Origin of the sequence: Shewanella marinintestina (genome assembly GCF_023283845.1) — a bacterium.
Lineage (GTDB): Bacteria > Pseudomonadota > Gammaproteobacteria > Enterobacterales > Shewanellaceae > Shewanella > Shewanella marinintestina.
Map to the genome: position 1 here is coordinate 1 of NZ_JAKILC010000027.1, position 42,147 is coordinate 42,147.

A 42,147-nucleotide genomic window follows, 5' to 3' on the forward strand; every position below is an offset into this window, starting at 1 on the left:
TTAAAACAGTTATTAGCGTCAACATGGACGCGGGATGGAGCAGTTTGGTAGCTCGTCGGGCTCATAACCCGAAGGTCGTTGGTTCAAATCCAGCTCCCGCAACCAATTCTTATTTAAAGAATGGCGTGATATGTAGGCCAGCGAAAGCTGGTTTTTTTGTACCTAAAATGTGCTGATTTTCATCTGTTCAAGGCTAGGGTGTAGCAGTTTGGTAGCTCGTCGGGCTCAACTCTTTATTAAAGCTAGGGTGAAGGTCGTTGCCAAGCTCTTGTAAAAAGTAATCCAGCTCCCGCAACCAATTCTTTTACTAAAAGAATGACGTGATACGTAGGCCAGCGAAAGCTGGTTTTTTTGTGCCTAAAATGTGCTGATTTTCATCGGTTCAAGGCTAGGGTGTAGCAGTTTGCTAGCTAGTCGGGCTCAACTCTTTATTAAAGCTAGGTCGAAGGTCGTTGCTAAGCTCTTGTAAAAAGTAATCCAGCTCCCGCAACCAATTCTTATTTAAAGAATGACGTGATACATAGGCCAGCGAAAGCTGGTTTTTTTGTGCCTGCGATTTATGCTGTCTATATCTCTTTCATGAGATTTGGCTATATGGCAATAATAATCGAATGCGATTTATAAAGTAGGGTAGGTAGTTGGAGTCAACTATTGAAGGTCGTTGTATTTTTTCAACAACTTTAATCTAGTCTAATATCGGTGTTACGTCTCTACGCTCTCTAGTGCCTAACGTAGAAATAGTCGATATTCGATCGAAGGGCTAACTAACGTTAATTCTTGTGGTTAATGAAATGCTATTTGAATTTGGAACTGAAATTGATATTACAAATAGCCAAGGTTTAACCTTGGCTATTATTTCAACTCTAATTAGTTGTGCATTTTTGTGATTGTTGTTGCTAGCTCGTCGTAGTTTTTATGACAACTGCCACAGCTATCTTTTGCTACGTTCCAAGGTTGAACATATTGACGATCTTCAGAAAAATTCTCTGGGCTATCTGAAGCATAATCAAGATTAATCTTAAAGAAGTGGTTACTCTTCGGCATGTGGCATGTTTCGCATTTTGCTGCCAATTCATGAATCTTCAGATCCGGTACGAAAGTTTTATTACCATGGCAGTCAGTACAGGTTTTTATCATTGCATCTTCGTGGCCAGGTTGGTCTTCATTTGCTTTAGAACGATGTGGGTTATGACAAGTATGACATGCCATTTCACGTTTCTTGCCTATAGCAACACCAGTATTAGCATCAAGGCCAATGAGCTGATCTCCTGCTAGACGGCCACCGTCAAAATACGGGATGGAACGGCCTCCAATTGTATCACCACCAAAATCTTGATTATGTTCACTAACAAAACCTGGATAGTGGCGATTGGTTTTCTTTGAATGGCATTCTGAACAAGTTATAGCAAGTCCGTAACCCATATCATCTTTTATGAGATCTGAACGAAGTCGGCCTTTAGCCACCCGAGATATGTCATCTGGTGAACGTGTTTTAATGTGGATACTTCCCGCGCCATGGCAGGCTTCACATTGAATCCCTGCTTGATTATACGTACCGGCAAATCCTTTCAAGTCATCTTGACGGTGCGGATTTAGCTCTGAGTCAGCTGTAAAATCTTTCCAACCCGTAGAATGGCAAAGGCCACAGTCAAACTGTTGTGAATCTGGCGCTGCATCGGGCTTATACCCTTGAATATGATTAATGGTGATATCATCCCCGTTTTGTGGGATGGATACGGCAACACCTTTACCTGACAAAATAAAACCGTCTTTATCTAAGAAGTTCGCCCAAGTATCGTATCCGCCAATAACATAGCTAATATCATCCCAGCTATTTGGTGTACCAAGGCTATTTGTAGCGCCGTACATAAGTTGAACTACGCTGTCGATATTACTAAATGGATATTCAGGAGCCTTTCCATCAACAATTTTGTTTAATTTAAAGTTATGACCAGTTTCAAAAAACGTCGATTTATCACTATGACAACTTACGCAAGTTTGGGAGCCAACAAAATCTGCAGTGGCGAATTGCGGATCAACTACGGTCACAGTAAGTTCTGTACTTGCTTTGGAACCATGTGGATCAGCAGCTGTATATTGAATAATGCTGGTTCCTACTTCTACAGGCGTAAATTGAATCGCATTGCCATGGATCGATGCAGTACCAGTTCCTTCAATTATGCTCATATCAGTAAGAGCTAGCGGTTCGCCTTCTGGATCAGAATCATTGGCTAACACATCTATACGTTCATGGGTCCCCAAATAAACGGTTGCGAAATCTGGCATCGCGACAGGCGGGTTATTCTCTGGTATTGGAGGCGTCGATGTATCGTCACTGCCACAACCCGTTGACGCTACTGTTATCAGTAACGCTAAGCTCCCTAGTTTGAAGATTTTCATATCATCACTCTCTTTATCCATCGCAACTCTTTGGAGGCGACTAATTATGCCTTCGATGATTATCTTGAGCGCCAAAACGCTGAGAATAACCTCATTCGGCTACTACACCTTAAGTATCTTTCTGGAAAGATAATAGATAGATTAAATCTTTCTAGCAAGGTATATTGGTTAATGAATTTATATAATTAGAGGTAGATCAGATGAGTAAGGGTATGGAAGACATTTTAAGGCTAAATCAAGCTAATTGGCCTGAATGTGCAGCAACATCATTTCCAGCCTTATTGCGTCTCACGCAGGTGAATAATATTTTTATTCAAATTATCAAAGACTGCGTCGAGTCTTATGATCTACAAAGTGCTGATTTTAATCTGTTGTCTTGCTTGCGACGTAATCCAGAACCTTATGTTTTGTCACCTACCGAGCTTTATCAAAGTATGTTATTTAGCTCAGGTGGTTTAACTAAGGTGCTAAATCGATTGCAAAAAATGGAGTTAATTGAAAGGTTGGATAACCCCGAAGATAAGAGAAGCAAACTGGTTAAATTATCGAGTAAAGGTAAAACTTTAGTAGAAGAGATCATGCCAGTATTACATAAACATGAAAAGCGTATGCTTGAGACTATTACGCCTGAAGAATTAGAGCTCTTAGATCAACTAATGCAGCGGATCAGTTCAAGCATGGACAGAGGGGGGCAAAGCTTTCTGCGCTGTATTCGATTTTCTGGAACAGACTAGTTGTACGCCCCTATGTGTTATAACGCAACAAACACTAGAAAATTGAAAGGCTAACTCGATAATTGAGTTAGCCTTTTTCTTTTACGTTGTATTACAGAGCTTAAATAGCTGAGTGGATTACACCTTGTTTTTGAATGTATCGTAAGCGTGCTGCAAACATGATAGCCGCGGCAGTTAAGCCTGCAATCAAACCTATCCAGAAACCTTGTGCACCCATGTGCGGCACAATAATATCAGTACGCGCCAAGGTATAACCTAATGTCATACCTACGCCCCAATATGAAACAAGCGTAATGTAGAAAGCGCTACGGGTATCTTTGTAACCACGCAAGGCACCGGCTGTCACAACTTGTATTGAATCTGATAATTGATAGATAGCAGCAAAGAACATCAAGCTACCAGCCAAGGTTATTACGTCTGGATTGTCGTTATATAACAGTGCAATTTCGTTTCTAAATAAAATTGTAATGACAGCTGTACAAGCTGCTAAAGAGAACGAAATGATCAGTGCAAGTTTAGTCACTAACGCCGCTATTTCTGGCTTATCTTGTCCTAAGTAATAGCCGACACGAATGGAAACGGCGATACCAAGCGATAGCGGTAACATAAATACAATAGACGAAAAGTTGAGTGCGATCTGGTGCCCTGCAACAACTGTAGCGCCTAAAGGAGCCAATAGTAGTGCAATGATTGCAAATAAACTCACTTCAAAAAATAGCGCCATTGCTATAGGGAAGCCATGTTTTGTCATATCAAACATAACTTTTGCATCTGGTAAGTGAAAAGATTTGAAAGGTGCCAGTTCTTTAAACTTTTTATGCAACTGCATGTAAATAACCATAGCGATAAACATCGCCCAGAACACTAACGCGGTCGCAACACCACAGCCTGCACCACCCATAGCTGGCATACCAAAGTGGCCATAAATGAAGATATAGTTAGCAGGGATATTGACTGCCAAGCCAACAAAACCAATCACCATAGTAGGTAATGTATAGGAAATACCTTCGCTACAACCTCTAAGCACTTGGTAAAGTACAAACGCAGGCACGCCCCACATAAATCCATTCAAATAACCTACGCCGAGACGAGCCATTTCAGGCTCAAGATCCATCATGGTAAAAATATTCTCAGCAAATGAGAGGATCAGCATCACTACAACGCTACCAATTATGGCAATATAGCCAGCTTGAAAGGCTAATGGCTGAATCGCTTTTTGGTTATCTGCACCATGATGATGTGCAAACACTGGAGTAAAGGCCATTAATAAGCCTTGAACAAATAATAGTGCAGGTAGCCAAAGACTTGCACTGATCGCAACTGCGGCCATATCGACAGCGCTTACACGACCCGCCATTACGGTATCGATAAAGCCCATCATTGTTTGGGTTACTTGGGCAATGAGCACAGGTAATGCTAATTGGACTAAGCGTTTGGCTTGAAAGCCAGAATGGTTCATGGGTACAGCCCTTAATTTTTATAACGAGAGAGAATTATGTTTACAGGTATAGTTCAAGCAACGTGTGAAGTGTTGGCGATAGATAAGAAATCAGGCTTAAATACGCTACAAATCGCAATTGGGCCGGATTTGCGCGAGGGACTTTCACTAGGGGCAAGTGTCGCAAATAACGGTGTATGTTTAACAGTTACAAGAATAGATGATGATAGGGTGTTTTTTGATGTAATGGAAGAGACCCTTAAGCTAACTAACCTATCAAAACTGAGAGTTGGATCACAGGTTAACATAGAGCGCTCATTAACCTTTGGTAGTGAGATTGGTGGGCACATTTTATCGGGTCATGTCCACACTCAAGCTGAGGTCGATTTTGTTAGTCAAACTGCAGAGCATTATGATATTCGTTTGAAGGTTGAACCTAAATGGATGAATTACATTCTGTATAAAGGCTTTGTTGGTGTGAATGGTTGCAGTTTAACTGTAGGAGAGGTGACTGAAGACACTTTTATGTTGCACTTAATTCCTGAAACCTTAAAGCTAACAAATCTTGATGGCTATGCTGCAGGAGATAACATCAATATTGAAATCGATAGTCAAACTCAGGCTATTGTCGACACGGTTGAGCGGGTTCTAGCAAAGCGTTTTGCTAGCTAAGTTTGAGCCACACAATATTAGATGTTGACTGTAGCTTACCGTGCACTAAAAAAATCTTTAGAGCAGTAGTCTTTTTAATAGATCTGCTCGTCATCTGAATCGATAAAAAACTCAATTTTATGCTGCGCCTCGTCCATATGTAGGCGCATATGAATAGGGTTACAGCAAACTCTGCAATCTTCGTAATAGTCCTGATCACCACAGGTCGCATCAATATTAATATGTTGATGGTGCCCACAATGCGGGCAGCTAATCGTCTTGTTAATAAACCGCATGGTTACGCTCCCATAAAACCAACAGCGCTTCTTCCTCCATCTACTGCAATAACTTGTCCTGAGATATAAGGTGCGCTGACTAAGTGAGATATTAGCTTGGCAATATCGTCTGCTTGTCCAAGCTTAGCTAAAGGAATCGCACTCAAAACGGCCTGTTGTGACTTCATATTAGATTGCTCTGGCCACAGAATAGCCCCAGGTGACACACCATTTACCCGTACATTTGGTGCGAGCTCTTGAGCTAATGACATTGTTGCCATTTCGAGTGCTGCCTTCGATATAGAGTATAGTCCATGATCTTTAAGGGGGCGTTTGCCATGTATGTCCAACAGGTTAATGATGCATCCCTTATTTGTACCCAGTAGGGAACTAAGTTTTTCTGCGAGTAGATAAGGAGTCAGTAGATTGGTTGCAAGTAACTGCTGAGCTTGAGCAAAGGAAGCGCTACCAACAGGAGTAGGGTAAAAACTTGAGGCATTGTTAATTAATACTTCTAGGTTGATAGCATGTTCGTTTATTTGCTTTGATAATTGTTCTATAGCGTTACTATTAGCAAGGTCTGCTTGGATCATGATTGCTGAATTAGCGCGTTTGGTGTTTAGTTTGCTACGCAATGCCTGCGCCTCTTCAAATGATTTGCCATAGTGGATAACGATATTGTAACCATCGTCATGTAGCTGAGTTGCTATAGCTAGACCGATACGCTTTGCTGCACCTGTAACTAATGCCCAATTTCCCATTATTTATCCTTAATATAGTGTTCGGCTATTTGTTGCTCGAAGAATTGGCTCTATAGAAAATCAGATAGTAAGCGAATTACAGTTCATGCTCCACCTATAGCTGAGATAGGCACTTACAGAGAAGAGTTAACCTAGCGACAAAAATCAAGGCAGACATTCATAATGTTGTAGAGCTCACAGACTTCTTCTGTCGTCATGCTAATTCAACACGATAATTACTCAGCTCTTCTCATATATAAACGATTGTTTAATATGCAGTTGTGGGCATTGATGCGTAGCTTAAGTTAGACTAGAAACTTATTAAATCGAAAACTTGCATAGCAAGGCCGCTATCACTTAGAATTAGCCGCTTGCGCGCTGGATACCGCAGACTACAGTAAGGTCTAGTCCCAGTGGCGTAAACCACACTTAATTTTAAAGCCAAGTGGCCCTACGTGGGGGTCACCACTGGAAAAGGAAATATCATGCCTGTTATTACACTTCCTGACGGAAGCAAACGCGAGTTTGCTCACTCTGTTTCTACTTTAGATGTTGCTGCTGACATTGGTCCTGGTCTTGCTAAAGCGTGTATCGCTGGTCGCGTGAACGGTGAACTAAAAGACGCATGTGATTTGATTGAAACTGATTCAGATCTTTCAATCATCACAGCTAAAGATGAAGAGGGTGTTGAAATTCTTCGTCACTCTTGTGCTCACTTGCTAGGTCATGCGATCAAGCAATTGTTCCCTGAAACCAAAATGGCTATTGGCCCAGTTATCGATAATGGTTTCTACTATGACATCGACTTAGACCATAAGTTGACTCAGGAAGATATCGATGCGCTAGAAAAGCGTATGGCTGAACTTGCTAAAACTAACTATGCGGTTGATAAGCGCGTTGTTAGCTGGCAAGAAGCGCGTGATACATTTGAATCTCGCGGTGAAGTTTACAAAATGGCGATTTTGGATGAGAACATTCCAAAAGACTCTACGCCAGCACTGTATCACCATGAAGAATATATCGACATGTGTCGTGGCCCGCACGTACCAAACATGAGGTTCTGTCAGAACTTTAAGTTGATGAGTGTGGCTGGTGCATACTGGCGCGGTAACTCAGATAACAAGATGTTGCAACGTGTATACGGCACAGCTTGGGCTGATAAGAAAGCCCTTAAAGTGCACCTTAACCGTCTTGAAGAAGCGGCGAAGCGTGACCACCGTAAAATTGGTAAGCAGTTAGACCTTTACCATATGCAAGAAGAAGCACCGGGTATGGTGTTCTGGCATAACGATGGTTGGAGCCTGTTCCTAGAGCTTGAGAAGTTTATTCGTCAAAAGCTAGGTCAGTACACTTACCAAGAAGTAAAAGGCCCATTAATGATGGACCGTGTACTTTGGGAACGCAGTGGTCACTGGGACAAGTATTCAGAAGCGATGTTTACTACTAGCTCTGAAAACCGCGAATATGCAGTTAAGCCAATGAACTGTCCTGGTCACGTACAGATCTTTAACCAAGGTCTTAAGTCATACCGTGACTTGCCATTGCGTATGGCTGAGTTTGGTTGTTGTCACCGTAACGAACCATCAGGTTCATTACACGGCCTAATGCGTGTACGTGGTTTCACTCAAGATGATGCGCATATCTTCTGTACTGAAGAACAAGTTCAGCAAGAAGTAAGTGCATGTATCAAGATGGTTTACGATACATACGAAACATTCGGCTTTAGCAATATCGTTGTTAAGCTTTCTACACGTCCTGAAAAGCGTATCGGCGATGACGATATGTGGGATCGCGCAGAGGAAGCTCTTAAGCAAGCATTGACTGCTAACGATATTGAATTTGAAATTTTACCGGGCGAGGGCGCATTTTATGGTCCTAAGATTGAATTTACATTGCACGATTGTCTAGACAGAGCGTGGCAATGTGGTACAGTGCAGCTCGATTACGCGTTACCTGGTCGTTTAGGTGCAACTTACGTTGCTGAAGATAACAGTCGTCAAACACCTGTTATGATCCACCGAGCGATTTTAGGTTCGTTAGAGCGCTTCTTGGGTATTCTAATTGAAGAGTACGCAGGCAAGTTCCCTGCTTGGTTGTCGCCAGTTCAAGTTGTTGTAATGAATATTACCGACAAACAGTCGGATTATGTCGATAATGTCGTCAATATCTTCAAAGAACATGGAATTCGTGCAACTAAAGACTTGAGGAATGAGAAGATAGGCTTTAAAATACGCGAACATACCTTAAGGCGTGTGCCTTATCTGTTGGTCGTAGGTGATCAAGAGATGGAAAATAAGGAAGTAGCGGTGCGTACCCGTGAAGGCGTTGACTTAGGTAAAATGCAAATCGAAGAATTTGCTACTAAGCTCAAGAACCAGATTTCGCTCCGTAGTCTCAATTTGTTGGAGGATTAGGTCATAAAGATCAAAAAAACAGCAGGGCGCCAGGCGGCCCCGAACAGAATCAACGAGCTCATCGTTGGTGTATCTGAAGTCCGTCTAAACGGTTTAGATGGTGAGCAGTTAGGCATCTTAACTATTAAAGAAGCACAAGAAGTTGCTGATGAAGCCGGTGTGGATTTAGTAGAAATTAGCCCTAATGCTGAGCCGCCAGTTTGTCGTGTTATGGACTACGGTAAGTTCCTTTTTGACAAAGCAAAAGCTCAAAAAGAACAAAAGAAGAAGCAGAAAATTGTACAGGTGAAGGAAATTAAATTCCGTCCCGGTACAGACGAAAACGACTACCAGGTAAAACTACGCAACCTGACTCGTTTTCTAGAAGACGGCGACAAAGCGAAAGTAACGCTGCGTTTCCGTGGTCGTGAGATGGCTCACCAAAGTTTAGGTATGGATCTTTTGAACCGTATCAAAGCTGATTTGGAAGTCATAGCAGTAGTGGAGTCTTTCCCGAAAATGGAAGGTCGCCAAGCTGTTATGGTTCTTGCGCCGAAAAAGAAATAGTAAGGCAACCTTAAAAGTAGTAGGGGCCTCTTGAGGTTTCCTACTCGCCTTGCGTTTTATTAATTGTCCCAATGCGGAGTTTTAGCAATGCCTAAAATGAAAACAGACAAGGGTGTACAAAAGCGTTTTAAGAAAACCGCTAACGGTTTTAAGCGCAAGCAAGCCCATTTACGTCATATTTTGACCAAGAAGAGCACTAAGCGTAAACGTCACTTACGTGCAAAATGTCAAGTAGCTAAGTCTGATGTGCCAGCAATCGCACGTCAACTACCATACGCTTAATTAAAGGAGCAATGAACAATGCCTAGAGTTAAGCGTGGTGTAACCGCTCGTGCTCGTCACAAGAAAGTACTTAAATTAGCTAAAGGTTATTATGGCGCTCGTAGCCGTACTTACCGTGTTGCTGTTCAAGCAGTAACTAAAGCTGGTCAATATGCTTACCGTGACCGTCGTCAAAAGAAACGTCAATTCCGTCAACTATGGATTGCACGTATCAATGCGGCATCTCGTCAAAATGGTCTGTCTTACAGCCGTTTCATTAATGGTTTGAAAAAAGCATCAATCGAAATCGACCGTAAGATCCTGGCTGACATCGCTGTTTTCGATAAAGTTGTATTTGCAACTTTAGTTGAAAAAGCAAAAGACGCTTTAGCTAAGTAATTAGTTTAGAATCTTTCGAAAAGGGAGCCTCAGGGCTCCCTTTTTTTATATCTATAATTCGGCGTTATGTCGTTTAAGAGTATGGGTTGATGGGGCACAATGCAGCTGTTTTGTCGCTGTGCCGAGCAAACCTTGTTGTACGCTTTAACCTTTTATACTGATTAATTAGAGGGCTTTAGCAATCTTAAGGTACATGGCGAACTGGGCTTACAAATGGGAGGTTGATAAATTGATTTCGTTATCAAAATTGTTCATTTATGCAATTTTAGCCAATAAAAAAGCCAACTATTTCAGTTGGCTTTTTCAATTATAGCTTTAAGGATTACTGCGCGTCTAAGAAGCGCTCTGCATCTAATGCAGCCATACAACCAGTGCCAGCAGAAGTAATTGCTTGACGGTAATGTTGGTCCATTACGTCACCTGCGGCGAATACGCCTTTAATGCTAGTTTGAGTCGCATTGCCATTTAGGCCGCTTTCTACTTTGATGTAACCATTGTTCATTTCAAGTTGGCCTTCAAACATAGAAGTGTTTGGCTTATGACCAATAGCAACGAAAACACCAGCAACTTCTAGGTCGTTAATTGCACCATCTTTGGTGCTCTTCATCTTAAGACCTGTAACACCCATTTGGTCGCCAACAACTTCATCAAGCGTGTTGTCTAAGTGAAGCACGATATTACCGTTCTCAACTTTATCCATTAGGCGCTTAGTTAAGATCTTTTCGCTGCGGAAGCTATCACGACGGTGAATAAGGTGAACTTCAGATGCGATGTTACTTAGGTAAAGAGCTTCTTCAACAGCAGTGTTACCACCACCGATCACGGCAACTTTCTGGTTACGATAGAAGAAACCGTCACAGGTTGCACATGCGGATACACCACGACCTTTAAATGCCTCTTCTGATTCAAGGCCAAGGTACATAGCTGAAGCACCTGTAGAGATGATTAGCGAATCACAAGTGAATTCGCCATTGTCGCCTTTAAGCTGGAAAGGGCGCACATTAAGGTTCACTTCGTTGATGTGATCAAAAATGATTTCAGTTTCAAACTTTTCAGCGTGCTTTTGCATGCGTTCCATTAGTGCAGGACCTGTCAGGTCTTCAGCATCACCAGGCCAGTTTTCAACTTCAGTGGTTGTTGTTAGCTGGCCACCTTGCTGCATACCTGTGATCAAAACAGGCTTTAAATTTGCGCGAGCAGCGTAAACTGCTGCTGTGTAGCCTGCCGGGCCAGAGCCCAGAATAAGTAGTTCACAATGTCTAGCTTGGGTCATTAGTTTCTCCGTTCCTTAACGAATGCGGTACAGCAAGGGGAATTGCTTCCCTCTTGTTTTTACGAATTGCTGCGATTGTATGGAATTTCCGGAGGCTGGTAAAGCTCTGTCTTAGTGTTTAACCTTGCAGGAAGTTAGCTTATGTAGTGATATTTGACGGTTTTTGTTGGGTTTAAGCTGCTCCTTATCACATTTTGGTTTATTCTATACCGCAAAGAAAGACAGTTGGCTTGTTTGCAGTGTCAAACTTACAGAGTCATAACCTAAAGCTAAAAGAAAAAGGAAGTGTTATGCGCATTACCGCGAATTTTGATAGTGGCAATATTGAAGTTATCAATCTAGATAACAAAGATGATGTTCAGTTAGCGATCCGTCCTGATGAAGGTGGTGAGTTTTTTCAATGGTTTAACTTCAAATTAGAAGGGGTTGTGGGTAACCAATATACGCTTAACATCGTAAACGCGGATAAAGCTTCGTACACTAAAGGCTGGGAAGATTATCAAGCGGTTGCCACTTACGATAGACAAAACTGGTTCCGCTTACCGACAGAATATGTTGACGGCAAGCTTTCAATCCAAGTTGACCTAGATTGTGATGCGATTCAAATTGCCTATTTTGCGCCTTATAGCTACGAGCGTCACCAAGATCTGCTCGCTGCCGTGCAAGTACACCCACAAGTTAGCCTTGAACATTTAGGCTTAACTTTAGACGGTCGTGATATGACCTTGGTTAAAATCGGTGATGGCGATGAAGATAAAGCGAATATCTGGATCACTGCGCGTCAACACCCGGGTGAGACAATGGCTGAATGGTTAGTCGAAGGCTTGATGAACAACCTATTAGACAGTGACTGCCCAACGGCGAAAGCATTGCTGGATAAAGCGAACTTTTATATCGTACCGAACATGAATCCAGACGGAAGTGCGCGTGGGCATTTGCGTACTAACGCCGTAGGTACCAATCTAAACCGTGAATGGAAAACACCTTCTTTAGAGAAGAGCCCTGAAGTTCTGTATGTGGTTAATAAGATGAAAGAAACCGGTGTGGATCTGTTTTACGATGTACACGGTGATGAAGGCCTGCCATATGTGTTCCTTGCAGGCTGTGAAGGCGTACCAGCCTTTACTCAAGAAGATGCTGCGCGCCAACAAGCGTTTGTTGATGCTCTACTGATGGCGAGCCCAGATTTCCAAGATAAGTTTGGTTACGATAAAGACGAGCCTGGTCAGGCAAACCTAACAGTAGCTTCTAACTGGGTTGCTCATACATTTGGATGCCTTTCAAATACCCTTGAAATGCCATTTAAAGACAATGCCAATATGCCAGATCTAATGGCGGGTTGGTCACCTGAGCGTTGTATTTATCTAGGTGAAGCTTCATTGATTGCAATGAATGCTGTCGTTGATAAACTTAAATAAGTATTTGGGATAAGCTAAGAGGTAGCCAATGGCATTAGTTAATTGTCCTAGCTGTAATAAACGTATCTCAAGTATGGCCAAAGAGTGTAACCACTGTAAGGCAAGCATCTCTGCTGACAATGAAAGCCTAAAAGTGATCAGTCATATTAAGCGTTCTAATCAGTTAATGAATCAGAGCTTTTTAGCGTTGACCCTTTTTATTGGTGGCGTAGTGACTTGGTTTTGGGGCGGAGAGCCCGCAGAAGGAGCTCGCTCCTATATTGCAGTAGGCGCATTTTCTCTAGGTTTTGTGGGCTACTTGATCACTCGTGTACAAATTGTGCTGCATAAACGGAAAAAAGTATGACCGATATAAATAAAGTTATCGATGAAATGCCTGATGAAGTCTATCAGCGTCTATTGAGTGGCGTAGAGCTTGGAAAGTGGGAAGATGGCACCTTGCTAACACCTGAGCAGCGCGCATCGACTCAACAGGTTGTTATGCTCTATCAAGCTAGGCGATTACAACAAACCGACCACTTTACAATTAATAGCGATGGTAAAGTGAACGAGTTGTCGAAGTCTGAGCTTAAAAAACAGTTTAAAGGCGAGTCAATCGCAGAGTTCAGCCAAGACGAACTGTAATTTAGTCGCTTAATTGAGCCTTCTAATAAAAAGCCCTATAAATATAAAGGGCTTTTTTATTGTTCTTCATGCACTGATAATCAGGTTTAATCAGAGGTGAGTTCACCAGCAATTGAAGTTTTCATTGCTGTACGGATTTCTTCAGGGGACATATCGGTTGATAATAGATAATGCAGCTTTGTCAGCGCGGCTTCGGTCGTCATGTCATAGCCGCTTATAACACCAGCTTCAGCTAATGCATTACCTGTTGCGTAACCATCCATATTCACGCGCCCCTGCATACATTGGGTTAAGTTAACTAATACTATGCCACGTTCATGTGCATCTTTTAGCGTTTTAAGCAATGCGGGCGTTTGCGGCGCATTACCAACGCCAAAAGTCAGGAGAATAAGTGCTTTCACCGGTTGCTGTAGTATATTGGCAAAAATCTCAGTATTGATCCCTGGATAAAGAGTCACTACACCAATTGGCTGTGGACTGATCTTAGCAACACTCAGCGAAATATTATTATCTATTACAGCGCGCTTTCCCGCATGCCAACGGATCTTAATCCCGGCTTCTAACAAAAGCGGAAAGTTCGGTGACGCAAAGGCGTTAAAGCCATCTGCGTGTGCTTTTGTTGTGCGGTTACCTCTAAATAGCTTGTTATTGAAAAACAAACATACTTCAGCCACAGGATAATTAGCTGCAATATATAACGCGTTTAAAAGATTGGTTTGACCGTCAGATCTAAGCTGCGCAAGCGGAATTTGTGAACCGGTTACTATGACTGGCTTTTGTAGGCCTTGAAGCATAAAAGACAGTGCTGAGGCTGTAAATGCCATAGTGTCAGTACCGTGCAGAATAACGAAACCATCATATTTATCATAGTTTGCTTTAATATCATCCGCGATCATTTGCCAATCAGTTGGCTTCATATTCGATGAATCAATCAGTGGGGCATATTCACTAATTACAAAATCAGGCATTTCATCATGGTAAAACTCAGGCATTGCTTTTACGCAGCCAGTTAGAAAATCGGCAACAGGTGCAAAACCGTGTTCGGTTTTTTGCATTCCAATGGTGCCGCCCGTGTAGGCTACATAAATTGATCGTTTAGTCATTTGATTTTGTTTTTTAGTTTTAGATTAAATCACGGTGCAGGGATTATATACCTAAAGCCATGATAGATGCAGGGGATAACACGTAATAATCCTACATGAGGCGCACTAAAATTCTATTTTGATAAACAGCAGCGTTAAAATCTCTAGCGCTTACGTTATGGGTTTAAATTTAGATGTAGCAAATTTGCTATAAATAGCTGTAATTAAATGGATGTTTAGTTGTAATGGCTCTGAGTAATAAAAAGCCCTGCGATTGCAGGGCTTAGTCATCTTTTTAGTTGGGCACTAAATAGAATTTAATAATTGCAGGTATCGCAGTAAAGGTAGACCCCATTTGGATCATCAAAAGATTTAAACTCTTCAATTACGGTAGACCACTGACTGAGTATTGTTTCAAGCGTGCTAGATTCTGTCACACTAGCGGGTATGTAACTCGCTGCTGAAGCAAACATCTCTTGAACAAATTGTTCCTGTGGGCTGAGCTCCTTTTCTATGACTTCAGTGTCATATTGCTCCATGGATGCCATCTGGGCAGCTTTTGTCACTGCATCTTGGAGTTCTCCAAGATCGTCAACAAGTCCGAGTTCTAGAGCTTTACGACCCGTCCAAACGCGGCCTTGAGCTATGCTATCTACCTTTTCTAAGGTCATATCACGTTCAGTTGCGACTAGTGAAATAAAGTCATGGTAGCCACGCTCAATATGGCGTTGTATAACCGCTTCAATTTGTGGCGATAAACCTTTAGTGACAGAAAAGCCTGCCCATTCAGAAGTTCCTACACCATCAGTATGCACGCCTATACTCGCAAGTGAATCTTCAAAGGTTGTGATCATACCAAATATGCCAATAGAACCGGTTAAGGTAGTTGGTGTTGCATAGATATAATCAGCGCTTGCAGAAATCCAATATCCACCAGATGCAGCATAACTGCCCATACTCACAATTACTGGCTTGTTGGCTTCTTTTAAAGCTAACACTTCTTGTCTTATTTGCTCGGAAGCAAAGGCACTACCACCAGGGCTGTCAACGCGTAGTACAACGGCTTTTATTGAGTCGTCAAAACGTGCTTTTCTGAGTAGTTGTGATGTGCTTTCACCGCCTATCTGGCCAGCAGGCTGTGAGCCATTTAAGATATTTCCTTTAGCGACTACGATTCCGACCTTGTCATTTAAGCTTAAAGCAGGATGGCTATGGGTTACTGATAAGTAGTCATAAAAGCTTACATGCTTATAAGATTCGCCATCAGCTGACTTACCGACAGCGTCAACCATAGAAAGCCTAAACTCCTCCGCTGATTTAAGTCCGTCAACCCAGTTCATGTTTAAAGCCATTTCAGCTGACTGGCCGTCCGCTTTGTCTAATTGCTTCAAATATTCATCGGCGCTTAAAGACAAATCGACGCTATTAATGCCACGATTTGCTGCTACGGTGTCTGCATAGCTTTTCCATAGGTCATTTAGTAGCACTAAGTTTGCTTCTTTTGCTGCATCAGACATGTCGTCGCGTATAAAGGGTTCTACGGCCGACTTAAAGGTACCCACTCTAAATACGTGTGCGTTGATCTTTAATTTTTCTAATGCGGACTTAAAATACAAACGGTAGCGGCCTAGACCTTCAATTTCAACACTACCTTGAGGGTTGAGGTAAACCTTATCAGCGAAGCTGGCTAGGAAATATTGGTTTTGACCATACCAGTTGCCGTTTGCGACAACTGTCTTGCCACTTGCTTTAAATGACTCTAGCGCATTACCGATGGATTGTAACTTGCTTATCCCTGTGCCATTAAGCATGCCAAGATCTAACACCATTTGGCTAATCCGATCATCGGCTGCAGCATTATTGATAACAGTTAATACATCGGCGAGTAAAATTTCACCGCTACCATCTGTTTCATTACCACTTTTCATTGCAGCTTCTATTGGATCGACTTGACGCTTTTGATCAACAATAATCCCAGACAGATTGAGTACCAGTGCAGAGCCATTTTCAACTTCAATCGTGTCATCAGCGGCTAAAGTGACGATGATGATAGCAATCAAACCAAAGAACACTAGATTAAGAAATAGCTTTCTTAATCCATTAATGGTATTCCACGTAAGTAGGAACATCCTTTTAAAAATTGAGGGTTTAGTGGACATCTGCCACTCCTTTATCACTTAGTTGGCATAATGCTAACTGAAATCCTTAAGGAAAGGAAAACTCAATTGTAAAGGAATCTATTAACGCGCTTATTGAGCTTATTGTTTACTCAGGGTATGCTGAATTAAATCACTTGTTTAAAAAGGATGTTTGAATGTCGTTTCCGCATTTATTAGAACCCTTAGATCTGGGATTTACCCAGTTAAAAAACCGAGTATTGATGGGATCGATGCATACAGGTTTGGAAGAAGAAAAGGGCGGGTTTGAGAAACTGGCAGCGTTTTATAAAGAGCGTGCGCTTGGTGGCGTAGGATTAATTGTAACTGGTGGGATCTCCCCAAACCTCAGGGGCCGTTTGGCACCTAATGCTTGCCAGTTGAGTTTTCCTTGGCAAGTTAAAAAGCATACCAAGGTTACCCAAGCGGTGCACGAGGCCGGTGGTAAAATATGTATGCAGCTGCTCCATGCTGGCCGTTATGGTTATCATCCGTTTTCTAGTGCACCGAGTAAAATCAAATCACCTATTACCCCGTTTACACCTTCAGCCATGTCAGCAAGGCAAGTTAACGGAACAATTAAAGATTATGCGAGTAGCGCAGCGCTTGCAAAGAAAGCTGGTTATGACGGTGTAGAGGTAATGGGAAGTGAAGGTTATTTGATTAACCAATTTATTAGCTCACGCACCAATAAACGTGATGACAAATGGGGCGGAGAGTTTAAAAATCGCGCCCAATTCCCAATTGAGATCGTTAAGAGTATTCGTGAGAAAGTCGGCAAAGACTTTATTATTATATTCAGGCTGTCCATGCTCGATCTAGTCGATAATGGCTCGACTTGGGAAGAAGTTGTTCAGTTAGCTAAATGGTTAGAACAGGCTGGCGTAACTATTATCAATACTGGCATAGGTTGGCACGAGGCCAGAGTACCGACAATTTCAACCAGTGTTCCACGTGGCGCTTTCGCATGGGTAACTGAACGCTTAAAGCAGGAAATGTCAATTCCTCTTGTTGCGACTAACCGGATTAATACTCCAGAAATTGCTGAGCATATTATTTCATCGGGTCAGGCAGATATGGTGTCTATGGCTAGACCGTTTCTTGCTGACGCAGATTTTGTGAATAAAGCTGCAGCCAACACACCTGAGCTTATCAATACTTGTATAGGTTGCAATCAGGCTTGTCTTGATCATACCTTTGCATTAAAGCGTGCAACATGTTTAGTGAATCCTCGAGCATGTTATGAGACAGAGCTTAATTTTACCCCTGCGCAAACGAAGAAACGTATCGCTGTAATGGGTGCAGGCCCTGCTGGTATGGCATTTTCTATTTATGCAGCCACTCGTGGTCATGAAGTGGTGCTGTTTGAAGCTAAATCAGAGGTCGGCGGCCAATTTAACCTTGCGCGTAAAATACCGGGCAAAGAAGAGTTCGATGAAACCATTCGTTACTTCCTCAACCAGATCAAATTACACAAGGTTGAACTTAGATTAAATACTCGTTTAGACGCCAGTGTCGTGCGGGATGAAAAGTTTGATGAAATCGTTATGTCATCTGGTGTTAAACCGCGTGCTATCGATTTACCAGGTTTTGATAATCCAAAAGTAGTTGATTACCAAAAGGTGCTTAATGGTGAAGTCTCAATTGGTAAAAAAGTGGCCTTAATTGGTGCCGGTGGTATTGGTTTCGATATTGCCCATTACCTTTGTGAGTCAGAATCTTCGACACTCGATTTAAATCGCTGGCTAAAACAATGGGGTATCGACAAAGACTATAAAGAAGCCGGTGGTTTGACTGCTCCTGTCCCCGAAGAAAAGCACCGTGAAGTTTATTTGTTGCAGCGTAAAACGACAAAAATAGGTAAAGGTTTAGGCAAAACGACAGGATGGATCCATCGTACAGTGCTAAAGCAACACCAAGTTATGACAAAAGTAGGTGTAAGTTACGATAGGTTTGACGAACAAGGCTTACATATTAGCGTTGATGGGAAAGCAGAAGTACTCGATGTTGATAATGTGATTTTATGTGCAGGCCAGGTATCCAATACTGAACTTGTCGATGAAATGAAATCAACCGGTTTGCCTGTGCACTTAATTGGCGGTGTTGACGTAGCAGCAGAACTTGATGCCAAGCGTGCAATTCGTCAAGGAGCAGAGCTCGCTATTACACTTTAAAATTTAAAGTTTAAAAATTCGCTTAATGAAACCTGCTAACGCTCTTGCATTAGCAGGTTTTTTATTGGCTTTTTTATTCATAAACTCACACTTCCTTCACAGCTACTTCGTTATCTTGTCATTGGTATTACTTAGTATGGACTACAATATTAATAGCTAATATTGACGTAAGCATTCATTTATGAAAGGAAGAATTCTATGAGAAAAGCAATATTAATCAGTGCACTGTTATTTGCATCATCTAACGTTTTGGCTACATCGAGTCCTGAAAAAGCAGGTGGTTTTATTGGACCGAGCAATGTAAGTGTTAAGACTGTTGCTGTTGCTTTAGAAGCAAAAGACGACACTCAAGTGCAACTGACTGGCTATATTACTGCGGGTTTAGGTAACGAAGAATATAAATTTAAAGACAATACTGGTGAAATAATCATTGAAATTGACGATCAAGATTGGAATGGCGTAGAAGCAACGCCTGAGACCAAAGTTGTTCTACAGGGGGAGGTCGATAGCGGCTGGTCTTATACGGTAATCGATGTCGATAGGATTAAACTCGCTAAATAATAGAGCCTAAAGAATTGTCGTCACTAAGCATGACGACATAAAAGCCTTATTTAGCTGAGGTTTAACAACTCAGTTTTTAAGCCTGTTTTTGGCACTTGATTTAAAGCCTATTAAAGATTAATGGGCTTTAAACCTATTATTTTTAGCTCATATTATCTGTTCTAACCTGCTAGTTTTAGATTGAAAGGAATTCAGTCCTGAAAGCTTTTTGTGTTTAAAAGCCAAATCAATCAAACTGCTTTTTATCATAATAGCTACTAATAAATTCATAAACAAAGGAACACTTTATGACTGCCACACCTGAGATGGCGGATGTAAAATTGAATGTATGCTTGATTAGCTATCTAAAATGTAAATTCTTGAACTAATAATTAGAGAGGACTTATTGCTCAGCCTTGTACTGTGGTGTTGGCTGAAACCACTTCGCTGTTAATCGCTGGTGTATTAGCAGGTTTGGGAGTGGCTACACGCACTACAACTTCGGCACCTTCGGCTGAAAGCGCTAAATCAATGTCACCATCTGGTACACAGCAGCAGGGTAGGCACTCGTCAGCTTCTAATTCGACTAAAGGTTCTTTAAGATAAGTGACCTGACCACTAATGACTTTAGTTTTGCATTGACCGCAGAAACCACTGCGGCATTCGGAGAATATCTTCACTTTTTTCTGCTCAAGTGCTTCTAGCAATGTCTGGTGCTGCTGATTAAACAACAACACAGGCATGCCTTGAAGGCTCACAATTGGAGCCTTCTTAAAGCTAGCTTTGCTAAAGTTGATAGGCTTAAAGGTCAAAGTCTGCGAACTCATCTTCATCTATTGATGAATCGATTTGCCCAACAAGGTAAGAAGAGACTTCTACTTCTTGAGGCGCAACTTGTACTGAATCACTTTCTAGCCAGTTCTTCATCCAAGGAAGTGGGTTACTTTTCTCTTCATAAGGAGAGGCAAGGTTTACCGCTTTCATTCGCTCAGTTGTGATGTACTCAACGTATTGACAAAGAATGTGCTCGTTTAGACCAATCATTGATCCGTCTTTGAATAGGTATTTAGCCCACTCTTTTTCTTGTTCAGCAGCTTTTACGAAAATATCGATCGCTGTTTGCTCACACTCTTTAGCAATTTCAGCCATTTCTGGATCATCTTTGCCGCCGTGCATTATCTTCAAGATATGCTGAGTACTATTAAGGTGCAGTGCTTCGTCACGGGCGATAAGGCGAATAATTTTTGCGTTACCTTCCATCACCTTTCGTTCAGCAAAGGCGAATGAACAAGCAAAACTGACATAGAAGCGAATCGCTTCTAATACGTTTACTGACACCATACATAGGTAAAGCGCTTTTTTAATTTCACGCTTAGTGACTTCAATGACTTCGCCGTCGATTTCATGGTTACCTTCACCTAAAAGGTGGTAAGCCTGGCTAAGTTTGATCAGGTGGTCGTAATAGTTCGCAATATCACTGGCGCGCTTTAAGATCTCTTCGTTTTCTACGATATCGTCAAATACGATTGAAGGGTCATTAACGATATTACGAATAATATGCGTGTAAGAGCGGGAGTGAATGGTTTCAGAGAAAGACCAAGTTTCAATCCAAGTTTCTAGCTCTGGTAGAGATACCAACGGCAAGAATGCTACGTTTGGTGAACGGCCTTGAATTGAATCAAGTAGCGTTTGATACTTTAGGTTTGAGATGAAGATATGCTTTTCATGTTCAGGTAGCGCTGCGTAATCAATTTTATCACGACTAACGTCGACTTCTTCTGGACGCCAGAAGAATGAAAGCTGCTTTTCAATTAGCTTTTCGAAAACTTCATATTTTTGTTGATCATAACGCGCTACGTTAACTGATTGCCCAAGAAACATAGGCTCAAGCATTGCGTTGTTTGGAGTTTGACAAAATGTTGAATAGGCCATTTTTCTATCTTCCGATAATGGGGGCTAAGCCCCCTTTAATTAACGTTTAATACTAATGATTAAAATCTTGGGTTAGATCTTACATGCGCCGCCAGCGCAACTGTCATCTTCTTTCTCAATGGCAGTGATATCGTCATGACTATCTGAAGCTCCATCACGAGTATTGTGATAGTAAAGTGTCTTCACACCATATTTGTAAGCGGTTAATAAGTCTTTTAACAGTACCTTCATCGGTACACGGCCACCCTCAAAGCGAGAAGGGTCGTAGTTGGTGTTTGCTGAAATCGACTGATCGACGAACTTCTGCATTAAACCAACTAGCTGTAAGTAACCATCGTTATTAGGCATTTGCCATAGTAACTCATAGCTATACTGGTACTTTTCAAAGTCAGGTACCACTTGCTTTAGCTGACCATCTTTACTCGCTTTTACGCTGATCAAACCACGTGGTGGCTCAATGCCGTTTGTTGCGTTAGAGATCTGTGAAGAGGTCTCTGATGGCATTAGTGCTGAAAGCGTTGAGTTACGTAGACCATGAGTTTTGATCTCTTCACGTAGTGTTTCCCAGTCAAGATGTAATGGCTCATCACAAATCTTGTCTAAGTCACGCTTATAGGTGTCAATTGGTAAAATACCCTTAGCGTAAGTTGTCTCATGGAAAGCAGGGCAAGCGCCTTGCTCTTGAGCCAGCTTCATTGACGCTTTCAATAGATAGTATTGAATGGCTTCAAATGTTTTATGGGTAATGCCGTTAGCTGAACCATCAGAGTAACGTACACCTTCTTTTGCTAAGTAGTTAGCAAAGTTAATCACGCCGATACCTAAAGTACGACGGTTCATCGATGCTTTCTCAGCAGAGATGATTGGGTAGTCTTGATAATCAAGTAAGTTATCAAGCGCACGCACAGCTAAATCGGCTAATGGTTCTAGCTCTTCAAGCTTCTTAATTGCACCTAGGTTAAGTGCTGATAGCGTACAAAGTGCAATTTCACCATCTGGGTCGTTAATGTTATTTAACGGCTTAGTTGGCAACGCAATCTCAAGACATAAGTTAGACTGACGGACCGGTGCAACCTTAGAATCAAATGGGCTGTGAGTATTACAGTGATCCACGTTCTGTATGTAGATACGACCTGTAGAGGCGCGCTCTTGCATCATAAGTGAGAATAACTCAACCGCTTTGATCTGCTTTTTGCGGATGCTCGGGTCAGCTTCATACTTAAGGTATAGACGCTCAAATTCTTCCTGATCTTCGAAGAATGCATCGTACATACCTGGTACGTCTGATGGGCTGAACAAGCTGATCATGCCACCTTGAACCAAACGCTGGTACATGACTTTGTTAATTTGTACACCGTAATCCAAGTGACGGATACGGTTGTCATCGACACCACGGTTGTTCTTTAATACCAATAATGACTCAACTTCTAAATGCCACATTGGGTAGAAAAGAGTCGCAGCACCACCACGAACGCCGCCTTGTGAACAAGATTTAACCGCCGTTTGGAAATACTTATAAAATGGCAAACAACCCGTATGGAATGCTTCACCGCCACGAATAGGGCTACCTAGTGCGCGAATACGACCGGCATTGACACCAATACCAGCACGCTGAGAGACGTATTTTACGATTGAAGAAGACGTCGCGTTGATAGAGTCTAAACTATCACCACATTCAATCAATACACACGAGCTGAATTGACGAGTAGGCGTACGCACGCCAGCCATGATTGGCGTTGGTAGCGAGATCTTAAATGTTGAAGTAGCATCATAAAAGTCTTTAACGTATTGAAGGCGCGTATCCTTTGGGTACTTCGCAAATAAGCAAGCAGCAACCAAGATATATAAGAACTGCGCACTTTCATAAATTTCGTGACTAACACGGTTTTGTACTAAATATTTACCCTCTAACTGCTTTACCGCAGCGTAAGAGAAGTTCATATCACGCCAGTGATCGATATAACTATCTAAGATATCAATCTCTTCTTTTGTGTAGTCTTCTAAAATATGCTGGTCGTACTTACCAAGCTCAACAAGGTTTACTACGTGCTCGTAAAGCTTAGGCGGCTCAAATTGACCGAACGCTTTTTTACGTAGATGGAATACAGCTAAGCGCGCTGATAAAAATTGGTAATCAGGTGATTCAGGAGAAATTAAGTCTGCAGCGGCTTTAATGATAGTCTCATGGATAGCTTCAGTTGCAATACCGTCGAAAAATTGTAGGTGAGAACGTAGCTCAACTTCCGATACAGAGACATTGTTTAGTCCCTTTGCTGCCCATTCAATAACGCGATGGATTTTGTCGAGATCGATCGTCTCACGTTCGCCACTACGCTTTGTGACTGTCATATTGCTATTCATTAAAGATAGACCTTGGTTTTTATATTTATGAAAGTGACCTGTTCAGGTTCACCGTACGTTTCCCTGTAAACAAACAGTTTTAACCGTAAAAACGGAGAGTTCCTTTTTGTTGACACAAACGACTAAATAGTGCCTGCTTAAGTCTCTCACACACAATATATGGTGTTTTTAGATTTAATAGCTACAAGATAGTGAGGTTATGGGATTTTTGCAAGTGGGAATTTATGGGACAAGTTGTGGATATCTTGAGGATAATCTTAAGTGTTAGTAAAGGCTAACCGTTAAAGCTTGTTTTGATTTGACTTCCTTGTGAATGGAGAAGATTTAAGCAAATAAAAATGATCGTTAAGATCGCAGTTTACTTGAGCGATCGTTAGCGATCATTTTAAGTGGCGCAAAGTGCTAAGTTATTCTTTGTGGAAACAATCAACCGTTGCCGGAAGCGCTGTTGATTTAAAACTATTCTAAAATGACGCAAATCAAAGTGGAACATGTTTATTATCTAGTCTGATTTTTAACCTAATTTACTGAAAAATTCGACTAATTGCTCACCAGATACAAAGCTTAAATCTGCTGGCCAGGCGTTTGGGTTATCCTGATCGCTTATATAACCCCATGCTGCAAGCCCTGATATCATACCAGCAGCTTTTGCTGCGACTAAATCTCGCTCTGCATCACCTAAATATAAAATATGCTTAGGAGACACTTTGAGTTGCTGGGCGCCTAAGAACATTGGCGCTGTATGGGGCTTGGAGTGCAAAGTCGTATCGCCACTGACTATGGCTGGCATTTGAGGGGTTAAACCGAGTCGGTTTAGCAGTGGTCGAGTAAAACGTGCTGGTTTATTCGTTATGACGCCATAAGGAATTGCAAGTTCAGTTAGCCGTTGTAAAAAGTTTTCCAGCCCCGAAAATAGTTTGCAATTATCGCCATTTACCTGTTGATAATGATCAAACAGCGATTGTTGTAGCGCTGGGATTTCATCATCTTTTACTTTCGGTATCGCTGCTTTAATCATGGCAATACTGCCATGAGAAGCGCTAGCTCTTAACTGAGCAAATGGCACTGGTTCGTATCCATTTACTTGAAGGGTCATATTTAACGCTGTGACCATGTCCGGGGCGGTATCAGCAAGCGTGCCATCTAAATCAAATAGCACGCCTTTAATCTGCTTAGCCTTAATCATGTTTGACTGTAGCAATCATGTAATTAACTTCTAAACTTTTGGTGTATCTAAAAATATCAGTGATTGGGTTATAAGTTATCCCAACAGCGTCCTTACAAAACAACTCAGCTTGATCTGCAAGTCCGATTAATTCCGAAGGTTTAATAAATTTATTATGATCGTGGGTACCCACAGGCAACATCTTTAATAGATACTCAGCGCCGAGGATAGTCTCTATATAAGCACGAATATTACGATTAATGGTTGAGAAGAATACATATCCACCTGGTTTAACCATATCGGCACAAGCCTGAATGACAGAACTTGGGTCTGGAACATGCTCAAGCATTTCCATACAGGTTACAACGTCGTATTGGCCACGGTGTTCATCCCTGTGCGCTTCGGCAGTGTTTTTAACGTAGTTAATGCTAACGCCGGATTCGAGTGCATGTAGTCTTGCAACATCAAGCGGTTCGTCACCCATGTCTAGACCTGTTACGTTGGCACCTATTTTAGCCATACTTTCAGACAAAATACCGCCGCCGCAACCGACATCTAAAACTTGTTTGCCAAATATTCCGCCTGTAGTCTGGTCGATATAGTTAAGGCGTAATGGGTTTAAATTATGCAACGGCTTAAATTCGCCATTTGGATCCCACCATGTGGCGGCCATTTTCTCAAATTTCGCAATCTCTTGTGGATCGACATTATTATGTGTTTGCACTTAAATTACCTCAGAGCGACAAATCCGTCTTTTGGCCACATTATAATGATTAGCGCTAAGAAACAAAGCAGTTATAGAGCTGTTTGATACTTATTGTACAAAGTGGGCAATTAATGCGCTTATGCCTTGATTTTAATCAAGTGAATTAGCTTTTGTCGCTTATTTAAAATGAATCCAAATTTGGGTCTAGCGCCATCAAATAACTGTGTTAGAATGCCAAATCACGTTTTCAAGCATAGCTATTCTAGGAAAAAGGAATAGCACGCTAAATTTCAGGGGATCGAGCAGTTTATGACTGATCTGGCTTCATCTATAACACCAATTAATATTGAAGACGAATTAAAAAATTCATACTTAGATTACGCCATGAGCGTAATTGTAGGCCGTGCACTACCGGACGTTCGTGACGGTTTAAAGCCTGTGCACCGTCGCGTACTGTTCGCCATGAGCGAACTGAAAAACGACTGGAACAAGCCTTATAAAAAGTCTGCTCGTGTTGTTGGTGACGTAATTGGTAAATATCACCCACATGGTGATACAGCCGTATATGACACTATTGTTCGTTTGGCTCAGCCATTCTCAATGCGTTACCCACTTATTGACGGTCAAGGTAACTTCGGTTCTGTTGACGGTGATGCGGCAGCGGCAATGCGTTATACCGAAATCCGTATGGACAAGGTGGCGCACCAATTACTAGCTGACTTAGAAAAAGAAACCGTAGATTTTGTACCTAACTACGATGGTACTGAATTTATTCCAGCAGTATTACCGACACGTATTCCTACATTACTAGTGAATGGCTCGTCAGGTATTGCTGTTGGTATGGCAACTAACATTCCTCCACATAACTTAAGTGAAGTGATTGCGGGTTGTTTAGCGCTGATTGAAGAACCAGCGTTATCTATTGAACAGTTAATGGAATACATTCCAGGTCCTGATTTCCCAACAGCAGCAATCATTAATGGCCGTAAGGGCATTATCGACGCATACAAAACAGGCCGTGGTCGTGCTGTAATGCGTGCTCGCGCTGAAATCGAGGAAGAGAATGGTCGTGAACGTATTATCGTTCATGAAATTCCATATCAAGTTAACAAAGCGCGTCTGATTGAAAAGATTGCCGAGCTAGTTAAAGATAAAAAGATTGAAGGCATTAGCGGCCTGCGCGACGAGTCTGACAAAGACGGTATGCGTATTGTTATCGAGATCAAGCGCGGTGAAGTGGGTGAGGTTGTACTAAATAACCTTTATGCACAAACACAAATGCAATGTTCTTTTGGTATTAACATGGTAGCGCTGACTAATGGTCAGCCTAAACTGTTTAACCTAAAAGAGATGCTAGAGTGCTTTATCCTTCACCGTCGTGAAGTAGTAACTCGTCGTACTGTATTTGAATTGCGTAAAGCGCGTGAGCGTGCACATATTCTAGAAGCATTAGCGGTAGCATTAGCTAACATCGATCCAATTATTGCTTTAATTAAAGCCTCTCCAACGCCAGCAGAAGCGAAAGTTAAGCTTGTTGCGCAAGGTTGGGAGCTTGGTCATGTTAAAGGTATGCTTGAAAAAGCAGGTGATGATGCAGCACGTCCTGAATGGTTAGAGCCAGAGTACGGAATTCGTGATGGCCAATACTTCTTAACGGAACAGCAAGCACAAGCGATTCTTGAATTGCGCCTACACCGCTTAACCGGTTTAGAACACGATAAGATTATTGCTGAGTATGAAGAGCTTCTTCAAATCATTGCTGAATTACTGCATATTCTAGCTAGCCCGCAGCGCTTGATGGAAGTGATCAAAGAAGAGTTAGAAGAGGTGCTAACGAACTTTGGTGATGAGCGTCGAACAGTGATCAACGCTAACGAAGTTGATATGAGTCTAGAAGACTTGATCAATGAAGAAGACGTTGTCGTGACATTGTCACATCTGGGTTACGCTAAGTACCAAGCATTGACTGATTACCAAGCACAACGCCGTGGTGGTAAGGGTAAAGCAGCGACTAAAGTGAAAGACGAAGATTTCGTAGAGAAACTATTGGTTGCTAACACTCACGATACCATTTTGTGTTTCTCTGACTTTGGCAAGATGTACTGGCTGAAGGTTTACCAGTTACCACTAGCTAGCCGCACAGCTCGTGGTCGCCCAATTGTTAACTTATTGCCATTGGCTGAAGGTGAGCGCATTACTGCAATTCTACCTGTACGTGAATATGCTGAAGATAAGTACATTATCATGGCAACATCACACGGTACGGTGAAGAAGACAGCATTAACGGCATACAGCAATCCACGCGCAAACGGTATTATCGCGGTTAACCTGAAAGATGGCGATCAGTTGATTGGTGTTGATATTACCGACGGTAACGACGACATCATGCTGTTCTCTAACGAAGGTAAAGTCGTTCGCTTTAATGAAAAAGCGCGTAGCTCTGAAACGGGTGAAGTGAAGATTGACCCTGAAACAGGCGAAGAAATTGTTGCTCTTCGTGCTATGGGCCGTACTGCTACAGGTGTTCGTGGTATTAAGCTCGAAGATGGTCAAACTGTCGTTTCGTTAATCGTACCAAAAGGTGACGGCGCTATCTTAACTGTGACTGAAAACGGTTACGGTAAGCGTACAGAACTTTCTGAATACCCAGCTAAGAGTCGTGGTACTAAGGGCGTGGTGTCTATTAAAGTTAGCGAACGTAATGGTGCCGTAGTCGGTGCTGTACAAGTTGGCGGTAATGACGAAATCATGCTAATTAGTAATAAGGGCACGTTGGTTAGAACTCCAGCTGAAGGTGTGTCGACTATTGGTCGTAACACTCAAGGTGTGACAATTATTCGTACTGCTGAAGAAGAGAAAGTTGTTGGTCTACAGCGTATCGATGAAATTCAGGTACCAGAAGTAGAGCTTGATGAAGAGGGTAATCCTATCGTCACTGAAGCGACCTCTGAAACTGAAGGTCAAGAAGTGACTAGTTCGGAAGATGCGCAAGCGGAAAGTACTGACACTCCAAAGACTGAAGATTAATTGCATCTGAATGGTGATTAGTTAGTCTTATGAAAAAAGGATGCCATTGGCATCCTTTTTTACTTTATGAATAAAGCTTATCAAAAACAACGATCAAAGTTTTTAATAAGCTTTACTACAATCGTCTGATTTTAAGAAAGTAACTATTATCCAAGCAACTCTAGGTCTTGCGTTAAAAGTCATTGCTTTTTAGTTAGCTCTCCGTTGAGGTTGAAGCCATCTTTAAAGGCCTAAAATAAAAAAGCCACCTTTTGATTGGTGGCTATTTTAAGCTTTAAACGATAGATTTGATTCAGTGACTTGGATTTACATCCCGAGCTTATCTGCTTGTCTAAATGCGTCTCGCCAGAACGTTGAACTTAACTGTGCAATGACTCGTGATTCGCCATTGAGTAACATTGCCATACCAATATTTAACTCAGGTGAGTAAGAGATCTCTGCCACATAACCTGCAACCCATCCCGCATGATAGATTAGTGGACGGCCATTAAATTCATATACGCGCCAGCCTTTACCGTAGTGTGCGCTATCTAGGTATTGTCGCCAATCACGGCGTCGCAGCTCTCTTGTCGTTTTAACGCCAGGGCTGGTGACATCTCTAATAATGCTAACGGGCAGAATATCAGGATTTTGGCCTAAGTTAGCTATCAGCCACTTCGACATATCATTAATGCTGGCATTGACGCCAGCAGCAGGTGCAAGTTGATAGTAGTTAGGCTTTACTTTGACTTGTTTAAATCCATGCTTGGTTTTGACATGAGGTTCTGCGCGATTCTTTGTTTGTTGAAAAGCATTGTAACCGACTGAAGCTGAGTTCATTTTTAACGGTGAAAAGATTCGTTGTTGTAATAAGTCTTGATAACTATGTTTAGACTCTTTTTCAATAGCACTTTGAATAAATGAAAACGCCACATTTTGATATCCATAGCAAATCCCCGGTTTACATATAGGCGTAAGCTCATCAAACATATCGATGATCTTAGTCATCTTTACATTGCTATTTATCAGGTTGTCATAACTATTAGGCATTAATCCCGTACTATGACCAACAATATGCCCAAGGTTGATATCTTTTGTTAGTTGCACACTGGCTAAACTAAATTCAGGAACATAACGAGTAATAGGCTGTTGCCAGTCAAGTTTCCCTTCATTAACGAGCATAGAAGCTAGTGTGCCCGCAAATGTTTTTGAAACCGAGGCGAGTCTAAATACGGTATCTGCGTTAATATTTTTGCTGCCACCTTTGCTACGTTTACCATAGCTGCTTAATTTTATCACTTTATCAGTATCAACAATCACAAAGGCGCCGCCAGGCACTTTGTTACTTTTTAACTCTTTATGGAATTGTTTTTTAAAGCTATCTGCAAGCGGTGAATATGGAGATTGTGCAGCAAAGGCCTGTTGCAAAGGTAGAGTAGCGCTAATAGATAGTGCGCCGAAAACAAACATAGGTTTTAAAAACATGTACAGATCCAATGTGCCGTTTAAACGGTCTGGTTAGTATATTTTACTTTTATACATAGCAACTAATTAATGTAGTTACTTTAAGTTTTGCGTTAGATGTTAAATTTAATGGTTCGTTTTTTAGACAGGAAAAATAGCTAAAGCTATGCCTTAGTGTCGTTATTTGGCAATTTAGTCATTTTTGCGAGCCTTTATAAACTTATTGAAGCTGATTTTAACAAAAACAGTCACTAATATGAAAATAAAAACACCTTATTAACCAAAATGATGGCGAAGAACATTCGATGGAATTTTTCATGTTAGCAATACTGCAGTTAGGATATACTGCTAATCAGAATGCAAATAACCTAATGTATCTACTAATAACGATAGAAGGATCATACTGTGAGCGCGATTTTTAATTTCTGTGCAGGCCCTGCGATGTTGCCTCAAGCTGTAATGCAAAAGGCTCAGAAAGAATTATTGAATTGGAATGACCAAGGTGTTTCCGTAATGGAAGTCAGTCATCGCAGTAAGGAATTTATCGCGTTAACCGAGCAAGCCGAGTCTGATTTACGAGAGTTGATGCAGATCCCTGCTAATTACCATGTTTTATTTATGCATGGTGGTGGGCGAGGGCAGTTTTCTGCCGTAGTAAATAACTTTTTAGGTAATGATGGTAAGGCGCTATACCTTGTTGATGGCAGCTGGTCTCAAGCGGCAGTAGAAGAAGCGATAACGCTTGCTGGCGAAAACAATGTTGATACGCTCAACATTGTAGATTTAGTTGACGGTGTAAAGCAGGTTTGTTTGCCTGATTTAAGTGTAATCGATAAAGATTACCGTTATGTTCATTATTGTCCGAATGAGACTGTTGATGGCATCGAGATCTTTGAACAATTAAATAGTCCTTGGCCAGTAGTCGCCGATATGTCTTCAAATATTCTATCGCGCAATATCGATGTCAGTCAGTTTGGTTTGATTTATGCGGGCGCTCAAAAGAACATTGGTCCATCAGGTCTAAGTATTGTAATTGTCCGTGATGATCTGCTGGCACTTCCAAGCTTGCCACAATCATCGATTATGGATTATCGCTTAGCAGTAAAAAATGATTCGATGTATAACACGCCGCCAACATTTGCTTGGTACCTAGCGGCAGAAGTCTTTAGCTGGCTTAAAGCAAGCGGTGGTGTCGCACAAATGGAACAGGCTAACATTGAAAAGGCGCAGCGCCTTTACCAATGCATCGATGAGCTTGAATTCTATGTGAGTGGCGTAGCCAAGCAAAACCGCAGTCGAATGAACGTGACATTCCAATTAGCCAATGAGGGATTGGATGGATTGTTTTTAGAGCAAGCTAAAGCGGCTGGGTTAGTTGCACTTAAAGGCCATCGCAGTGTTGGCGGGATGCGCGCAAGTCTTTACAACGCAATGCCTATAGAAGGTGTTGATGCGTTAGTGAGCTTTATGAAGCAATTTGCTACAGAAAATAGTTAATATCTGCTGATATTAAAAAAGCCGATAATGACAATATTATCGGCTTTTTATTGCGACTTGCTTTAGCTGGTAATGCTTGTGCGCAAGTCGTTGATATCAGTACTGATGGTGACGTTACGAAATCACTTTAGCGATAGATTCAGCTAAATAATCCACATTACCAGTGCCAATGCCAGCAATACTAATACGGCTAGAGTCGACCATATAAACGCTATAGTGCTGCTGTAGTTCTGCGACTTGATCTTCGGTTATGCCTAAGAACGAGAACATGCCTTTTTGCGCTGCAATAAAGTCAAAGTTGCGCTGTACTCCTTTTTGCTTGAGCTTATTGACTAGCATCGCTCGGTTACCGTTTATACGCTCACGCATTACGGTTAGTTCATCTAACCATTGTTGTTTTAATTCTTCTGAACCTAAAATCGTTTCAACAATGGCTGCGCCGTGGGCTGGCGGCATAGAATAAATACAACGAACGACATATAACAGTACCGAGAATGCAATATCTGCACGAGACGCATCACTACCTATAATGGTACAAGCCCCAATCCGCTCACGGTATAAGCCAAAGTTCTTCGAGCATGAGCTACATAAAATCATGTTATTGACTGCAGCAGCCATCTTACGCACGCCATAGGCGTCTTCATCAACACCGTCTCCAAAACCTTGGTATGCCATATCGATAAGCGGGGTAAAGCCTTGCTCAACAGTAAGCGCAATAATCTCATCCCATTGTGCTGTGGTTAAGTCCATGCCGCTTGGGTTGTGACAGCAAGCGTGCAGAAGCACCACATCATCAGCACTAACGTTTGACAGTGCGGCTTTCATTTCAGTAAATTTGAGCGATTTACTGTCATAATCATAATAAGGATAGGTTTTTACCGTGATCCCTGCTGCTTCAAATAAACCAGTATGGTTTGCCCAGGTTGGGTCGCTTACCCACAGCGTCGCATTTGGATTGCAGCGCTTAATAAAGTCTGCTGCAACACGAAGGGCGCCGGTACCGCCAGGAGTTGAGACTGTGCGTACTCGGTTGGCCAATAAGGCAGGGTTATCGATACCAAAAGCAAGCTCTGACATTAAGCGATTAAAGTCTGGTGATCCTGTTGGTCCGATGTAAACTTTGGTTGACTCCATATCTAAACGAAACTTTTCAGCTCTTTTTACACAGTCAAGAATAGGTGTATGGCCCGATTCATCTTTATAGACCCCAACTCCTAAATCCACTTTTTGAGAATGTGTATCTTCGCGGTATTTTGTAAGCAAGCCTAAGATTGGATCAGCTGGCATAGCGGTCAATTTGTTGAACATGGCTGTAATTACCTTTTTTGTGTTCGGCTATTGTTAAGCCGCTTATCATTATAGGATTAGAGTAACGTATTCATCCTTAAATTGAACAGCTTTAAAGGTATTTTTCATGGTGAATTATTTTGGCAATTAAATATTCCACTTACTTATTTTTAGTCATGATGATGGTATTTACAGGCTGAAATAAGTTGTCATTTTTCTTACTTGAACATAATTTACCTATTAAAGGCCTATTTTAGTAAAAAAGTGTTGAATCCTACGCGTCAATGAGTAACTTTATACCTACGAAGTTCAAACAAACGCAAAGTGGCTGGCATTTTGTCGTGATGCCATTTTAAAAACAGACCGCTCTGTTTAATCACAGCCAATTAGCATGAACATCTACTGTTAACCCGCAGGCGAGTTTGACTCCTGCAGCAATAATAAGAAGTACGCAATGAATCAATTACGTTTAGAGCCGATTGAAAAAGTGTCAGGTACGATTAATATCCCTGGTTCAAAAAGTATTTCAAATCGCGCTTTATTATTGGCCACCCTTGCAGAGGGAACTACGACACTCACCAACTTATTAGATTCTGACGATATTCGTTATATGTTGGCATCGTTAAAGCAGTTGGGCGTAAACTATCGACTTTCCGAAAATAATACAGTGTGTGAGTTAGACGGCCTCGCTGGTCCACTTAATGCCCTTGAACCACAAACGCTATTTTTAGGCAATGCAGGTACGGCTATGCGTCCTTTGTGCGCTGCACTGACCTTAGGCCAAGGGCAGTTCACATTAACAGGTGAACCGCGTATGGAAGAACGGCCTATTGGTGATCTCGTTGATGCGCTTCGTCAATTAGGTGCTGAAGTCGATTACCTTAAAGTGGAAGGCTTCCCGCCACTCACGATTAACTCAACTGGTCTTAACGGCGGTGATGTTGAAATAGCTGGCGACTTGTCTAGCCAATTCTTAACTGCGCTTTTAATGGTTGCACCGCTGGCTCAAGGTGATGTAAATATCAAAATTAAGGGGGAGCTCGTATCTAAGCCTTATATTGATATTACCTTAGCATTAATGGCTCAGTTCGGCGTAACGGTTGAAAATAATGATTACGTATCTTTCGTCATCAAAGCGGGCCAACGTTATGTTTCACCTGGCAAAGTGTTAGTTGAAGGCGACGCATCATCTGCTTCATACTTTTTAGCTGCTGGTGCGATTAAAGGCGGTGAAGTAAAAGTTACAGGCGTTGGTAAGCTATCTATCCAAGGCGATGTTAAGTTTGCTGATGTGCTTGAACAAATGGGCGCAGAAATAGAGTGGGGCGACGATTATATTATTGCTCGCCAAGCAAAGTTAACAGCTGTTGATTTGGACATGAATCATATCCCTGATGCTGCAATGACTATCGCAACGGCGGCTTTGTTCGCAACGGGTACCACCCATATTCGTAATATCTATAACTGGCGTATAAAAGAGACTGACCGTCTTGCGGCTATGGCGACTGAACTGCGAAAGGTCGGTGCGATAGTTGATGAAGGGCACGATTATATTAGCGTGACACCTCCAGAGGTGCTCAATACTGCGGCAATCGATACCTATAATGATCACCGTATGGCAATGTGTTTTTCTATGATGGCTTTTGCTGATTGTGGCATAACGATTAATGAGCCCGAATGTACGTCAAAAACATTTCCGGACTATTTCAATCAATTCAAAGCTCTCGCACAATAACAATATAATTCTGTAGGCTATGATATAAGTCAGGTTGCGCACTCGCAACCTGACAGTTTGCTGAATCAAGTTCCCGAATATTTGAAGTTTTTACCGCTTTCTCAAGTTACTTGGTTTATAATGCGCGCGCTCATTTTTCAGTTATATCAAGGAAGATGGAATTTCTTGTGGAGGATTTTATGTCAGAAAGGGCGCCTGTTGTCACTGTTGACGGCCCAAGCGGTGCGGGAAAAGGTACTATTAGTCAGTTACTTGCTGAGCGTTTAGGCTACAAGTTACTCGACAGTGGTGCGATCTACCGTGTATTAGCCTTAGCCGCTATTCATCACAACGTAGAACTGGATAACGAGGAGTCGTTGACCCTACTTGCAGCGCATTTAGATGTGCAGTTCATTACGGGTAACGAAAATAAAGGAATTAAAGTTGTATTAGAGGGCGAAGACGTGTCACTTACGATACGTAGTCAAGAATGCTCTAATGCCGCTTCTAAGGTCGCCGCGTTCCCTCGTGTTAGGGAAGCGTTATTACGTCGCCAGCGTGCTTTTGCTGAAGCCCCTGGTCTTATTGCTGACGGACGTGACATGGGAACAATCGTATTCCCAGCGACACCCGCTAAATTGTATTTAACTGCATCAGCGGAAGAAAGGGCGCAAAGACGCTATAATCAGTTGCAGGACAAGGGCTTCGATGTTAATATCGATCAACTTTTGTCTGAGATTAAAGAGCGTGACGACCGCGATATGAATCGTAGTGTCGCTCCTTTGGTGCCTGCCGAAGACGCACTAGTTATCGATACGACTAATATAAACATTGAAGATGTGTTGGACTTAGCACTAACGCATATTCATAAAAAACTTCAAGTACCTGCATAAGTAGGTACTTAACTATTCGTTACATGGATGGAACGAATTATTAATCTGACTCCACGTCCAGGATGGTCCGTGGTTTATAAAGAAAGTAACTTAAACATGACTGAATCTTTTGCTGATCTATTTGAACAATCCCTTAATGAACTTGAATTCCGTCCTGGTTCTATCGTACGTGGTGTAGTTGTAGCCATCGAAAACGGTATGGTACTAGTTGACGCAGGTCTTAAGTCTGAAAGCCCAATCCCAGCTGAACAGTTCAAGAACGCTCAAGGCGCTCTAGAAATCGCAGTTGGCGACGAAGTTGACGTAGCTCTTGACTCTGTTGAAGATGGTTTTGGTGAAACTCAACTTTCTCGTGAGAAAGCTAAGCGTCACGAAGCTTGGATCGTTCTAGAAAAAGCGTACGAAGATGCTGAAACTGTAATCGGTATCATCAATGGTAAGGTTAAAGGCGGTTTCACTGTTGAATTAAACGGTATCCGTGCATTCCTACCTGGTTCTCTAGTAGATGTTCGCCCAGTTCGCGATACAGCTCACCTAGAAAACAAAGAATTAGAATTCAAAGTTATCAAGCTTGACCAGAAGCGCAACAACGTTGTTGTTTCTCGTCGTGCAGTTATTGAATCTGAAAGCAGCGCAGAGCGTGATGCTCTTCTTGAGAACCTTCAAGAAGGTCAATCAGTTAAAGGTATCGTTAAGAACCTTACTGACTATGGTGCATTCGTTGATCTTGGTGGTGTTGACGGTCTTCTACATATCACTGATATGGCTTGGAAGCGTGTTAAGCACCCATCTGAAATCGTTAATGTTGGTGACGAAATCAACGTTAAAGTTCTTAAGTATGACCGTGAGCGTACACGCGTATCACTAGGTCTTAAGCAACTTGGCGAAGATCCATGGTTAGAAATCAGCAAGCGCTACCCAGAAAACACACGTTTGACTGGTCGCGTAACTAACCTAACTGACTACGGTTGTTTCGTTGAAATTGAAGAAGGCGTTGAAGGTCTTGTTCACGTTTCTGAAATGGATTGGACTAACAAGAACATCCACCCATCTAAGGTTGTTAACCTAGGTGACGAAGTTGAAGTTCTAGTTCTTGACATCGATGAAGAGCGTCGTCGTATCTCTCTAGGTCTTAAGCAATGTAAGACTAACCCATGGGATGATTTCGCTGAGCGTTTCAACAAAGGCGACAAAGTTTCTGGTAAGATCAAGTCAATCACTGACTTCGGTATCTTCATCGGTCTTGACGGCGGCATCGACGGTCTAGTTCACCTTTCTGATATTTCTTGGAACGGTACTGGCGAAGACGCAGTTGCTGAATACAAGAAAGGCGACGAAATCCACGCTGTAGTTCTTTCAGTAGACCCAGAGCGTGAGCGTATCAGCTTAGGCGTTAAGCAAACTGAAGACGATCCATTCAACGCATACCTTGCTGATAAGAAGAAAGGTGTAGTTGTTCATGGTGTTGTTACAGCAGTTGACGCAAAAGGTGTTACAATTGAACTAGCTGAGACTGTTGAAGGTTACCTTCGCGTTTCAGATATCTCTCGTGAGCGTATCGAAGATGCATCTACAGTTTACGCTGTAGGTGATAAAGTAGAATCTAAGTTCATGGGTGTGGATCGTAAGAACCGCACTATCAGCCTATCTATCCGTGCGAAAGATGAAGCTGAAGAGAAAGAAGCAATGGCTAGCTTGAACAAGCAAGATGACGTTGCAATGAGCAGCGCAATGGCTGAAGCTTTCAAAGCAGCTCGTAAATAATCGCCTTGAAGTTCAGGGGTGCTTGCACCCCTAAAAGGTGACTGTGTTTGGCTTGATAAATAGAGGGTATAGGATGACTAAATCCGAACTAATCGAAAAACTTGCCACTAGGCAGTCGCAGCTGTCTGCGAAAGAAGTGGAAGCAGCTATCAAAGAAATGTTGGAGCAAATGGCCGATACATTAGAAACCGGTGATCGTATTGAGATCCGTGGATTTGGTAGTTTCTCACTTCATTATCGTGCACCACGCACTGGCCGTAACCCAAAGACTGGAACATCAGTTGAATTGGAAGGCAAGTACGTACCGCACTTTAAGCCAGGCAAAGAACTGCGCGAACGTGTTGACGCTGTTAACTCGTAATTTACATTGTATTAAAAGCCTCCATTAGGAGGCTTTTTTATATCTAAAACTTAGGTATAGCTAGCTAGTTCTCTCATTTTCTTAGATAATCAAAGTTTACCTACGCGTTCAATGGAGCTTAACGTGAAGTCATTTATTATTGCCTTTTTAGTCGCTGCATTTTTTTTCCTAGCGCTTATCTTCGGGGCACGTAACGAACAAGTCGTAACGATTAGCTACTTTGTTGCTCAAGGAGAATTTAGGTTGCCAGTGGTTCTCGCGACCGTTTTCCTTGCTGGTTTTATCGTGAGTTGGATATTCGCGATGTACCATATAGCAGGACTTAAATTTGCATTGCGCCGTACTAAAAAACAATTGGCTATAGCTGAAGACAAATTGCTCGATTCGTCGATTGACGAATCACAAGCCAAAACAATGATTGCTAAACAAAGTAACGACAAAGAAGTAGACGCTTAATATGTTAGAGATCCTCTTTCTGCTTCTTCCTATCGCAGCTGGTTATGGCTGGTATATGGGCCGCAGAAGTGTCAGGCAAAAACAGACAAACCAACGTAAACAATTGAGCCGTGACTATTTTACGGGTCTTAATTTTCTATTGTCGAATGAATCCGATAAAGCAGTCGATCTTTTTATATCAATGTTAGATGTCGATGATGACACCATTGATACTCACCTTTCTTTAGGTTCCCTATTTCGGAAACGCGGTGAAGTTGACCGCTCTATCCGCATTCACCAAAATCTAATCGCAAGACCAAGCTTAACGACAGAGCAGCGAGATATTGCGATGATGGAACTTGGTAAAGATTACTTAGCAGCAGGTTTCTACGATCGCGCGGAAGAGATTTTTATTAATCTTGTTAGCCAAGAAGACCATAGTGAAGAGGCTGAAACTCAACTGATAGCCATCTATCAAGTCACTAAAGATTGGCAAAAAGCGATAGATATCATTAAGAAGCTTAAGCGTAAACGCCAAACTGAACTCAAACATGAAACGGCTCATTTTTATTGTGAGTTAGCTAATGTATCAGACGACGTAAATCAGAAACTTAAGCAGTTGCAATCAGCGATAAAACAAGATGCTCACTGTGGGCGCGCATTATTAACATTAGCAGAGCTATATTTAAAACAAGAAGATTATAAGGCGTCAAAACAAGCAATTGAGAAACTACTTAATACAGATGTTGACCTGTTTACAGATGTCCTTGCAACCGCTAAGCAAACGTACTTATTAACAGAGGATAGTATTGGCTATCAAGAGTTATTGCGAGAAGCTATCGCAAAAGGCGCGGGCGCTAGCGTGACGATTACGCTTGCGCAGCACATGATTGAACAAGGGCATCCTAAAGATGCTGAAAAGTTGATTATGGAAGGGTTAATAAGACATCCAACCATGAAAAGTTTCCAGCATTTGATGAAAATGCATTTGATCCAAGCAGAAGAAGGGCAAGCTAAAAAGAGTTTGTCGATGCTTGAGCAACTCGTAGAGCAACAGATTAAATACCGTCCGGGCTACCGCTGTAGAGAGTGTGGTTTCCCGTCGCACAGATTATATTGGCATTGCCCCTCATGTAAACAGTGGGGCAGCATTAAAAGAATTAGAGGTCTAGATGGTGAATAACCACTAGTCGCTAATTTAAATCATAAAACCGATAATACCCCGCAAAGCGATTGGAGAGATAATGACTGACAAGCCTATTTTAGTTGCCCTAGACTATGATAATAAGAATGATGCTTTGCAGCTAATTGATCAATTAGATCCAGAGATGTGCCGCCTTAAAGTCGGCAAAGAAATGTTTACCCTGTTTGGTCCGCAATTAGTGACTGATATTCACAGCCGTGGATTCGAGTTATTTTTAGACCTTAAGTTTCACGATATCCCAAATACAGTCGCTAAAGCGGTTACCGCAGCAGCAGAGCTGGGCGTATGGATGACTAATATCCACGCGACTGGCGGCTTAGCAATGATGGAAGCGGCTAAACGTGCACTTGAGCCATACGGCGACAAAGCGCCACTGCTAATTGCCGTTACTGTTTTAACCTCAATGAGCGATGAAGAGCTTAAGTTACTAGGGATCAATGTGCCTGCATCTGAACACGTATTGCGTTTAGCGGCACTAACGAAGCAAGCAGGCCTAGATGGCGTAGTTTGCTCGGCTCAAGAATCTAGCTTGTTAAAAGCAAAATTCGGCCAAGATTTTAAGCTTATTACACCGGGGATCCGCCCTGAAGGCAGTGACAAGGGCGATCAGCATCGAGTCATGACACCTTCGCAGGCGTTAACTGCAGGATCTGATTATTTAGTGATTGGCCGTCCTATTACCAAAGCGGCTGATCCACTAAAAGCATTACAAGCTATCTATCAAACAATTGCGTAATGTGTTGATGCCTAGTAGGTTAGGAAATAAATCATATGTAATGGTTTAAATTAACCTATAGGAGAGAAGTCACAATGTTTAGCTATCAAGGAAAGAACGTTGTTGTTGTCGGTGGTACCAGTGGAATTAATCTAGGTATTGCCATTCGCTTCTCTCAAGCGGGTGCAAACGTTGCAGTCGCAAGCCGCAGTGAAGACAAAGTCACTGCGGCAGTTGTACAATTGCAGCAAGCAAACAGTAGCGGCAATCATCTGGGTGTTTGTTTTGATGTCAGAGATCTACAAGCCTTAAAACAAGGTTTTGCAGAGATTGAAAAACACTTCGGTCATATTGATGTTCTAGTCAGCGGCGCTGCAGGTAACTTCCCATCTACTGCAGAAAATCTATCTGAAAATGGTTTTAAATCCGTCATGGATATCGACCTGTTAGGCAGTTTTCAGGTACTAAAACAAGCTTATCCGCTGATTAAACAGCAGGGCGGTGCCATTATTCAGATCTCAGCGCCACAAGCCTATGTACCTATGCCAATGCAAGTTCACGTTTGCGCCGCCAAAGCAGGTGTTGATATGTTAACTAAAACCTTGGCAATAGAGTGGGGCAGTAAAGGGATCCGCATCAATTCTATTGTTCCAGGTCCTATCGCTGGCACCGAAGGTTTTGATAGACTGGCACCTACTGCAGAATTACAAGAACATGTCGCTAAAGGCGTCCCGTTAAGACGTAATGGACAATGTGATGATATTGCTAATGCGGCGTTATTCTTAGCGTCAGATATGGCCTCTTACATAACGGGTACTGTATTACCTGTTGATGGTGGTTGGTCATTAGGTGGTGCTGGAGCGGCTATTGCCGAGATTGGACAATTGGCCCAACGCGGTTAAGTACAAAAATAAAGTAAAGTTAAATAGAGAAGTAAAGCTATGGCAAACCCATTTCAAGAGCAGCTGTTAAAAGCAGGCTTAGTCAGTAAACAGAAAGTAAAAGACACTAAAACGCAAAAGCGTCGTGATAGAAAAGCGAAAGTTGACGATGGCTCAGAAGCCTTAAAGCAAGAAATTGCTGCTAAGAAACAAGCGCAGATCGAAAAAGACAAACAGCTAAATGAACAGCGTTTTGCAGAAGCATCTGAAAAAGGCTTGGTACGTGGTCTTGTTACCGAGTTTAAAAAGTTTGCGATTACAGCACCAAAAGACGCAGAAATTAAGTTTAACTTTACCTTCGAGAACAAGATCTACTCATTATACGTCTCTGAAAAGATGCAAAGTGAACTGTTAAATGGTCACTTAGGGATCCTTCGTCACGAGGAAGTGAGTTACTTGGTACCACATAAACTGGCTGAGCGGGTTAACTTATTAGTGCCAGCTTGGGTAGGTTACCTATGGACTCAAGAAGAGAGCACTGAAGTTGTTGAAGAAGACGACCCATATGCAGATTATGTTATTCCAGATGATCTAATGTGGTAACCAACACAACTTACCAGCATTGAACAAAGCCATAATGATTCATTCATTGTGGCTTTTGTTTTATAGGCCGTTTGAACGTGTAGCTATCAATCGCTTCTTGCGGGGGGGGTCAGACACTGCTGCGAGACGCTGCACTTCTTTATAGCAGAAAGTATCCCTATACGCTTTGTGATGAAATTCATGTTATCGAAGCACGAAGCCGTATCTACACGGGATAATTGGCGTACTCATTTAGGTTAGTGTTGCTTGGTGTCTAACGCGGAAATGCACCGAAATGAGTTAGGCTTCGAATGAAGGAACATTACATTTTTTGGGGTAGGCTATCTGATAGCAAATTATGAGTTGCACCTTCATTGTTATTAATCGCCTGCCGCGGGCGCATGTGCAGGTACTGCCATGACACGCTGCAAGTCCTTACTTGGAAGCTCGTCCATGACGTCCTTGTCATGGACGATCACGGCCGCATCTACATTTGATCATTGGTGTTCCATTAGGGGAGCCGTGACTCGATATTTAACGCGGAAATGCCCCTTTATCAGTTTCACTACAAGAGTGTTGAGTAGCAGACGTTAATAGAAAACCTAATATGAAAAGCTTATGCATAGTCTTATCTTTTGATGAGATAGGGCATCTTTACACTAGCTGTACATATAAACAGTTATAATAAGCATTGTAAATTTTCAGCATTATTTTGGTGTAAGAAGGAAAGGGATTTAGAGTTAACAACTGCTAAGTGACTGTTTAAAAACATTTCTCCCCAATAGTTAAATCAAATTACGTCACAAATAAGTAAATTCTGGTTTTCACCATCAGAAGAGTCAGTGGGCTCACAAGACTATGTCTATTAAGATATTGATTAAAAAGATATTTAAAGTTACCTTGTTAGCAAAGGATTGACTAGGCTGACTGTTCTTATTCGGAAGTCAGCCTAATATACTGTTATCGTGTCATAAAAAACACGGAGCCTATATATTATAGGTGATACAGAAACTTTAGCTGTATATTTAAACAGTATTTAATTGGCTGTTTTTATC

36 protein-coding genes and 1 tRNA gene are annotated in these 42,147 nt (G+C 42.0%); 23 read left to right on the plus strand and 14 right to left on the minus strand.

The window, feature by feature from the left end:
- Window positions 1–28: 28 nt before the first annotated feature.
- Window positions 29–105 (plus strand) — tRNA-Met (locus L2747_RS20220).
- A 762-nt stretch (window positions 106–867) separates the two neighbouring features.
- On the opposite strand, the gene L2747_RS20225 is transcribed toward L2747_RS20220, so the two are convergent.
- Window positions 868–2,421, minus strand: a complete 1,554-nt coding sequence (locus tag L2747_RS20225) for an Ig-like domain-containing protein (RefSeq protein ID WP_249000769.1) — start codon at window positions 2,419–2,421, stop codon at window positions 868–870.
- 179 nt (window positions 2,422–2,600) lie between these two features.
- On the opposite strand from L2747_RS20225, the gene L2747_RS20230 reads away from it, so the two are divergent.
- Window positions 2,601–3,134 (plus strand): MarR family winged helix-turn-helix transcriptional regulator, encoded by a 534-nt coding sequence (locus tag L2747_RS20230; protein ID WP_249000770.1) that lies wholly within the window; start codon window positions 2,601–2,603, stop codon window positions 3,132–3,134.
- Between the two features lie 100 nt (window positions 3,135–3,234).
- Here the strand turns inward: L2747_RS20230 and L2747_RS20235 are convergent, their stop codons facing one another.
- Window positions 3,235–4,542: an MATE family efflux transporter gene (locus L2747_RS20235; RefSeq protein WP_371987060.1), complete on the minus strand. Its 1,308-nt coding sequence runs from the start codon at window positions 4,540–4,542 to the stop codon at window positions 3,235–3,237.
- Window positions 4,543–4,629: 87 nt separating this feature from the next.
- Here L2747_RS20235 and L2747_RS20240 point away from each other — a divergent pair, with 87 nt between their 5' ends.
- Window positions 4,630–5,244: a riboflavin synthase subunit alpha gene (locus L2747_RS20240; protein WP_249000772.1), complete on the plus strand. Its 615-nt coding sequence runs from the start codon at window positions 4,630–4,632 to the stop codon at window positions 5,242–5,244.
- Window positions 5,245–5,318: 74 nt separating this feature from the next.
- On the opposite strand, the gene L2747_RS20245 is transcribed toward L2747_RS20240, so the two are convergent.
- Both L2747_RS20245 and L2747_RS20250 read right to left on the minus strand, forming a co-directional pair.
- Window positions 5,319–5,519 (minus strand): CPXCG motif-containing cysteine-rich protein, encoded by a 201-nt coding sequence (locus L2747_RS20245; protein ID WP_012277111.1) that lies wholly within the window; start codon window positions 5,517–5,519, stop codon window positions 5,319–5,321.
- A 2-nt stretch (window positions 5,520–5,521) separates the two neighbouring features.
- Window positions 5,522–6,259 carry a pteridine reductase gene (locus tag L2747_RS20250; protein WP_249000773.1) on the minus strand — a complete coding sequence of 246 codons (738 nt, stop codon included), beginning with the start codon at window positions 6,257–6,259 and terminating at the stop codon, window positions 5,522–5,524.
- A 464-nt stretch (window positions 6,260–6,723) separates the two neighbouring features.
- Between L2747_RS20250 and thrS the strand changes: the two genes are divergently transcribed.
- The 4 genes from thrS to rplT all read left to right on the plus strand — a co-directional run bounded on the left by thrS (window position 6,724) and on the right by rplT (window position 9,858).
- Window positions 6,724–8,652, plus strand: a complete 1,929-nt coding sequence (gene thrS / locus L2747_RS20255) for a threonine--tRNA ligase (RefSeq protein ID WP_249000774.1) — start codon at window positions 6,724–6,726, stop codon at window positions 8,650–8,652.
- A gap of 3 nt (window positions 8,653–8,655) precedes the next feature.
- Window positions 8,656–9,198, plus strand: a complete 543-nt coding sequence (gene infC / locus L2747_RS20260; RefSeq protein ID WP_220764059.1) for a translation initiation factor IF-3 — start codon at window positions 8,656–8,658, stop codon at window positions 9,196–9,198.
- 87 nt (window positions 9,199–9,285) lie between these two features.
- Window positions 9,286–9,480 carry a 50S ribosomal protein L35 gene (gene rpmI, locus L2747_RS20265; protein ID WP_012155497.1) on the plus strand — a complete coding sequence of 65 codons (195 nt, stop codon included), beginning with the start codon at window positions 9,286–9,288 and terminating at the stop codon, window positions 9,478–9,480.
- Between the two features lie 18 nt (window positions 9,481–9,498).
- Window positions 9,499–9,858, plus strand: a complete 360-nt coding sequence (rplT, locus tag L2747_RS20270; protein ID WP_012155496.1) for a 50S ribosomal protein L20 — start codon at window positions 9,499–9,501, stop codon at window positions 9,856–9,858.
- A gap of 322 nt (window positions 9,859–10,180) precedes the next feature.
- Here the strand turns inward: rplT and trxB are convergent, their stop codons facing one another.
- The gene (gene trxB / locus L2747_RS20275) at window positions 10,181–11,131 is read right to left on the minus strand and encodes a thioredoxin-disulfide reductase (RefSeq protein WP_249000775.1); all 951 of its coding nucleotides are present in this window, start codon (window positions 11,129–11,131) and stop codon (window positions 10,181–10,183) included.
- Between the two features lie 290 nt (window positions 11,132–11,421).
- On the opposite strand from trxB, the gene L2747_RS20280 reads away from it, so the two are divergent.
- Genes L2747_RS20280 through L2747_RS20290 form a run of 3 tightly spaced genes read left to right on the plus strand, consistent with a single transcriptional unit; the run spans window position 11,422 to window position 13,173 of the window.
- The gene (locus tag L2747_RS20280; protein ID WP_249000776.1) at window positions 11,422–12,549 is read left to right on the plus strand and encodes a M14 family metallopeptidase; all 1,128 of its coding nucleotides are present in this window, start codon (window positions 11,422–11,424) and stop codon (window positions 12,547–12,549) included.
- Between the two features lie 28 nt (window positions 12,550–12,577).
- On the plus strand, window positions 12,578–12,895 hold the full coding sequence (locus L2747_RS20285; protein ID WP_249000777.1) for a zinc ribbon domain-containing protein: 318 nt from the start codon (window positions 12,578–12,580) through the stop codon (window positions 12,893–12,895).
- Window positions 12,892–13,173 carry a YeaC family protein gene (locus tag L2747_RS20290; RefSeq protein ID WP_249000778.1) on the plus strand — a complete coding sequence of 94 codons (282 nt, stop codon included), beginning with the start codon at window positions 12,892–12,894 and terminating at the stop codon, window positions 13,171–13,173. Before L2747_RS20285 ends, L2747_RS20290 begins: the two co-directional genes overlap by 4 nt.
- 86 nt (window positions 13,174–13,259) lie before the next feature.
- Here L2747_RS20290 and ansA read toward each other — a convergent pair whose 3' ends face one another.
- Window positions 13,260–14,276: an asparaginase gene (ansA, locus tag L2747_RS20295; protein ID WP_249000779.1), complete on the minus strand. Its 1,017-nt coding sequence runs from the start codon at window positions 14,274–14,276 to the stop codon at window positions 13,260–13,262.
- Between the two features lie 296 nt (window positions 14,277–14,572).
- On the minus strand, window positions 14,573–16,414 hold the full coding sequence (gene sppA, locus L2747_RS20300; protein WP_249000780.1) for a signal peptide peptidase SppA: 1,842 nt from the start codon (window positions 16,412–16,414) through the stop codon (window positions 14,573–14,575).
- 155 nt (window positions 16,415–16,569) lie between these two features.
- On the opposite strand from sppA, the gene L2747_RS20305 reads away from it, so the two are divergent.
- The gene (locus L2747_RS20305) at window positions 16,570–18,585 is read left to right on the plus strand and encodes an NADPH-dependent 2,4-dienoyl-CoA reductase (RefSeq protein WP_249000781.1); all 2,016 of its coding nucleotides are present in this window, start codon (window positions 16,570–16,572) and stop codon (window positions 18,583–18,585) included.
- A gap of 198 nt (window positions 18,586–18,783) precedes the next feature.
- Window positions 18,784–19,146, plus strand: a complete 363-nt coding sequence (locus L2747_RS20310) for a NirD/YgiW/YdeI family stress tolerance protein (protein WP_249000782.1) — start codon at window positions 18,784–18,786, stop codon at window positions 19,144–19,146.
- Between the two features lie 389 nt (window positions 19,147–19,535).
- Here the strand turns inward: L2747_RS20310 and yfaE are convergent, their stop codons facing one another.
- The 5 genes from yfaE to ubiG form a co-directional block, all read right to left on the minus strand.
- Complete coding sequence (yfaE, locus tag L2747_RS20315) at window positions 19,536–19,958, minus strand: class I ribonucleotide reductase maintenance protein YfaE (RefSeq protein WP_249000783.1); 423 nt, start codon at window positions 19,956–19,958, stop codon at window positions 19,536–19,538.
- Window positions 19,927–21,057 (minus strand): class Ia ribonucleoside-diphosphate reductase subunit beta, encoded by a 1,131-nt coding sequence (gene nrdB, locus L2747_RS20320; protein WP_249000784.1) that lies wholly within the window; start codon window positions 21,055–21,057, stop codon window positions 19,927–19,929. Before nrdB ends, yfaE begins: the two co-directional genes overlap by 32 nt.
- Before the next feature lie 72 nt (window positions 21,058–21,129).
- The gene (gene nrdA, locus L2747_RS20325; protein ID WP_249000785.1) at window positions 21,130–23,418 is read right to left on the minus strand and encodes a class 1a ribonucleoside-diphosphate reductase subunit alpha; all 2,289 of its coding nucleotides are present in this window, start codon (window positions 23,416–23,418) and stop codon (window positions 21,130–21,132) included.
- A gap of 514 nt (window positions 23,419–23,932) precedes the next feature.
- Complete coding sequence (locus L2747_RS20330) at window positions 23,933–24,601, minus strand: HAD family hydrolase (RefSeq protein WP_249000799.1); 669 nt, start codon at window positions 24,599–24,601, stop codon at window positions 23,933–23,935.
- Window positions 24,597–25,307 (minus strand): bifunctional 2-polyprenyl-6-hydroxyphenol methylase/3-demethylubiquinol 3-O-methyltransferase UbiG, encoded by a 711-nt coding sequence (gene ubiG, locus L2747_RS20335; RefSeq protein WP_249000786.1) that lies wholly within the window; start codon window positions 25,305–25,307, stop codon window positions 24,597–24,599. Before ubiG ends, L2747_RS20330 begins: the two co-directional genes overlap by 5 nt.
- A gap of 291 nt (window positions 25,308–25,598) precedes the next feature.
- Between ubiG and gyrA the strand changes: the two genes are divergently transcribed.
- A complete protein-coding gene (gene gyrA / locus L2747_RS20340; protein ID WP_249000787.1) occupies window positions 25,599–28,316 on the plus strand; it encodes a DNA gyrase subunit A in 2,718 nt (905 codons plus the stop codon).
- 306 nt (window positions 28,317–28,622) lie between these two features.
- On the opposite strand, the gene L2747_RS20345 is transcribed toward gyrA, so the two are convergent.
- The gene (locus L2747_RS20345; RefSeq protein ID WP_249000788.1) at window positions 28,623–29,780 is read right to left on the minus strand and encodes a serine hydrolase domain-containing protein; all 1,158 of its coding nucleotides are present in this window, start codon (window positions 29,778–29,780) and stop codon (window positions 28,623–28,625) included.
- A 384-nt stretch (window positions 29,781–30,164) separates the two neighbouring features.
- Here L2747_RS20345 and serC point away from each other — a divergent pair, with 384 nt between their 5' ends.
- Window positions 30,165–31,256 (plus strand): 3-phosphoserine/phosphohydroxythreonine transaminase, encoded by a 1,092-nt coding sequence (serC, locus tag L2747_RS20350; RefSeq protein WP_249000789.1) that lies wholly within the window; start codon window positions 30,165–30,167, stop codon window positions 31,254–31,256.
- 114 nt (window positions 31,257–31,370) lie between these two features.
- Here serC and L2747_RS20355 read toward each other — a convergent pair whose 3' ends face one another.
- Window positions 31,371–32,564 (minus strand): amino acid aminotransferase, encoded by a 1,194-nt coding sequence (locus L2747_RS20355; protein WP_249000790.1) that lies wholly within the window; start codon window positions 32,562–32,564, stop codon window positions 31,371–31,373.
- A gap of 433 nt (window positions 32,565–32,997) precedes the next feature.
- Here L2747_RS20355 and aroA point away from each other — a divergent pair, with 433 nt between their 5' ends.
- From aroA to L2747_RS20400, 9 genes are all read left to right on the plus strand, one after another.
- Complete coding sequence (gene aroA / locus L2747_RS20360; protein WP_249000791.1) at window positions 32,998–34,278, plus strand: 3-phosphoshikimate 1-carboxyvinyltransferase; 1,281 nt, start codon at window positions 32,998–33,000, stop codon at window positions 34,276–34,278.
- A 179-nt stretch (window positions 34,279–34,457) separates the two neighbouring features.
- Window positions 34,458–35,150, plus strand: a complete 693-nt coding sequence (gene cmk, locus L2747_RS20365) for a (d)CMP kinase (protein ID WP_249000792.1) — start codon at window positions 34,458–34,460, stop codon at window positions 35,148–35,150.
- Window positions 35,151–35,246: 96 nt separating this feature from the next.
- Entirely contained in the window at window positions 35,247–36,914 is a 1,668-nt protein-coding gene (gene rpsA, locus L2747_RS20370; RefSeq protein ID WP_249000793.1) for a 30S ribosomal protein S1, read from the plus strand.
- Between the two features lie 73 nt (window positions 36,915–36,987).
- Window positions 36,988–37,275 (plus strand): integration host factor subunit beta, encoded by a 288-nt coding sequence (gene ihfB, locus L2747_RS20375; protein WP_220782316.1) that lies wholly within the window; start codon window positions 36,988–36,990, stop codon window positions 37,273–37,275.
- 123 nt (window positions 37,276–37,398) lie between these two features.
- Window positions 37,399–37,731, plus strand: coding sequence for a LapA family protein (locus tag L2747_RS20380; protein WP_249000794.1), 333 nt, complete (start codon window positions 37,399–37,401; stop codon window positions 37,729–37,731).
- A 1-nt stretch (window position 37,732) separates the two neighbouring features.
- The gene (lapB, locus tag L2747_RS20385; protein WP_249000795.1) at window positions 37,733–38,893 is read left to right on the plus strand and encodes a lipopolysaccharide assembly protein LapB; all 1,161 of its coding nucleotides are present in this window, start codon (window positions 37,733–37,735) and stop codon (window positions 38,891–38,893) included.
- Between the two features lie 61 nt (window positions 38,894–38,954).
- Window positions 38,955–39,650 (plus strand): orotidine-5'-phosphate decarboxylase, encoded by a 696-nt coding sequence (gene pyrF, locus L2747_RS20390; RefSeq protein ID WP_249000796.1) that lies wholly within the window; start codon window positions 38,955–38,957, stop codon window positions 39,648–39,650.
- A 74-nt stretch (window positions 39,651–39,724) separates the two neighbouring features.
- The gene (locus L2747_RS20395; RefSeq protein ID WP_249000797.1) at window positions 39,725–40,531 is read left to right on the plus strand and encodes an SDR family oxidoreductase; all 807 of its coding nucleotides are present in this window, start codon (window positions 39,725–39,727) and stop codon (window positions 40,529–40,531) included.
- A 39-nt stretch (window positions 40,532–40,570) separates the two neighbouring features.
- On the plus strand, window positions 40,571–41,113 hold the full coding sequence (locus tag L2747_RS20400; protein WP_249000798.1) for a DUF2058 domain-containing protein: 543 nt from the start codon (window positions 40,571–40,573) through the stop codon (window positions 41,111–41,113).
- The last annotated feature ends 1,034 nt before the right edge of the window (window positions 41,114–42,147 follow it).

Coding starts and splice junctions, on each gene's coding strand:
- L2747_RS20285 (WP_249000777.1), top strand. CDS start 12,578: ATGGCATTAGTTAATTGTCCTAGCTGTAATAAACGTATCTCAAGTATG.
- L2747_RS20355 (WP_249000790.1), bottom strand. CDS start 32,564: ATGTTCAACAAATTGACCGCTATGCCAGCTGATCCAATCTTAGGCTTG.
- aroA (WP_249000791.1), top strand. CDS start 32,998: ATGAATCAATTACGTTTAGAGCCGATTGAAAAAGTGTCAGGTACGATT.
- cmk (WP_249000792.1), top strand. CDS start 34,458: ATGTCAGAAAGGGCGCCTGTTGTCACTGTTGACGGCCCAAGCGGTGCG.
- L2747_RS20400 (WP_249000798.1), top strand. CDS start 40,571: ATGGCAAACCCATTTCAAGAGCAGCTGTTAAAAGCAGGCTTAGTCAGT.
- sppA (WP_249000780.1), bottom strand. CDS start 16,414: ATGTCCACTAAACCCTCAATTTTTAAAAGGATGTTCCTACTTACGTGG.
- ansA (WP_249000779.1), bottom strand. CDS start 14,276: ATGACTAAACGATCAATTTATGTAGCCTACACGGGCGGCACCATTGGA.
- L2747_RS20305 (WP_249000781.1), top strand. CDS start 16,570: ATGTCGTTTCCGCATTTATTAGAACCCTTAGATCTGGGATTTACCCAG.
- L2747_RS20225 (WP_249000769.1), bottom strand. CDS start 2,421: ATGGATAAAGAGAGTGATGATATGAAAATCTTCAAACTAGGGAGCTTA.
- rplT (WP_012155496.1), top strand. CDS start 9,499: ATGCCTAGAGTTAAGCGTGGTGTAACCGCTCGTGCTCGTCACAAGAAA.
- L2747_RS20290 (WP_249000778.1), top strand. CDS start 12,892: ATGACCGATATAAATAAAGTTATCGATGAAATGCCTGATGAAGTCTAT.
- nrdB (WP_249000784.1), bottom strand. CDS start 21,057: ATGGCCTATTCAACATTTTGTCAAACTCCAAACAACGCAATGCTTGAG.
- nrdA (WP_249000785.1), bottom strand. CDS start 23,418: ATGAATAGCAATATGACAGTCACAAAGCGTAGTGGCGAACGTGAGACG.
- L2747_RS20280 (WP_249000776.1), top strand. CDS start 11,422: ATGCGCATTACCGCGAATTTTGATAGTGGCAATATTGAAGTTATCAAT.
- L2747_RS20245 (WP_012277111.1), bottom strand. CDS start 5,519: ATGCGGTTTATTAACAAGACGATTAGCTGCCCGCATTGTGGGCACCAT.
- gyrA (WP_249000787.1), top strand. CDS start 25,599: ATGACTGATCTGGCTTCATCTATAACACCAATTAATATTGAAGACGAA.
- L2747_RS20240 (WP_249000772.1), top strand. CDS start 4,630: ATGTTTACAGGTATAGTTCAAGCAACGTGTGAAGTGTTGGCGATAGAT.
- ihfB (WP_220782316.1), top strand. CDS start 36,988: ATGACTAAATCCGAACTAATCGAAAAACTTGCCACTAGGCAGTCGCAG.
- L2747_RS20230 (WP_249000770.1), top strand. CDS start 2,601: ATGAGTAAGGGTATGGAAGACATTTTAAGGCTAAATCAAGCTAATTGG.
- L2747_RS20310 (WP_249000782.1), top strand. CDS start 18,784: ATGAGAAAAGCAATATTAATCAGTGCACTGTTATTTGCATCATCTAAC.
- rpsA (WP_249000793.1), top strand. CDS start 35,247: ATGACTGAATCTTTTGCTGATCTATTTGAACAATCCCTTAATGAACTT.
- L2747_RS20250 (WP_249000773.1), bottom strand. CDS start 6,259: ATGGGAAATTGGGCATTAGTTACAGGTGCAGCAAAGCGTATCGGTCTA.
- rpmI (WP_012155497.1), top strand. CDS start 9,286: ATGCCTAAAATGAAAACAGACAAGGGTGTACAAAAGCGTTTTAAGAAA.
- pyrF (WP_249000796.1), top strand. CDS start 38,955: ATGACTGACAAGCCTATTTTAGTTGCCCTAGACTATGATAATAAGAAT.
- trxB (WP_249000775.1), bottom strand. CDS start 11,131: ATGACCCAAGCTAGACATTGTGAACTACTTATTCTGGGCTCTGGCCCG.
- L2747_RS20345 (WP_249000788.1), bottom strand. CDS start 29,780: ATGTTTTTAAAACCTATGTTTGTTTTCGGCGCACTATCTATTAGCGCT.
- L2747_RS20395 (WP_249000797.1), top strand. CDS start 39,725: ATGTTTAGCTATCAAGGAAAGAACGTTGTTGTTGTCGGTGGTACCAGT.
- yfaE (WP_249000783.1), bottom strand. CDS start 19,958: ATGAAGATGAGTTCGCAGACTTTGACCTTTAAGCCTATCAACTTTAGC.
- lapB (WP_249000795.1), top strand. CDS start 37,733: ATGTTAGAGATCCTCTTTCTGCTTCTTCCTATCGCAGCTGGTTATGGC.
- thrS (WP_249000774.1), top strand. CDS start 6,724: ATGCCTGTTATTACACTTCCTGACGGAAGCAAACGCGAGTTTGCTCAC.